Genomic DNA, 54,861 nt, shown 5'->3' on the forward strand with positions numbered 1-54,861 from the left:
CCGGCGCGGCGGGGCAGACCGTGACGGTGCGACCGGTGGTGTCGACCGGGTCCGCGGGCGGGATGGCGGCGGGCCGCACCGTGGCGCCGCCGGCCACGACCGCGCCCAGGGCGAGGGCGACGGCGGCGACGGCACCGGCGCGGCGCAGGCGCGACATCTCGGCGCGAGGCTCACTGGTCGTGCCGGGCTCACTGGTCGTGCGGGGCTCACCGGTCATGCGGCACCTCCCGCAGCGCGGCGTCCGACGGGCTCGCTCGCGGCCCTCGCCCGGGCCCGGCGGCGCTGGTCGCCGGCCCAGGACGGCGCGGCGAGGACGACCACGGCGAGCAGCCCGATCAGTTGGAGGGCCAGCACCCACGGCCAGACCGGCGTGTGCCAGGCGACGGCCAGGCGTCCGGCGCGGTCCGGGACGGCGTACGTCGTCGCGCCGCCCGTGGTGCGCGGCTCGAGCCGCTCGCCGTCGAACGTCACGACGCGACGGGCGTCGGTGGGCTCGGCGACGGTGAGCGTGCGGCCGCGGCCCGCGGGCAGGTCGACGGCGGGCTCGGCGCCCGGGCGGCCGTCGAGGGCGACCGGGGCCACGGGGCCGGACGCGGCCGCTGGAGCGGTCACCGCCAGCCGGGCCACAGTCCCGGGAACCGTCCAGACCAGGCCGCGCTCGTCGCCGGATCCGGGGCCCAGCCCGGGCACGTTGGTGATGCGGGCGCGTTGTTCCTCGGTGGCCCCGCGCACCCAGACGTGGGCCACCCCGAGCCGCGCGAGGTCGCCGGCGACCTGCTCGTCGCCGGCGCCCGCGACGAGGCGGGCGACGACGCTGCGCGTGCGGTCCTGCATGTCCTTCGACCCACCGAACGCCAGCCCGCGGTCGGCGTCGCCGAGCCGGAGCTGGTCGTCGGCGACCAGCGACCAGCGGAGTCCGGGCGCGCCGGCGAAGTCGAGCGCGAGCGTACGCGTGGCCGCGGGCGAGTTCATCGCGACCCGCACGAACGGCGGCATGGCGTCCAATCGGTCGCGTTTGACCGGCCCCGCGACGCTGGCCCACGCCCACCACCCGGCCGACGCGACGAGCACGACGCCCGCGAGGAGGCCGGCCAGGGCGGCGAGGGGGCGTACGCGCCACGGCCCGTCGAGCCCCCGGGCCGCCGCGAGCACGAGGCCCGCGACCGCGAGCAGGACCAGCGCGTGGGTGTCGGGCCGGACGCGCGTGCCGAAGGGCATCCCGGTCGCCAGCCGGGACGCGAGGACCACGGCGATCGCAAGGGCGATGAGGGCCGCGGCCCAGCCGGCCCAGACGGCCGCCGACCGGGTGCGGCGGGCGAGCCCGGCCAGGGCCAGGACCGCCAGCGCCAGGCCCGCGGGGACCCACAGCCACCACGGCGCCAGCCCGGCCCAGGGGTCGGCGGCGAGGCCGGCGTCGGGCCCGGTCACCAGCCGCGTCCAGCCGCGGGCGATCGCCGGCCACCAGGGGGCGAGGAGGACCAGGGGGACGGCGACGGCGATGGCGACCCGGGCCAGGCGTACGCGGTCGCGGCGCCAGACCACCGCGGCGACGAGCGCCGCCAGCAGGCCGGGGAAGAGCAGGACCGGGTGGAAGCTGACGGTGACGGTGGCGACGAGCCCGGCCCAGAACGCGGCACGCCAGCGCTCCCCCGCGCCGGGATCGCGCAGGGCGAGACCGCGCAGGCCGACCGCCAGCGGGGGCAGCAGGATGGCGACCACCATCAGGCCGAGCTGGCCGCGGTTCAGCCCACCGAGGAGCGCGGGCGCCAGGGCGTACGCGGCGCCCGCGGCCAGGCGTACGCCGGGGCTCGCGACCTCGCGGCGGAGCAGGAGCTGGGCGCTCGCATAGGCCAGGGGGACGCAGAAGAGGGCGAGCCCGGTGGTGAACCACTCGGGCTGGCCGAAGGCCAGGGTCGAGCCGAGCGCGACCCAGCCCTCCCAGGGCGGCGCCGACAGGCCGGGCGCGCCGGGGATGGGCGCCAGGTAGGCCCGCCACGCCTCGCCGAGGGTGTCGCGGGCCGGCAGCAGGCCGGGGGCGACGAGGTGGCCGGCCCCCACCAGGCCGCGGCCGGCTGCGACGGCAAGGACGGTGAGCAGGAGGCCGACCAGCACGACCGGCCGCGTCCAGAAGCCCCGACGGACGGTGTCGCCGCCGGCGAAGTCGTCGCCCGTCAGCTCGTCGAGGGATGTCGAGGGCTCCTCGCCGAACGCCTCCTGCCAGCGGTTCGAGGCCCAGTCGTGGACCTCGTCGGCGGCGGCCTGGGCCCCGGCCCAGCGGCCGGGCCGGAGGCGCTCGAGGGCCTCGGCGCCCGCCGGGGTCGCCGGACGCACCCGTTGGGTGAGGCTGGCCGGGCCGCCTCGCCAGGTCTTCACCGCGCGCAGCTCGGCCGTGGCGCGGGAGGGGGCCTTCGCGAGGAGGAAGCCGAGCGCGCGGGCGTAGGAGCCGAGGACGAGGCGACCACGGCCGCCGCGCGCGGCGACGGTCCGCAGGGCCAGCGCGCGGTCGAGCTGGTCGGGGTCGTCGCCGATGAGGCGGCTGGCACGCAGCCCCTCGCGACCGGCGCGGCGGTGGGTCAACACGGCCTCGGGCGCGGTCACCACGCGGTGGCCGGCGGCGGTCGCCCGCCAGCCAAGGTCGACGCCGTCGCGGAACACGGGCAGTTCGGGGGCGAGGCCGCCGAGCTCGTCCCACACCGCGCGGCGGATGAGCATCCCGCAGGTGCTGACTCCGAGCACCTGCTGGGCGGTGTGTTGGCCCTGGTCGATCTCGCCCGGGGTGAGGGGGGACACGCGACGGCCGGAGTCGGCGATGGAGACGCCGAGCTCGCTGATGCGTCGTTCGCCGCGGCCGGGCTGGAGGAGCTTCGGGCCGAGCACGTCGGCATCGGGGTCGGCGACCGTGGCCGCCAGGAGCTCGTGGAGGGTGTCGGGTTCGGCCACGACATCGTCATGGAGGAGCCAGAGCCAGGGATCGGGGTGGTCATCAGCTCGCGCGCCACCGGCGTCGGCCGCCAGCGCGCGGGCGACGGCCTGGCCGAAGCCCTCGTCGGCGGACCCGTCGACCACGAGGTCGAACAGCCCGCTCGCGCGCAGCAGATCGCCGGTGGCGTCATCGGAGCCGTTGTCGACGGCGAGCCAGCGCGCGGGCCGGGTGGTCAGGCCGGCCAGCGAGCGCAGTGCGGGAGCCAGCCAGACAGCGGCGTTGTGGGCCACGAGAACGGCGGTGACGCGGAGGTGGGACACGTCGACCGGAGCGGCCTCGCGCTCCTCATGGGCCCACGCCCACGTGTCGTCGGTCGTCGTCATCGTGGGGGGCCACCTCGGGTCGGGGTCGTTCGGGCTGGGCGTGCGGGCGCCGCGAAACGACATGAGGGACGCCGCAGCGTCCCTCATCGTAATGGCTCGGTCAGACAGCCCGCTTCTTCAGCTTGCGGCGCTCGCGTTCGCTGAGCCCGCCCCAGATGCCGAACCGCTCGTCGTTCGACAGGGCGTATTCGAGGCAGTTGCTGCGCACGTCGCACGACAGGCACACCTTCTTGGCCTCCCGGGTCGATCCACCCTTCTCGGGGAAGAAAGCCTCGGGGTCGGTCTGGGCGCAGAGCGCGCGCTCCTGCCACCCCAGCGCGCCCTCATCGTCGACGGCCACGACCGCCAGCAAATCCTGCATGTTTCCTCCTCGACCCGTCCGCGAACCCGCCCGTCCACGAAATACGTTGATGGAATTACATGCCTGTCGTTACCGGTAAGTCAAGCCCGGGCATGTCGAAAAGTCCCTCTATTCTGGGCGGTTGGGCTCCCATCGCCCGCGGAACTGGGTCGTGTCGGCCTGGTCGGTCGGGCCGTTGGGGTAGATGATCGGGGGTCCGGAGGCCGAGGGCTGGGACTGGTGGGCGCCCTGGCCCGGTTGCGCGTACGCCTGCTGGCCATAGGGCGACTGGTCGTACGCAGGCTGGCCCTGGGTGAGCTGGCCCTGCTGCTGATGGCTGTGTGGGCCCTGCTGTTGCTGGCCCTGGTGGCCCTGGTGGCCCTGCTCGGGCAGCCACCCCCCGCGCTCGCCCGGGACGCCCCAGCCGCTGGCCCCCGCACCGGCGGCGGCCCCCGACGCCGTGGACCAGGCCGCGCCGGCGGCCTGGTCGGGCTGCCACGTCGGCGCGTTGGGGTCGTCGGCGGGCGCAGCCTCGATCGCCGGGGTGGACGCGCGCTGGCCGGTCCGACCCGCGAGACGCACCAGCACGAGGGTGACTGCGGCGGGGATCAGGAGGAACGCGATCAGGTCGACGGCCTCGACGAGGGTCGGGACCGCGCCGCTGAGCGGGGCCACGCGCGTCAGGTGGATGACGCCGAACACCGCCTGCACCAGCGTGCCGAGGCCGGCGATCACCGCGCCCGTCCACGCGAGGGCCGACGCCTTCGGCGACCGCGGTTCCCACGCCGCGCAGGCGGCCACGGCGACAAGCAGCAGGGCGGCGGCACCCGGACCGAACAGGGCCTGGGCGTAGGTCGAGAACGCCCAGCCGCCCTCTTCACCCGTGGCGCCCTGGGCCACGCGTACGAAGTCCATCACCATGCCGAGCCCGATGCCGACCAGGACGAGCCAGGCGGCGGGTTCGCGTACTTTCTTCAGTCCATCGACCATGGGGGCAAGCGTAGGGGAATCGACTGACACAATGGCGCGGGTGAGCATCGATCGGATCGTCGTGTTGGCCGGAGGAGTGGGAGGGTCCAGGTTCGTCCGCGGCGTACGCGCCGCCTGGCCGGACGCCCACATCGACGTGGTGGCGAACACCGCAGACGACGTCACGATGCACGGGCTGCGCATCTGTCCCGACATCGACACCATGTTGTACGCGCTCGGCGACGGCCTCGACCCCGTGAAGGGCTGGGGCCGCGCCGACGAGACGTGGTCGATCCTGGATGAGTTGAAGACCTATGGCGTCGAGCCCACGTGGTTCGCGCTGGGCGACCGCGATATCGCGACCCACCTCGTGCGCTCCCAGCTGATCACCGCGGGGGCCAGCGCGACCGACATCACCGCGGCGCTGGCCTCGCGCTGGCTGGCGCACGACCCGAAGCTGCGCGTGCTGCCCATGACCGACGACCGCGTCGAGACCCACGTGGTCATCGCCGACCCGGACGAGCCGTCGGGGCGCCGCGCCGTGCACTTCCAGGAGTTCTGGGTGCGCCTGCACGCCGAGCCGAAGGTCGAGCGCGTCCTCCAGGTCGGCATCGACCGGGCCCGCGCCACCGACGCCGTGCTCGAGGCCATCTCGGGCGCCGACCTCGTGCTCGTCGGTCCGTCCAACCCCGTGGTGTCGATCGGTCCCATCCTCGCGACCGGCGGCGTACGCCCGGCCCTGCGGTCCACGCGCGCGACGGTCGTGGGGTACGCCGGCATCCTGGGCGGCCGGCCCGTGCTCGGCATGGCCGACAAGCTGCTCCCGGCGATCGGGGTCGAGGTGGACGCCGGGGCCGTGGGGCTCCACTATGGGGCGCGGTCGAAGCCCGGCGGGCTGCTGGACGCGTGGGTGATGGACTCCGCGGACGCCGGTTCCGTGGCGCGGGTCGAGGAAGCCGGGCTGCCCGCCCTCGCGACCGACCTGATGATGCGTACGCCGGAGGCCACCGCCACGTTCGTCCGCGCGGGCGTCGAGCGCGCCGGCCGATGAGCGTCGTCACGGTGGAGGCGCCCGACGGCATCGGCGAGGTGCGCGCCGGCGACGACCTCGCGGAGCTGATCCTCGCGGTCACCCAGCCCGTCGACGGCGACATCTGGGTGGTCACCTCGAAGGTCGTGTCGAAGGCCGAGGGACGGGTCATCGCCGAGGCCGACAAGGAGGCCGCGCGGCGCGCCGAGTCGCGGCGGGTCGTGGCGAAGCGCGGCGGCACGGTGATCGTCGAGCACCGCCTGGGGCTCGTCCACGCCGCGGCCGGCATCGACTCGTCCAACGTGGCCGGCGGCACCGCCCTGCTGCTCCCCGTCGACCCCGACGCGTCGGCGCGGGCGATCCGGGCGGCGGTGCGCGAGCGTACGGGCGCGACGATCGGCGTCGTGGTGAGCGACACGTCGGGGCGGGCCTGGCGTACGGGTCAGATCGACCTGGCGATCGGGCTGGCCGGCGTACTCCCCCTGGACTCCCACGTCGGGCGCACCGACGCGTACGGCAATGACCTGCGCGTGACGGAGATCGCGGTGGCGGACGAACTGGCGTCCGCCGCCGACCTCGCCAAGACGAAGCTCGGCGGCCGGCCGGTCGCGGTGATCCGCGGGCTGGGGCGGCTGGTGACGGCCGAGGACGGGTCGTCCGCTCCCCTGCTGCGCGACGAGCGCGCCGACTTCTTCCGGCTGGGGCGCCGCGAGGCGGTGCTGGACGCGGTGCTGCGGGCGACGGGCCAGACGGGACGCTGGGACGAGCTGGTCGAGCTCGAGGGCGAGGACCTCGTGGCCGCGGTGGTCGAGGGGGCGCCGGAGGACGCGGGGTGGATCAGGCGGGTGCTGTAGCGGTCAGGCGTACGCCTCGCCCAGGTCGTCGGCGACCTTCGCCACCAGGTTCTTGACCTGCTCCGCGCGCCCCGACGGGCACACCAGGGTGATGTCGTCGGTCTGGACCACGATCGTGTCGCTCATGCCGAGCACGGCGACCAGCCGCCCGTCGGCGCCCTTGTTGATCACGAGGTTGTTCACCGCGTCGAGCATGATCGTGCGGCCCTCGCGGGCGTTGCCGTCCTCGTCGTGGGGCAGGTGCTCGGCCAGCGACGGGAAGCCGCCGACGTCGTGCCACGTGATGGGCAGGCGCACCGCGACCACGTGGGAGCCCGGCGTGCCGCGACCGAGCGAGACCGGTTCCATGATCGCGTAGTCGACCGAGATCTTCGGCAGCCTCGGGAACAACTCGTCCAGCTTCGCCGGGTCGTCGGCCAGCTCCCGCACGATCGCGTGGCCGTCGGGCACGAGCCGCTCGAGCTGGGCCAGCAGGGTGGAGGCGCGCCAGACGAACATGCCGGCGTTCCACCAGTATTCGCCCGAGGCCACATAGCGCTCCGCGGTCTCGCGGTCGGGCTTCTCCTTGAACTCGACGACCTCGCGCACGTTGTCGTCACCGCCGACGGCGTCGCCCTGGTGGAGGTAGCCGTAGCCCGTGTGGGGCGTGTTCGGCACGACGCCGAACGTCACCAGCGCGTCGGGGTCGCCCTCGGCGACCTCGAACCCGCGCCGCAGCGCCTTCCGGAACACCTCCACCGGCTGCATGATCTGGTCGGCCGTCACCATCGCCACCACCGCGTCGGGGTCGGCCTTGGCCAGCACGGCGGCCGGCCACGCCACCGCGTTGAGGGAGTCACGGCCCTCCGGCTCGCCCAGCACCTGGTCGGCCGGCATCTCCGGGAGCTCCTCGCGCACGGTGTCGGCGTACTGGCCGCCGGTGCAGACCCACACGCGGTCGGCCCCGACCACGTCGACGACCCGGTCGAAGGCCATCCGCAGCAGGCTGCGGTCGCCGACGAGATGGAGCATCTGCTTGGGCATCCCCTGTCGGGACAACGGCCACAGACGCTTCCCGGAACCACCGGCCATGATCACCACATAACGCATGCCCCTGACCCTAGCGGCTGGTCAGCGCTCCTAGGATGAGCGACGTGACGCTTCTCCCCGACCTGCTCGCCGACCGCGTACGCCGGGACCCCGCGTCCCCGTTCCTCACCCACTACGGGTCACCGACCGAGCGCACGGAGCTGTCGGCCCGCACGTTCTCCAATTGGGCCGACAAGACCGCGAACCTCCTGGTGGACGAGGCCGACCTCGGACCCGGCGACCGCGTCCGCCTCGACCTCCTCGCCACCCACCCCGCCCACTGGATGACGCTGGTGTGGGTCGCGGGCGTCTGGCGGGCCGGGCTGGCCGTCGTCGACGGCGACGCCGACCTTGTCGTCACCGGCCCCGACGCCGGCGGCGGCCCCGGGTCGTACGCGTGCTCGCTCCACCCGCTGGCGCTCGGGCTGCGCGACCTGCCCGCCGGCGTACGCGACTTCTCCGCCGACGCGCTGGCCCAGCCGGACGCGTGGTTCGGCGAGGGTCCCGAGGCGGATGCGCTCGCGTGGTCGGTGGGTGGCGTCGACCTCACCCACGCCGACGTGTCCGCCGGCGAGGGTCGGGGGTCGCGGGCCGTGGTCGTCAGCGAGGGCGACGCGCTCGCGGCGGTCCGCGCGGCGCTGGTCGCCCCGCTGCTGGGGGGAGGGTCGAGCGTCGTGGTCGCCCCGACGATCGATGCCGACGCCCGCGCCCGCCTCGAGGAGGCCGAGCTGTGAGCTTCCCCTGGCCCGACGACACCTGGCCCGCGGTGTCGTATGTGATGCCGGTCCTCAACGAGGAGTCCTATCTCACCGACGCCATCGCGTCCGTGCTCGACCAGGACTATCCGGGCGAGAACGAGGTCGTGCTGGCCCTCGGACCGTCGCGCGACCGAACCACGGCGCTGGCCGAGGCGGTCGCCGCCGCCGACCCGCGCATCCACATCGTGCACAACCCCGGCACCGACATCCCTAAGGGCCTCAACCTCGCCATCGCCGCGTCGCGCCACCCGATCGTGGTGCGGGTGGACGCCCACTCGGAGCTGCCGCCGGATTACACGCGCCGGGCCGTCGCGACGCTGCGCGAGACGGGCGCCGTCAACGTCGGCGGGCTCATGGTCGCGGCCGGTCGCTCGCCGTTCCAGCGGGCGGTGGCCCGGGCGTACAACTCCCCCATCGGGCTCGGCGGCGGCACCTACCACTCCGGCGGCGAGGCGGGGCCGTGCGAGTCGGCGTACCTCGGGGTGTTCCGGCGCGAGGCGCTGGCGCAGGTGGGCGGCTATGACGAGTCCGTACGCCGGGGCGAGGACTGGGAGCTGAACCTCCGCATCCGCGAGGCCGGCCACACCGTCTGGTTCACCCCTGAGCTCGCGGTGACCTATTGGCCGCGCGACTCGGTGGAGCGGCTGGCGCGCCAGTTCTGGTCGACCGGGGCCTGGCGCGGCCACGTGATGCGGCGCGTGTGGCACAAGACGCCGCTGCGCTTCTTCGCGCCCGGCGCGCTGGTGGCGGGAACGGCGGCGGCCTGCGGGATCGCCGCGGCCGACGCGGCGGGCCTGGTCCGGGGGCCGGGTCGGGTGCTGAGGGTCGCGTACGCGGGTCCGCTGAGCTATGCGGCGCTGCTGGGGGCGTACGCGGCTCGCGGAGACGCCCCGGCGGCCGAGAAGGCGCGGTTCGCGCAGGTCGTCGCCGTGATGCACTACGCGTGGGGCGCGGGCTGGTGGTCCGGAATGCTGCGCGGGGCCGAGCAGACGGTGGACACGTCGCGGCACACGCGCCCCTGACGCGCTCCCCGCACGCACCCCTGGTGCCCACCCCCCACCTACACCCAACTTGCGCACACCGCTGCACAAGTTGCGTCGACACGCCGGGACCCAAACCCAACTCGCGCACACGCGACGACCGGCGTACGCATCCCTGTCGAGGACCGCACGCACCCCTGACCGCGCGGGTGGCGACCTGGTGCCGCGTACTCCCGGCACGGGGTCGCCACCCGACCGGTCAGTACACCTAGGCCGCCTGGCACACCAGCCCGAGGTCGTCCGTGCCGGGCTCGCTCACCGGGGTCGGCGTCGGCGTGAGGGTCGGCGTCGGCGTGGCCTTCCTGCTCGACCGGGTCGGCGTGGCCTTCGCCTTCTTCGTCGGCGTCGCGCTCGGCGCCTCGGTGACGGCCGGCCCAGGAGCCGGCGCGGGAGCCGGCGGCGCCGACGTCGCCGGGACCTCCTGCCCCTTCGGCCTGGGCGTCTGGGCGGCGATCCGCGTACGCACGGTCTCGCGTATCACGCCGAAGTCAGGGCGTCCCGGCTGGACCAGCGGCGGCACGAACGACACCGAGGCGATCTTCGTCTGCCGTGCCTTCATCGCCAGGGTGCCCAGGCGCTCCATCTCGCTGGTCGGCACGTCGGTCTCCACGATCTGCTTGCCGGCGCCCGCGATGGACTGGAAGCGGGTGATCACGGTCACCGGATCGAGCTGGTTCAGCATCGCGTTCATCACGCACTTCTGCCGGGCCATGCGCTCGTAGTCGGTCGACTCGTGGCGCGAGCGCGCATACCAGAGCGCGTTCTGCCCGTTCATGTGCACGGCGCGGCCCGGCTCGATGTAGCGCTTCACCTCGGTCGAGCCTCCGCCCACCGGCACCCGCTTCATGACGTCGACCTTCACCCCGCCTACCGCGTCGATGAGCGACTTGAACCCGTTGAGGTCGATCAACGCGTAGTAGTTGATCTCGAGCCCCGTCACCCAGGAGATGGCCTCCTTCGTGGCGACCGCGCCCGGGTCCTTCACCCCCGGATAGAGCTCCTTGTGCTCCATCGCCTTGGTGTAGACGGCGTTGAGGAGGCACTCGTGGTTCGGGCAGCTGAACCTGCCGGGATAGATCTTCTTCATCGGCGAGGAGTCGGGGAACTCCACGTCCTCGAGGTTGCGCGGCAGCGAGAACAGGACGGTCTTGCCGGTCTTCGCGTCGATCGACGCGACGGTCATCGAGTCGGGACGCAGGCCCTCACGCCCGGTTCCGGCGTCGCCGCCCAGCAGCAGGACGTTGTAGCGCCCCCCCTTGGTGCGGGTGTCGCCGCCGCCCGAGAACACCGTGCCGAGGAAGTCGCCCTGCGCCTGGACGACGTTGGCCGACGCGATGCCGCCCACCCCGAGCGCGAGCGCCAGCGTGCCCGCCACCAGGCCATAGCCGAGGCGGTGGTGCTGCGCGAGCTCCGGGGGCCGCGACAGGCGCCACGCGTCGACCATGAGGTACGCCCACCCGAGGCCGGCCGCCCCGATGACCAGCGCCATCAGCCATGTGATCGGGGTGAACGTCAGGATCGCGATCGCAGAACCGCGGCTGACCGCGAAGACGACGAGGAGTGCGAGCAGCACGGTCCACAGCCCCGCCCACACCCGCATTGCGACCCGCCCGACGCGCCGGTCGCCGTGCAGCAGCTGGGCAGAGCCCGGCACCACGAGCGTCAGCCCGAGGTTGCCGACGGCGCGGCGCAGGCGCAGCGCGTCGGCCCGACGTTGGGCATCGGGAACGGGCGATCGGCTCGATCCGGCGCGCCGGGGCGCGGGCGGAGCTGGCTGGTCGACGGGGTCCACGGTCACAGGTGCCTTTCGAATGGGGAAGCTGGGGAAGTCGGCCTTCGGAAAGACGTGACCCAGTCTGGGGCGATCGTCCCGTGAGCCGTGGACGCCACGCCGGGCGACCGGCAGGTTGGCCCCCACCCGGTAGTTTGGGCACATGCCCGGTCGCGACGACAACATGAGCTGGCTCTATCGAGGAGACGGCGCCAAGCGGCCGGTCGACCCCGCCGACCAGCCGACGCGGGTCTCCGCGACCCCCACCGACGCCCCGGCCAACACCGCCCGCTCGCGCCGCGCCACATTCGGCGAGGACAGCGCTCCCCCGCGTACGCGGGCCCAGGCGGCTGCGGCCTCGCGCACACGCCAGCAGGCCGCGGTCCCCCCGGCCCAGGCCAGACCCGGGCGTACGCGCCCCGCTCCCGTCGACGAGCCGCCGGGCCCGGTCACTCACAGGAGGCGCCGCCGCGGCAACCCCGTGCGCCGCACGATGGCGATCATCACCGCCCTGCTGGTCGCGTGGATGGTGTTCCTGGTCGGCACCCCGGCGTACGCCTGGGGCTCCTCGACCAAGATCGACGCGTTCCCCGCCGGCCAGCGCCCGGCCGACCAGCCGGGCGAGCTGTGGCTGCTGGTGGGCTCCGACTCCCGCGAGGGCCTCACCGACGAGGAGAAGAAGGAGCTCGGCACGGGATCGACCGAGGGCAAGCGCACCGACACGATCATGATGCTGTTCGTCCCGCAGAGCGGGAAGCCGGCGCTGGTGTCGGTGCCGCGCGACTCCTACGTCACGATCCCCGGCAAGGGCAAGAACAAGATCAACGCGGCGTACGCGTTCGGGGGCGAGAAGCTGCTGGTCGCGACCATCGAGCAGAACACCGGCCTGCGCGTCGACCACTACGCCGAGATCGGCTTCGGCGGGTTCGCCGGCGTCATCGACGCGCTGGGCGGAGTCGAGCTGTGCCCCAAGACGCCGATCAAGGACAAGCGCGCCCACATCGACGTCCCGGCCGGATGCCAGACCATGAAGGGCACGACGGCGCTGGGCTACGCCCGCATGAGGTACGCGGACCCCACCGGCGACCTCGGCCGCATGAACCGCCAGCGCGAGATGGTCGGCGCCATGGTCAAGAAGGCCGCGACGCCCATGACCGTGCTGAACCCGTTCCGCTGGTGGGGCGTCAACATGGGCGCGGCGCAGGCGCTGCGCACCGACAAGGACGCCGGCCTGTTCACACTGGCCGGGCTCGCCGGCCCGCTGCAGCAGGTCGCGACCGGCAAGGGCCTGACGCTCATGGTGCCGGTGTCGAACCCGAACTACACGACCCGGGCCGGGTCGTCGATGCTGTGGGACGACAAGAGGTCCAAGGAGATGTTCGCCGAGATCAAGGCCGGCGACACGTCGAAGCTGGAGCGGTTCGGGAAGCCGTGAGCGTCACGAGACCTGACGGCGATCGGCGTACCACGCGCCGTCGAGCGTGAACTCGGGCGGGAGTTCGTCCCACCGCAGCGAGAACACCGCCACCCCGTACTGGGCCCTCGCACACGTCCGACCCAGGGACGTCACCTGCTGCCGGACCTGGTCGCCCACGACCACCACGCGGGCGTCGTTGCTGGAACACGAGTCATAGACGGCCGCGTACACCAGCCCCTGCCCCGCCGCGACCACGCGCGCGGCCGCCTCCGGCCTCCCCTGCTCCTGCAGGTGCCCGACCAGCACGTCCCGGCGGTCGAGGTACGCACCGCCCCAGCGCGGCACCTTCCCCGCCGGCTTCACATCGGAGATCTGGCCGAGGAGCGTCCCCACCCGGCGCTCCTGCCGTGATGGCGGGGGCACCGGCCTTCCGGACGCGCATCCGCTCACGCCCAGGAGCACGGCGACGACCAGCACCACCCAGAGTCTCGACACCCGTTCAGTATCCGCGGGCGGGGTCCACCCCAGGGCTCAGCGATTCTCCGGCAGCCCCTGCAGCAGCTGGCGCGCCATGACGATGCGCTGCACCTGGTTGGTGCCCTCGTAGATCTGGGTGATCTTCGCGTCGCGCATCATGCGCTCCACCGGATAGTCGCGCGTGTAGCCGTAGCCGCCCAGCAGCTGCACGGCGTTGGTCGTGACCTCCATCGCGACGTCGGAGGCGAAGCACTTCGCCGCCGCGCCGAAATAGGTCAGGTCGGCGTCCACGCGCTCCGAGCGGCAGGCGGCCGCGTACGTCAGCTGGCGCGCGGCCTCGATCTTCATGCCCATGTCGGCGACCATCCACTGCAGGCCCTGGAAGTCGGCGAGCGGCTTGCCGAACTGCTGCCGCTCCTTGAGATAGCCGAGCGCATAGTCCAGCGCGCCCTGCGCGATGCCGAGCGCCTGCGCGGCGATCGTCACGCGCGTGTGGTCGAGCGTCTTCATCGCCGTGACGAACCCGGTCCCCTGGTCGCCCACCATGCGGTCGGCCGGGATGCGGACGTTGTCGAAATAGACCTCGCGCGTCGGCGAGCCCTTGATGCCGAGCTTCTTCTCCGGCGCCCCGAACGAGACGCCCTCATCGGCCTTCTCGACCACGAAGCACGAGATGCCCTTCGTACGCTTCTCCGGGTCGGTGACGGCGAACACCGTGTAGTAGTCGGCCGTGCCGGCGTTCGAGATCCAGCGCTTCACGCCGTTGAGGACGAACTCGTCGCCCTCGCGTACGGCCTGGGTCTTCATCGACGCCACGTCGGAGCCGGCCTCCGGCTCCGACAGGCAGTAGGAGAACATCGCGCCGTCGTTCGCCATCTTCGGCAGATATCTCTGGTTGACCTCGTCGGACGCCGACAGCAGCAGCGGCACCGTCGCGAGCTTGTTCACCGCGGGGATCAGCGAGGACGAGGCGCAGGCGCGGGCGACCTCCTCGATGATGATGACGGTCGCGAGCGCGTCGGCGCCCACGCCCCCGTACGCCTCCGGGATGTGGGGCGCGTGCATGTCGGTCGCGAACAGCGCGTCGAAGGACTTCTGGGGGAACTCGGCGCTCTCGTCGGCCTCGGCGGCGAAGGGCGCGACCTTCGCGTCGCACACCTCGCGGACGGCTGCGCGGAAGGCGTCGTGGTCCTCGGTGGGACGGTACATGTCGGTGAAGTCGGTCACGGGGGGCAGCCTATCCCGCCCGCCGCGCCGAAAACTACCGATCAGTACGAACTGGTCGTTCCTGACCGTCGGGTCGGGTCGGCTCCCCCAGCAGGCGGCGCGTCAGCAGCGTCCCACCCGCGACCGCGCCGGGGAAGAACGCGATGGACACGAACGGGATCGCCAGCAGCCAGAACACGGGGATGCCGAACGCCAGCACGGTCGCGGGCCGCGTACGCAGGACCTTGGCGCGGGCCGCGAGCGTCAGGAACCCGCGGCGCTCCAGCGCCGGGCCGACGAGCTCGCGCGCCATCATCCACCCGCCGAAGAGGGCTGAGGCGAGGAAGCCGATCACCGCGCCGATGACCGGCACCAGGCCGAGCAGGAAGCACACGACCGAGCCGACCACCGACAGCCCGACGGTCACCAGCACCTGGCCGACGACGCGTCCGACCAGCTGGTCCGGTCGCTCGGCGGCACCGGTCGGCGCGACCATCGAGACGGCGTCGTCGATGCGGCCCGCGATGCGCTCATAGATCGGCGCGCCGAGGGCGAGCGTGACCGCCGAGAACGTCAGGACGACCAGCAGGATCGCGGCGGCGTACAGGATGATCATGACGATGCCGCGCACGATGCCGGCGGTCGACGGCGCCCAACGCGACGCGAACGGCGTGAGCCAGTCGGCGAGGTCGTCGACCCAGAAGCCGAACCCGACCAGCAGGCCGACCATGACGATCGAGCTGATCAGCGGCGGCACGAGCCCGAGCCCGATCACGCCGGGCCGACGGGCGACCATGGCGATCCCGCGGACCAGATCGGCGATTCCCTGCAGCATGGGCTATTCCTTCCAATAGATGTGGACGACGCTGACCCACACACCCAGCGGTTCGGGCGCAGACCGGGCCCGCGCCAGCGCCGCCGCGTCGGGCCGGCGCTCGGAGACCACGACTTCGCCGTTGCGCGAGATCGTCTCGGGTGAGGTGTGCAGATCGAACGGCCGGGACGCCGCGTACTCGAGTTTCAGCCGGTGACCGCAGCGATAGCTCAGGGTGGGCAGGCGCTCGGTCGGGTAGTCCCTCCCCCACGCGCGCAGGTCGACCGCGCCATCGGGCGTGCAGCCGGCGGCGACGGCCTGCTCGTGCAGGGCGCCGACCCCGTCGACTGCCGGCAGGGCCAGGGCCACACTCGTGGTGAGTCCGCACGCCAGTCGATGCCGGGGCGGCTGGCCGAACGTGGTGGGCTCGGGCCTGCGGCACACGTCGCGCGACACGTCGGAGGGCAGGGGACGGGGTCCCTGGGACACCCGCGCGAGGAGGGCCGCATCGGCCGCGCCGGCTTGAGCGCGGTGCTCGGCCACCTTCGGCGCCGACGGGTTGGCCGGGGCCTGCGTACACGCGGTCACCAGGACCAGACACGTGACCGCGAGCCTACCGGCCGTACGCCGCGGCGACCGCACGTCAGCCGCCCCGGACCTTCGCGCCCTTGGCCTCGGCCGCCGTCTTCAGGTCGGCCTGGAACCCGACCATCTTCGCGGTCAGGTCCGGGTCGCCGGCGGCGAGGATGCGGACGGCCAGCAGGCCAGCGTTGCGTGCGTTGCCGATCGCCACGGTCGCCACGGGCACGCCCGCAGGCATCTGGACGATCGAGAGGAGCGAGTCCATGCCGTCGAGATATTTCAGCGGCACCGGCACGCCGATCACCGGCAGCGGTGTGAGCGCCGCGAGCATGCCGGGCAGGTGGGCCGCTCCCCCGGCGCCCGCGATGATGACCTCGAGGCCGCGCTCGTGGGCGCGGCGGCCGTAGTCGACCATCGCGTCCGGCATGCGGTGGGCCGACACCACGTCGGCCTCGTACGCGACCCCGAACTCCCGGCACGCCTGCGCGGCCGCCTCCATGGTGGACCAGTCGGAATCGGACCCCATCACGATGCCGACGCGCGGCTCCTCGACTTGCTGCGCTCGCTCGGAGAACGTGTCGGTCAGGTGTCCTTCGGAGAACGTGTCAGTCATGTCCCTCGACCCCCATCAGATAGTTCGCGGCGTGGCGCGCCCGACGGCGCACGTCGGCGAGGTCGTCGCCGTACGCGTTCACGTGGCCGACCTTGCGGCCGGGCTTGACCTGCTTGCCATAGAGCTCGACGCCGAGCCGCCGGTCGCGGGCGAAGCAGTGGAGCAGGGCGCTCGGCAGGTCGTCGATCGAGCCGCCAAGCACGTTGACCATGACGACCTGCGCGGCCCGCATGCCGGGATCGCCCAGCGGCAGGTCGAGCACGGCGCGGAGGTGGTTCTCGAACTGGCTCGTGTGGGCGCCGTCGCTCGTCCAGTGGCCGGTGTTGTGGGGGCGCATGGCGAGTTCGTTGATGACCACCGACCCGTCGCGGCGCTCCATCAGCTCGACCGCGAGCACGCCGACGACGCCGAGCTCGTGGGCCACCCGCAGGGCCAGCTGCTGGGCGGCGACGGCCTGGTCGTCGGTCAGTCCGGGCGCGGGCGTCACGGTCTCGGTGCAGATGCCGTTGGTCTGGACCGACTCCGAGACGGGGTAGGCGACCGCCTGCCCCGACGGCGAGCGAACCACGATCGCCGACAGCTCCCGCGCGAAGTCGACGAGCTCCTCGGCCACGATCGTGGTGCCGTCGCCCACCCCGCCGAACAGCTCGTCGGCGTCGCGGGCGTCCTCGAGCTTCCACACACCCTTGCCGTCATAGCCGCCGCGCGCGATCTTCGCGATGATCGGCCAGCCCTGGGCATCCCCGAAAGCCTTCAGCGCGGCCGCGTCGCGCACGACCGCGTACGCGGGGGCGTACGCGGCCAGTCGCTCGCGCATCACGGCCTTGTCCTGGGCGTGGACGAGCGCCGCCGGGCCGGGCCGCACGGAGACGCCCGAGGCCTCGAGGTCGCGCAGGATGCCGGTAGGCACGTGCTCGTGGTCGAACGTGATCACGTCACAGTCGGCGGCGAACGCGGCCACGGTCTCGGGGTCGTCGTGGTCGCCGACCACCACGTCATGGGCGACCAGGGCGGCGGACACGTCGGGGCCCTCGGCGAGGACGCGGACGGTGATGCCGAGGCGGATCGAGGCGGCGTACATCATGCGGGCGAGCTGGCCGCCGCCGATGACGCCGACGACGAACGACCTGGTGCCGTCGGGGGCGGTCTGGTCGATGGGCACGGCGCTCACCGGTCCAGCTTCGCGAAAATGACGCGCTGGATCACGAAGTTGCAGATCGTGGCGACGCCCTGGGCGACGACGAAGCCAACCGTCTGGGCGATGACGAGGGCGGTCAACCCCAGCAGGTCCTCCACCCGGTCGTCGAGCGCTTGGAAGACCAGCGCGTACAGGCCGACCTGCAGGAAGAACGTGAGCCCGTAGGTGAGCCAGACGGCCACCAGGCGCCTGGTCGAGGGCTCGGCCTTGAAGGTCCAGCGGCGGTTGATCATGTAGGCCGTCGTGGTGCCGGCGATGAAGGAGATGGCCTTGGCCAGGGTCTGGCCGAAGTCGAAGGCGTGCGTGAGGATCAGCAGAAGCCCGTAGTCGACGATGGCCGACAGCACACCGGTGGCGACGAAGCGCATCAGCTGCTGCCTGAGGTCACCCGAGCTGCCGCGCTCCTCGAGCGGAAGCTCGATGTTGTGCGGGAGGGGGTTGTGCGGGAGGTCGTCGGCGTGGCCGTGGGCGGGATTCTGCACGGGCCGATCCTACAGAGGGTTCACGAGCGCTGTGGGACGCAGAACCGCCCCGTCCGCGAAGGACGGGGCGGTGCTGGCGACGACGCCCGGATCAGCGCTCGTACTCCCAGTGCCACGCCTCGTGGCCGACATTGTCGTCGAAGCCGTACTTGCCGGCGTTCGAGTTCAGCCACCGGTAGCGCGCGGTGCCGTGTCCGCCGACGTTCGAGATGTCGATCGCGAGGCCCCAGCCGTGGTTGGACGTGCCGGGACGGGCCGCCTGACCGCGGGGCAGCGTGCGCCAGTAGTGCTCCTGCACCGACAGCGGGCGGTACGCGTTGTTGTTCCCCGTGATGCTGATGTTGCTGCCGAACATCTTCTTGTGCGCCTCGTTGAAGGCCACGAGGTCGGGCAGCATGTAGCAGGCGACCTTGTCCTTCGGCGAGAACGGGACGGTGCACAGGATGCTGCTGGGGAGCTGGCCGTTGCGGTAGGCGCCCGACTTCTTGGGGTGCTTGTAGCGGGTGTCGGGGCCGCCCTTGCCCGGCACCGCCGGAGCGGGCCGGGTCGGGTTCGACGATCCCATGAGCGCGTCCCAGGTCGCCGGGCCGACGATGCCGTCGGCCGTCAGGCCCCTGCTCTTCTGGAACGACTTCGCCGCGGCCGTGGTGGCGGGGCCGAACGATCCGTCGACGGCGATCTTGGCTCCATGGTCGTTCAGCGTGGCCTGGAGCGCCTTCACGCGATCGCCCTTGGCACCGCTGGACAACTCCCGGACGAGCTTCGACCAGGTCTGCGGGCCCACCGCGCCGTCGGCGGCGAGGCCGGAACGCTTCTGGAAGGCCTTGACCGCGGCCTCGGTCTTCGGCCCGAACGAGCCGTCGGCCGCGACGTTGAGGTGGCGCTGCAGGACCTTGACGGCCACGCCCCGCGAACCCGACTTCAGCACGGGGAAGTTGGTGGCCTCGTTGACCGAGACACCCTCGACGGGGGCGGCCGAGGCGGGCTGGAGGGTGACGCCGGCGGTGATGCCGACCGAGAGGACTGCGGCGCTGGCGAGGGCGACGACCTTGTTCTTCATGGGGACTCCTGGTTGGGTTCCTGCTGGGACTGCGGGGATCGGGTCTTGCTCGATGGATCCATCGTGGACGAGCGGCGGTGCGTCCGGAAAGCGATCCGGGGCGGATGTTTCCTCCCTGTGCGGCGCGGAGATTTCCGCGCCGCACAAGGGGTCTTCGAGAAGGGGGGTTTGCGAGAAGGGGGCGTCAGGAGACGATGTGGTGCTCGCGCCAGTCCCCGCCACGGGGGTCGCCGGTGCTCTCACCGAAGTTCATCAGCACGGAACGGGAGGTCTCGACGGTGCGACCCTTCCACGGATCGTTGACCTTGTATTTCCCGGTCTTCGCATCGAAGCCCGTCACGACGATGTAGTGGCCGCCGCTGCCGCCGAGCCACGGCAGGTTCTTGGTGTAGCCGTTGAGGATGACGGGCTTGCCGCTGCGGGCGGCGGCCAGCGCGGCGGCGGTGTCCTTCGTGCGCTGGTCCTTCACGCCGTACTTCTCCAGGGCACGCTCCATGCCATTCGCGCCCGTGCCGTCCGGGGTGGTCCCCGAGACCCGGCGCAGGTTCGCGACCGCGTCGGCATAGTCGTTCGCGCCGCGATAACCCGGGATCGTCTTCCCCCTGGCCACCAGCACCATGGCGACCGAGGTGGGGCCACAGCTGTAGTTGCCGCCGTTGCCGGTCTTCAACTGGTCCATCGCGACCCAACGGCCGTCGATGGGGGCCGGCTGGCCGGGGGTCGCGGTCTCGTCGTCCTCGTTCATCAGCGCGCCCCACGTGATCGCGCCGACGACACCGTCGGCCCGCACGCCGGAGGACTTCTGGAACGCGATCACCGCAGCCTTCGTCGCCGGCCCGAAGAAGCCGTCGATGGCGAGCGTGGCGCCGCGGTCCTTCAACGAGAGCTGGAGTGTGGCGACCTGGCCGCCCTTCGCCCCATAGCTGAGGCTCGGCAACAGCCTGGCCCACGTGCGGGGACCGACGACGCCGTCGACGTGGAGGCCTCTGGCCTTCTGGAAGGCCCTGACGGCCGACTGGGTGGCGGGGCCGAACTGGCCGTCGACCTCGGCGCGGTGGCCGGCGTAGGTGATCGCCCGCTGCAGCAGGCGCACCGACGCGCCCTCGCTGCCAAGCTTGAGTTCAGGGAGGCGACTGGCCTCCGCCACCGAGACGGCCCCCGACGGGGCGGCGATCGCCTGGGTGGCGACGAACGTGGCGCCGCCGCCGAGGGAGACGGCGAGGGAGGCGGTGAGGGCGACGAGCTTGCGCTTCATGAGGGAACCTTTCGGGGTGGACCGGGTGGCCGATTCGGGATGACCCGATCCTCGCCCGTCGCAATCCCCACCAGCAAAGAAAATCCGGCGGATTGTTCCTCCATGGCGGGAGGAAGTTTCCGCCGGACCTGATCGCCGGTGCAGCGCGTGACCTCAACTCCAGCGCGGCGCCCGCTTCTCGTTGAAGGCGGCGACGCCCTCGACCCGGTCGGGCGAGAACGCCGTCGCCTGCCACCCCTCGTGCTCGAGCCGGAGGCCGTCGGCGACCGGAAGGTCGAAGCCGTGGACCAGGGCGCGCTTGGCGTTGCGCGCCCCGATCGGCGACTTCGTGGCGACGAGCGCGGCCAGCTCGAGGGCCGCATCACGCGCGCTTCCCGTGGCCACCCGGCGGTCGACGAAGCCCATGCGTTCCCCCTCGGCGACGTCGATGCGCCGTCCGGTGAAGATCACGTCGGCCGCCCGGTTCAGCCCGATCCGGCGCGACAGGAGCTGGGTGCCGCCGCCCCCCGGGATCACGCCGACGCCCAGCTCGGGGAGCGCGAACACCGCGGTCTCGGAGGCCACGACGAGGTCGCAGCACAGCGCGAGCTCGAACCCGCCGCCCATCGCGAATCCTTCCACCGCAGCGATCGCGGGCACCGGAAGGTCATGCACTGCGCCGAAGCAGGCCCGGAACACCTCGCGTTGGGCCCGCAACTCGTCGTCGCCGAACCCGTTGCGCTCCTTGAGGTCGGCGCCGACGCAGTAGGCCTTCGGCAGCGCGCTCGACAACACCACCGCGCGTACGCCCGCATCGGCCGCGATCTCCTTGCAAGCCTCGGAAAGGTCGCGGGCCTGCTGGGTCGACACCGCGTTCATCGCCTCGGGCCGGTTCATCACCAGCTCGACCACGTGATCACCATGACGGGTGGTCTCGATCATTCGCTTTCCCTTCCCGCGTGGCGATCGCTGCCGTCACCGACCGCGAACAGCAGCTCGTTGACACTGCGCTGGACCTCCTCGACGCCGGGCACGTCCGGCAGCACGACCACGCCGGCCTCCGAGGCGGTGTCGAGTTTCAGCGTGCCGCAGCCGAACATGCGGTCGGCGAGGCTCCGGTCATAGGCCACGGAGTTCACCTTGTGCAGCTGGATGTCGTGGCCGGTGCGGTTCAGCACGCCCGACCGCGTGACAATGCGGCGCGTGGTCACGGTGAAGGTCCGCGAACGCCACTTCAGGAACGGCCCGCCCAGGAACCACAGGAGGGCGAGAACCGCCACGACCGCCACGACGATCCACCCCCAGGGCTGCGCCTGGGCAGGAAGGAGGATGCCGGCCGCGATACCCACGGCGGCCAGCATGAACACCGCCAGCCCCGGCCCGAACAACGCCTTCGGATGGGTGCGCAGATGGTGCACCACCCGCTCCCCCGGTGCCAGGTTCGCCCCGGCCTCCCCCGCTCGTCCGCTCATGGACGGGAACCTAGCAAGCGCCGCGCTCAGCGCGGGCGCAGGTGGAGCACGTCGCCGGCGGAGAAGCTCTGCGTGCCCGTGGCGTTGCAGACGAGCAGGGCCCCGTCGTCGTCGACCCCGACCGCGGTGCCCTCCACGTCGTCGGCACCGCGGCCGACGACACCCTCGACGTTGCGCATCACGCGCACCTCGCGCCCGAGCGTCCCGCACTCGGCCTCGTACGCCGCCCGCAGCGCCGCCGGGTCGTCGACCCACAGGGCGTACGCCGCCTCGAACGCCTCCAGCACGTCGCCGACCAGTGCGGTCTTGTCGACCTCCGCCCCCTCCAGCAGCAGTGAGGTCGCGGTGGGAACCGGGAGCTCGTCGGTGGACATCGACACGTTGATGCCCCAGCCGATCACCGCGGCCGGCTCGGTCGGGGTGTCCACCCGCTCGGCGAGCAGGCCGCACAGCTTGCGGTCCCCGACCAGGACGTCGTTGGGCCACTTCAGCGTGGCGGCCACCCCCGAGGTCGCGCGTACGCCGCGCACGACCGCGACGCCGGTCATCAGCGGCAGCCAGCTCCATCTCCGCACCGGCACGTCGGGGCGGACGAGCACCGACATCGCGACCGAGACGCCCGGCGGGGTCGTCCAGGCCCGGGTGAACCGTCCGCGGCCCGCGGTCTGGCTGTCGGTCACCAGGACCGAGCCGTGGGCGGCCCCGGCGCGCGCGAGGGTCGCGAGGTCGGCGTTGGTGGAGCCGCTGGAGGCGACCACGTCCACGTGGCTCCACAGCGATCCGGGACGCACGAGGCGATCGGTCAGGGCGTCGGCATGGGGCGGAGGCGTCGCGGGCACCCCGCGACCCTACCGGGCGTCCGGGTGGCCCGACGGCGGCGTGATCGACGTCGCGCCCCGACGCCCGGGACTTCGCCAGATCGCCCAGCACGCCCGCGGCGCCGACGCTAGGGTCGGCACATGGACATCGACATCCACACCACCGCGGGCAAGATCGCCGACCTCGAGCGCCGGACCGAAGAGGCCCTCAACGCAGGGTCGGCCGAAGCGGTGGAGAAGCTGCACGCCAAGGGAAAGCTGACGGCGCGCGAGCGCCTCGAGCTGCTGCTCGATGAGGGCACCTTCGCCGAGCTCGACGAGTTCTCCCGCCACCGTTCCACCGCGTTCGGCCTCGAGAAGCGCCGCCCCTACGGCGACGGCGTCGTCACCGGCGTGGGGGCCATCCACGGCCGCCCGGTCTGCGTGTTCTCCCAGGACGTCACGGTGTTCGGCGGGTCGCTGGGCCAAGTGTATGGCGAGAAGATCTGCAAGATCATCGACTTCGCGCTCAAGACCGGCTGCCCGCTGATCGGCCTCAACGAGGGCGGCGGCGCGCGCATCCAGGAGGGCGTCGTCTCGCTCGGCCTCTATGGCGAGATCTTCCGGCGCAACACCCACGCGTCCGGCGTCATCCCCCAGATCTCACTGATCATGGGTGCCGCCGCCGGCGGCCACGTCTATTCCCCGGCCCTCACCGACTTCATCGTGATGGTCGACCAGACGTCCCAGATGTTCATCACCGGCCCCGACGTGATCAAGACGGTCACGGGTGAGGACGTGTCGATGGAAGACCTCGGCGGCGGGCGTACGCACAACACCAAGTCGGGCAACGCCCACTACCTCGCGGCCGACGAGCAGGACGCCATCGACTACGTCCGCGACCTGCTGTCCTATCTGCCCCAGAACAACCTCGAGGACCCGCCGCTGTATGGCGAGGAGGCGTCCGACCTCGAGATCACCGAGCACGACCGCGTGCTCGACACGCTGATCCCCGACTCGCCCAACCAGCCCTACGACATGCACCAGGTCATCGAGAACGTCATGGACGACGACGAGTTCCTCGAGACCTCCCCGCTGTTCGCGCCGAACATCATCACCGGCTTCGGCCGCATCGAGGGGCGCTCCATCGGTGTCGTAGCGAACCAGCCCATGCACTTCGCGGGCTGCCTCGACATCGACGCGTCGGAGAAAGCCGCGCGCTTCGTCCGCACGTGCGACGCGTTCAACATCCCCGTGCTCACGTTCGTCGACGTGCCGGGCTTCCTGCCCGGCGTCGAGCAGGAGCACAACGGCATCATCCGCCGCGGTGCCAAGTTGATCTATGCGTACGCCGAGGCCACCGTCCCCCTGGTCACCGTGATCACCCGCAAGGCGTACGGCGGGGCGTACGACGTCATGGGGTCCAAGCACCTCGGGGCCGACGTGAACCTCGCCTGGCCGACCGCCCAGATCGCCGTGATGGGCGCCCAGGGGGCGGTGAACATCCTCTATCGCAAGGAACTCGCGGCCGCCGACGATCCTGACGCGCTGCGCGCCAAGCTGATCCAGGACTATGACGACGAGCTGTCGAATCCCTACGTGGCCGCCGAACGCGGCTATGTCGACCAGGTCATCCACCCCCACGAGACGCGCTCGGAGATCATCCGGATGTTGCGCCTGCTCCGCACCAAGCGGGAGACGCTGCCGCCCAAGAAGCATGGCAACATCCCCCTCTGAGCCGTCAAGACCTGTGAGCCGAGGAGCCATCATGAGCGAGCCCGAGAACGCGACGACCCCACCGGTGGTCGAGGTCGTCGCCGGTTCCCCCACCCCGGAGGAACTGGCGGCGGTGCTGGCGGTCGTGGCCGCGTCGTCCGGCGGGGAGACGAACGGACGCACGTCCGAGCGACCCCGTGCGGGTGGGTGGAAGAGCTATTGGCGCACCGTGCGCCAGGACCACCGCCCCGGGCCGGGGGGCTGGCGGGCGCGCTGACGTCGGGCGCTAGCGTTCCACCCCATGAACCCCCGCGTCGTCCTCGCCTCCGCCTCTCCCGCCCGGCTGGCCACGCTGCGGCGCGCCGGCATCGAGCCCGAGGTCATCGTGTCGGGCGTCGACGAGGACGGGGTCGACCAGCGCTCCGCCGCCGACCTCGCCACCGTGCTCGCTGAGTTCAAGGGTGCCGCCGTGGCCGACCGGTTGGCCGCCGAGCAGGCCACGGCGGCCGGCATCGACACGCTCGTCATCGGCTGCGACTCGGTCCTCGAACTCGACGGCGAGGCCCTCGGCAAGCCACTCACCCACGAGGTGGCCGTCGACCGCTGGCGCGCGATGCGCGGCCGCGGGGCGGTCCTCCACACCGGTCACCACCTGGTCCGCCTCGGGCCGGACGGACGCCGCGCCCTCAGCCGGTGCGGGTCCACGAAGGTCCGCTTCGCCGACCTGTCGGACGCGGAGATCGCGGCGTACGTCGCGACCGGCGAGCCACTCCAGGTCGCCGGGGCGTTCACGATCGACGGGCTCGGCGGGGCGTACGTCACCGCCATCGAGGGCGACCACCACAACGTGATCGGCCTCAGCCTGCCCCTGCTGCGCACGATGGTCGGCGAGCTCGGCCTCGCGTGGCACGACCTCTGGACGCCCACCTCCACCTGACGCCCACCTCCACTGAGGCTCAGGCCGGCTGTCTCCGGAAGGTCAGGCCCGAGGGGTCGCCGCCGGTGAACGCCGCGTTCCAGCCGGGGCCCTGGGTCTCGGCGCGGTGGAACACCACCGCGTCACCACCGTCCGCGGTGACCGTCCAGCCACCCGCGTACGCCTGCTCGCGCACCCAGCGCGCGAGCTCCGCCCCGGCCGGCGCGGTCATCACCAGCGTGACCACGTTGGACTGGTCGACCCGCTGGTCGACGCGGACCGCCGCGGGGAGCGCGAAGTCACGCGGTCCGTTGGCGAACCCGAGCTGGGCCAGCGTCGCACCCCCCTGCGCGGGGGTCGGGGCGGGCGATCGCGTGGGTCCGGGGGACGCGGTGGGGAGTGCGGGCGGCTCGCCGGCAGCACCGCAGGACGTCGCCGTCACGGCGACCACCACCGCCGCGACGAGGGACGACACACGGCGGGGGGTCGGGCCTGCGAAATGCACGGTTCCCACCGTAGTCGCGATAACCTCGACCCGACATGACTACCGAGCACAGCGCCACCGCGCCCGCCCCCGACGCCGAGCGTCCGAAGACGTTCCTCCCTGCGCCGCTGCGTGCCATGCGGCCCCGTCAGTGGATCAAGAACGTCCTCGTGTTCGCCGCCCCGCTGTCGGCCGGGGCCCTCATCGACCCCCGCGTGGTGCTGCAGTGCATCCTCGCGTTCTTCGCCTTCTCGATGGCCAGCGCCACGATCTACCTGATCAACGACATCATGGATGTCGAGGAGGATCGCCTCCACCCGCGCAAGCGTTTCCGCCCGATCGCGGCGGGTGAACTGAAGGTCCCGACCGCATGGGCGCTGTCGGTCGTCACCTGCGCCATCGCCATCGGCCTCGGCTTCTGGACCGCCAAGATGCTCGGCGTCACGATCATCGTCTATCTGGTGCTCCAGATCATGTACACCCAGTTCCTCAAGCACCAGCCGATCATCGACCTCGCCATGGTGGCCTCGGGCTTCCTGCTCCGCGCCGTGGCGGGCGGCGTCGCCGCCCACATCGAGCTGTCGTCGTGGTTCCTCCTGGTCGCCTCGTTCGGCTCGCTGTTCATGGTCGCAGGCAAGCGCTACTCCGAGATGGTCGCCCTCGGCGCCGACGCCGGTACGCGGCGCTCCCTGCAGGCCTACACCGTGTCCTACCTCCGCTTCGCGTGGCACCTGTCGGCCGCCGTCACGCTGGTGTCCTACAGCCTGTGGGCCTTCGAGCAGCAGGAGATGAAGCCGGGCGTCTGGGGCGTCCCGTGGACGGTCCTGTCGATCGCGCCGCTGACGATCGGCCTGCTGCAATATGCGATGGAGGTCGACAAGGGCGACGCCGGCGAGCCCGAGGACGTGGTGCTCAACCACCGCGCCCTGCAGATCATCGGCGTGATCTGGTTGGCCCTCGTCGCCATCGCCGTCTTCGTCCACCCGTTCGCCTGATCCCCGCGCCGATGACGCCCCTGGACCGAGTCGCCCTCGTCACCGGTGCCACCCGCGGCATCGGGCGTGCGATCGCTGCCGACCTCTCCCGCGACCACCACGTCCTCGTGGGGGGTCGCGACGCCAAGGCCTGCGCCCGGGTCGCCGCCGAGCTCCCGAGCGCCGAGCCGTTCGCGGTCGACCTCACCGATCCGCTCGCCGTCGCCGGGGCGGCCGCGACGATCGCCCGGCTCGACGTGCTCGTCCACAACGCCGGCGTCTCCGCGCTCGGCACCATCGCCGAGGCCGACCACGACGCGTGGGTCCGCGTGCTGGGTGCCAACGTCATCGCCGTGGCCGACCTGACGCGCGCCCTCCTGCCCGCCCTCCGGGACGCGGGCGGCCTGGTCGTGGCCATCAACTCGGGCTCGGGCTTCCGCGCCGGCGCGGGCGGCGGGCTCTACAGCGCCTCGAAGTTCGCCCTGCGGGCGCTCACCGACGCCCTGCGCGAGGAGGAGCGCGGCCGCGTACGCGTGACCTCGATCCACCCGGGCCGCGTCGACACCGACATGCAGCGCGCCATGCAGCAGCAGATGGGCAACGACGCCTATCGCGCCGAGCTCTATCTCACCCCCGAGTCCGTGGCCGCGGCCGTGCGGCTGGCGGTCGACACCCCCGACAACGGCACCGTCGAGGAGCTGTCGCTCCGCCCCGTCCACCAGGGCTGAAGCAATTTGCACGGTTATCCCGTGCAGGTTTAGGTTAGGGCTACCTAACACTGGAGCGTCCATGACCGGCAACTTCCTGATCGGCCTGCGCGAAGGCCTCGAGGCCTCGCTGGTCGTCACCATCCTCATCGCCTATCTGGTCAAGACGGATCGCCGCCACCTGCTGCCCCGCATCTGGGCCGGTGTCGGCGCCGCCGTCGCCGTGTCGCTGGCCTTCGGGGCGCTCCTCACGTTCGGCCCCAGGGGCCTGACCTTCGAGGCCCAAGAACTCATCGGCGGCGGTCTGTCGATCATCGCGGTCGGCTTCGTGACGTGGATGATCTTCTGGATGGCCGGCGCCGCGAGATCCCTCTCCGGGCAGTTGCGGTCGAAGATCGACGCCGCCGCCGACGGCCGCCGCGGCGCCCTGGTCCTCGTCGCCATGCTCGCCGTTGGACGCGAGGGCCTCGAGACCGCCCTGTTCCTCTGGGCGGCGACCAAGGCCGCGGCCGCCGAGAACGGCTCGACCACCACCCCCCTCATCGGCGCCGCCCTCGGCCTCGCCGTCGCCGTGGCGCTCGGCTGGCTCGTCTATCGCGGCGCCCTCAAGATCAACCTCACGAAGTTCTTCACCTGGACCGGGGCGTTCCTGATCCTCGTCGCGGCGGGCGTGCTGGCGTACGGCGTCCACGACCTCCAGGAGGCCCGCTTCCTGCCGGGACTGCACAGTCTCGCATTCGACGTCTCCCACGTCATCCCCCCGGGCTCGGTGATCGGCACCCTGCTCAAGGGCGTGTTCAACTTCTCGCCCGCCACCACGTGGCTCGAGGCGATCGCCTGGGTCGCGTACGCGGTCCCCACGTCGCTGCTGTTCTGGCGGACGATGCGCCGCCGGAACGCCACCTCCGCCGCCCCGTCGCCATCCACCGTCCCGCACCCCGCAACCTCTGGAGACCGCGCATGACCCGCACCCCCGCTGCCGCCAACACCAGCAACACCATGTCCACCCGCTGGGCCGCGGCCCTCGCCTGCGGCGGTCTGCTGCTGACGACCGCCTGCACCGACAACGCGCCGGCCAACCGGCCGGCCGGCGACCCGCGGTCAGTCGCTGTCACCGCCAGCGACACCGCCTGTGACGTGACGGCCACGACCGCCCCGTCGGGCCGGCTCACGTTCTCGGTGAAGAACGTCGGCAGCCAGGTCAACGAGTTCTATCTGCTGGCCGCCGACGGCCTGCGCATCATCGGCGAGGTCGAGAACATCGGCCCCGGCCTGTCGCGCGACCTCGTGCTGACCGCGCCCGCGGGCGCGTACTTCACCGCCTGCAAGCCCGGCATGGTCGGCGACGGCATCCGCAAGGCGTTCCAGGTCAGCGAATCCGGGGCCCAGGTCGTCGACGCCGACGACAAGGCGCTGGTCGACCAGGCCAACCAGCAGTACCAGTCGTATGTGAAGGACCAGACCGAGCAGCTGCTCACCAAGACCGAGAAGTTCGCGGCGGCGTACAAGGCGGGGAAGGACGACGAGGCGCGCGCGCTCTATCCCGACGCGCGCACCCACTGGGAGCGCATCGAGACCGTGGCGGAGAGCTTCGGCGACCTCGACCCCATGATGGACGCGCGCGAGGCCGACCTCGAGCAGGGCCAGGAGTGGACCGGCTGGCACCGCATGGAGAAGGACCTGTGGCCGGAGCGCGCCCAGGCGTACGCGGCACTGAAGCCCGAGGAGCGCGCGAAGTTCGCCGACAATCTTGTGAAGAACACCAAGGACCTGTATGAGCGCACCCGCACGCTGACGTTCACCGCCGACGCCATCGGCAACGGCGCCAAGGGCCTGCTCGACGAGGTCGCGACCGGCAAGGTCACCGGCGAGGAGGAGTTCTGGTCGCGCACCGACCTGTGGGACTTCCAGGCCAACGTCGATGGCGCGAAGGTCGCGTGGCAGGGCCTGCAGCCGTTGCTCAAGAAGAAGAACGCGACGCTGGACGGCCAGATCGCGACCGACTTCACCGAGCTCCAGAAGCTGCTCGACAAGCACCGCGTCGGCACGGGGTTCAAGACGTACGACAAGCTCTCCGAGGCCGAGGTCAAGGAGCTGTCGGACGCCGTCAACGCGCTGTCGGAGCCGCTGTCCCAGCTCACCGCCGCCGTGGTGTGACATGACCGACGACCACCGTTCTCCGAGCGAGCGCCAGCGAGACGAGGAGCGCCGCCCCCTCTCCCGCCGCGGCGTCCTCGGTGCGGCCGCCTCCTCGCTGGCCGCCGGCGCCGCCTTCGGCGGCGGCTTCGCCACGGGCCGCGTCACAGCACCCGAGGCCCACGCGGCGCCCCCGGCGCCGTCGCCCACCTATCCCTTCCACGGCGACCACCAGGCCGGCATCACGACCGAGGCCCAGGACCGCCTCCACTTCGCCTCGTTCGACGTCACCACCGACTCCCGTGAGAAGCTCGTGCGCCTGCTGCAGCGCTGGACCGAGGCGGCGGCGCGCATGACCCAGGGCGGGTACGCCGGCCCGGTCGGCCCGACGTCGGGCTCCTATGACATGCCGCCCGACGACACCGGCGAGTCGATCGGCCTGCCCGCCGCCGGCCTCACGCTCACGTTCGGGTTCGGCCCGACCCTGTTCGCCACCGCCGACGGGCGCGACCGGTTCGGCCTCGCCGCCCGGCGTCCGGCCGCGCTCGAGCGCCTCCCCCACTTCCCGGGCGACAAGCTCGACCCGGCGACCAGCGACGGCGACCTCTGCGTCCAAGCCTGCAGCCACGACCCGCAGGTCGCCGTGCACGCCATCCGCAACCTCGCCCGCATCGGCTTCGGCACCGTGGCCCTGCGCTGGTCCCAGCTCGGGTTCGGGCGTACGTCCTCGACGTCGACCGCCCAGGCGACGCCCCGCAACCTGTTCGGCTTCAAGGACGGCACGGCCAACGTGAAGTCCGAGGAGTCGGCCGCGCTCGCCGACCACATCTGGGTCCCGTCGGGCCGCGACCCGCGGGAGGACTGGCTCGTCGGCGGCAGCTATCTGGTCGCCCGCCGCATCAACATGCACATCGAGACGTGGGACCGCGCCTCGCTCCGCGAGCAGGAGAAACTCATCGGCCGCTCCAAGGCCGAGGGCACGCCGCTGTCCGGCGGCGTCGAGCACGACCAGCCCGACTTCGCGAAGGCCGGGCGCGGCAACAGGCCGCTCATCGACCCCGCGTCCCACGTCGCAATGGCCCACCCGAGCCACAACAGCGGCGTACGCATGCTCCGCCGCGGCTACAACTTCGTCGACGGGTCCACCGACCTGGGCCGGATGAACGCGGGCCTGTTCTTCCTCGCATACGTCACCGACCCGCGCACCCACTACATCCCGATGCAGACCGCGATGTCGAAGGGCGACCTGCTCGTCGAATACCTCCAGCACACGGGCTCGGGCCTGTGGGCGATCCCGCCCGGCGTACGCCCGGGCGAGCACGTGGGGCAGAAGCTGTTCGGCTGAGGCCGGCGGGCGGTGGGGCTCAGCCCTTGATCGACCCGCACGTCACGTCGAACTCGACGTCCTCGGTGCCGGGCCCCTGCTGGGCGTTGCCCTGCTCGTCGATCTTCACCAGCTTGCCCTTCGCGCGGAACCGCTTGTCCTCCACGGTGACGGTGGCCTCACCGAGTCCCTTGCCGGGCTGGGCGGCCATGGTCGGCTTCTCCTTGGAGCCCATGCGAAAGTCCTCGACGGTGGTGCCCTTCACCAGCAGCATCGCCCCCGCGGGGCCCGACTCGGCCGTGATGCGGACGGACTCCCCCGTGCGCTCGCACTCGACCTTCGAGACCTTGTAGACGTCCCCGTCGGCGGTGAACGACCCCTCGCCGCCCGCGATCAGCGAGCAGCCGAGGCTGGGCAGGGCGAGCAGGGACACCAGGGGCAGGGCGAGGCAGCGCGGGTTCACGCGGCCAGCCTGCCACAGGGGGCGGCCCACCACTCGCGCTGACTGAGCGAGGCCGCCTGCGGCCGCCCCACGCTGACTGAGCGAGGCCGCCTGCCCCGCCCCACGTTGACCGAGCGAGGCCGCCTGCGGCCGAGTCGAAGTCACACCGGCGGCACCCCGTGGTGGCGCGCCGAGAAGTGGCGCTCCTTGGTCGCCGCCGCCGCGAACCGCGCCACGAGCTCGCCGCGGACCTCACCCGGCTCGATGATGCCGTCGATGACGAGGTCGGCGGCCAGCCGCAGGATGTCGATGTCCATCTCGTACTCCCGCCGCAGCCCCTCGACGTACGCCGTGCGCTCGGCCTCGTCCTCGATGGCGTTGATCTTGTTCGCGTACACCGCGTTGATCGCCGCCTCGGGGCCCATCACGGCGATCTTGGCCGTCGGCAGGGCGAGGCACGCGTCGGGGCCGAAGCCCGGGCCGCACATCGCGTACAGCCCCGCGCCGTAGGCCTTGCGGACGACGAGCGAGATCGTCGGCACCGTCGCCTCGGCCATGGCCGTGATCATCTTCGCGCCGTGGCGGATGATGCCCTGGCGCTCGACCTCGGATCCGATCATGAAACCCGGCACGTCGGCGAGGAACAGCAGCGGGATGTTGAACGCGTCGCACAGCCAGATGAACCGCGCGGCCTTGTCGGCGGAGTCGACGAACAACACGCCGCCCTTGACGGCGGGCTGGTTGGCGACGATGCCGATCGGCTGGCCCTCGAGCAGGCCGAAGCCCGTGACGAGTTCGGGCGCGAACAGCGGCTTGACCTCGAAGAACGAGTCCTCGTCGATGATCGCCTCGATGACGGTGGTGATGTCATAGCCGACCGACTCCGACGCCGGCACGAGGTCGTCGGCGAACGCGCGAACGGGCTCGGCCGCCGCGTACGCCGGGGGCCGCTCGCGCCACGACTGCGGGACGTAGGTGAAGTAGTGCTTCGCCTGCTCGATCGCGTCGACGTCGTCGACGGCGAGCTGGTCACCGCAGCCCGACACGGTCGCGTGCATGCGGGCGCCGCCCATCTCCTCGAGCGACACCTTCTCGCCGACGACCATCTCGGCCATGCGGGGTGAGCCGAGATACATCGAGGCGTTGGCCTCGACCATGATCACGATGTCGGTGAAGGCCGGGATGTACGCTCCCCCGGCCGCCGACGGCCCGAACAGGCAGCAGATCTGCGGCACCTTGCCGGACAGCATGACCTGGTTCTTGAAGATGCGCCCGGCGCCGCGGCGCCCGGGAAAGAGGTCGACCTGGTCGGTGATGCGGGCCCCGGCGGAGTCGATGAACCAGAAGATCGGCAGCTCGTCGCGCAGCGCCGTCTCGGTGACCCGGATGATCTTCTCGACCGTCCGCGCGCCCCACGAACCGGCCTTGACCGACGGGTCGTTGGCGACGACGAGCGCGGCGCGGCCGTCGACCAGGCCGCGGCCGGTGACGACACCGTCGGCCGGCAGGCCCTGCGCGCGGGCGTTGGCGAGCTGGCCGTCCTCGACGAACGTGCCCTCGTCGAAGAGCAGCGCGATGCGCTCGCGGACGAACAGCTTGTTCTGCGACGCCAGCTTGGCGGAGGCCCTCTCGGGCGGGGCGAGCGTACGCTCCCGCGCCTCGTGGATGGACGCGGCGTCGCTGATGGCCGGGGGCAGGGTCTCGCTCATGGGCCGGGGGTCACTCATGGACTCAGTCTCGCGCAGGGTCGTCACTCGACGGGGAGGCCCATGCCGCGGGCGATGAGCATGCGCTGCACCTCGGAGGTGCCCTCGCCGATCTCGAGGATCTTGGCGTCGCGATAGAACCGGGCGACGGGGTATTCCTCCATGAAGCCGTAGCCGCCGAAGATCTGCGTCGCGTTGCGCGTGGCGCTGACCGCGGCCTCCGAGGTGTAGAGCTTCGCGATGGCCGCCGCGCGCTTGAACGACGCGATCTGGGCGGGGGTCTTCGAACCGTGCTCGATCGCGTCCTTCTGGGCCGCGGCCGCGTACGTGAGCAGGTGGGAGGTGTGAACCATGACGTCGAGGTCGGCCAACTGGAACGCGACCCCCTGCTTGCGGCCGATCGGCCCGCCGAAGGTCTTGCGCTCCAGCGCGTACTCCAGGGCGAGGTCGCGGCAGGCGCGGACGCAGCCCAGCGCGAGGGCCGAGATCGCGACGCGACCGTCGTCGAGCGTCGACAGGAACTGGCCGTAGCCCTTGCCGCGCGTGCCGAGCAGGTTCTCCTCGGGGACGCGGCAGTCCTCGAACGTCAGCGGGTGGGTGTCCGAGCTGTGCCAGCCGAGCTTGTGGTAGGCCGGTTCGACGGTGAAGCCCGGCGTACCGTTCGGGACCATGATCGCCGAGATCTCGGGCTTCCCGTCCTCACGCGTGCCGGTGCGCGCCGTGACCGTGACGACGGAGGTGATGTCGGTGCCGGAGTTGGTGATGAACTGCTTCGAGCCGTTGACGACCCACTGGCCGTCGACGACCTCGGCGCGGGTCTTCGTGGCGCCCGCGTCGGAGCCCGCCTCGGGCTCGGTGAGACCGAAGCCCGCGAGCGTACGCCCGGCGATGAGATCGGGCAGCCAGCGCTCCTTCTGCTCGATGGAGCCGTACGCGGCGATCGGGTTGATGCCGAGGCCGACGGCGGCCTCGAGGGTGATGCCGAGGGCCTGGTCGACGCGGCCGAGCTCCTCGATGGCGACGCAGAGCGAGGTGAAGTCGCCGCCGCCGCCGTACTCCTCCGGGGCGTGGAGGCCGAACAGGCCCATGTCGCCCATCTGCTTCACGACCTCGAGCGGGAACCGGCCCTCGCGGTCCCAGTCGGCGCAGTGGGGCGCGACCTGCGTGCGCGCGAAGTCGGCGACCGCCTCGCGGAAGTCGTTGTGCTCCTCCGACAGCTGGAACGAGGGCTCGGACATGGGGGACCTCCAGGGCTTCGATGACCTGGCCCCGGTTCACGGGCGATCCGGCGGCCGAGGCAAAACCTAGGATGTCCTAGTAAATGGCGCAACCCCCGGCCGGGGGGTGGACCGGGGGTTGCGTACGGCCTGCCGCGGGGCCGGGCTCACACGCCCGTCTTGCCCACCAGCTTGTAGCCCGCCCCGCGGACGGTCTCGATATGGGAGGCGCCGATCTTCGCCCGCAGGCGCTGCACGGTGACCTCGACGACGTGGGCGTCGGCCCACTCGCCGAAGCCCCAGACCCGGTCGAGGAGCTGGGCGCGGCCCAACACCTGCCCGCGATGCTCGAGGAGCACCTCCAGGAGCCGGAACTCCGCGCTGGAGACCTTGACGGGTTCGCCGTCGCGGGTGATCGTCATGCCGGCCAGGTCGATCTCCAGGTCGATCTCCAGGTCGCCCAGGCGTACGGTCGGTGACGCGGCCCCGGCGGGCGTCGCGCGCCGAAGGACCGCGCGCAGCCGGGCCGCCAGCACTGCGCCGTCGAAGGGTTTGATCACATAGTCATCGGCCCCGGCGTCGAAGGCGGCGAGCTGGTCGTGGGGCAGGTCGCGGGCGGTCAACATCACCACCGGGAGGTCGCGGCGCTCCTTGAGCCGTTTGGCGAGCGAGATGCCGTCGAGGTGGGGCAACATCACGTCGAGCAGCGCCAGGTCGGGGCTGACCCGGTCGATCGCCGCCAGCCCCGCCAGCCCGTCGGCGGCGACCTCGACGTCGAAGCCCTGGCGCTGCAGGACGAGCGCCGTGGTCACCCTGAGGTCGTCGTCGTCCTCCACCAGCAGGACCAGCGGGCGCTCGGCGGGGGCGGTGGAACTCATGGCCCGAGCGTACTGGCGTCCTGGCGGGGGCGGTCAGATCCAGTCGAAGCGGCGCAGGAGCGCATACACCCCGATGGTGCCCAGCAGGATCGCGACGACGCTGAAGACGAGCCCGATCGGCTGGCCGTCGCCCGGGAACGGGATGTTCTGGCCGAACCAGCCCGTCACGGCGGTCGGCACCGCGATCACGGCGGCCCAGCCGGCCAGCTTCTTCATCACCACGTTGAGGTGGGCGTCCTGCAGCGAGAGATTGGTCTCGAAGATGGTCGAGACCACGTCGCGCAGGGAATCGGTCCACTCGGTGGCCCGCATCACGTGGTCATAGAGGTCCTGGAAGTAGCCGTCAAGGACGTGGTCGCCCCCGTCGTGCGCGGCCCCGAGGCGCTCCGCCCGGTCCCGCATCACCGCCGACACCACCTCCCGCATCGGCAGCACCACGCGCCGCAGCTCGACCAGCTCCTTGCGCAGGCGATAGACGCGCTGCTGGATGTCGCGCCGCGAGCGGGCCTCGGCGAACAGCAGGTCCTCCAGCTCCTCGGACGCGTCGTCGAGGCGCTGGATCGTCGCGAAATGGCCGTCGACGACCACGTCCATCAGGCCGTGGACCAGCGCGCCCGGCCCGTGGGCGAGCAGGTCGGGGTCGGCCTCCCAGCGGTCCTCGACCGGGCCCAGGGGCAGCCCGTCGGCCCGGCGTACGGTCACCAGGGCGGTGGGCAGGACGAAGGCTGAGACGCGCGAGGTGCGTACGCGGGAGTCGTGCAGCGCGTCGCCGCCGTCGTCGTCGAGCGTCGCCCCATAGACCGTGATGAAGGTGTGGCTGCGGTGGCGGGTCGCCTTGGGCCGCTCGTCGGCGGCGACCGCGTCCTCGACCGCGTGGGGGTCGAGCTTGAGCTCGTCCGCGACGCGCTGGAGAACGGCGGGGTCGGGGTCGAGCAGGTCGACCCACACGAGCACGCCGGGGTCGGCGACCAGCCCATGGATGGCGCCCACGTCCTGCGGGCAGTCCACGCGCCGGCCGTCGCGCCAGCAGACGATGCGTACGTTCACCGGGCCAGTCTGCCCTGCCGCCGCACCCGGCACAGGCAGGCGGGTCAGCCCGCGTCGCGCGCCTCCGCCACCCCCAGCCAGGGGTCGAACCCGTCGGGTCGGCCCCGCCAGTCCCACAGGCGGGCCAGCTCGAAGTCGGTCATCAGCACGTCGGCGTGCGCGCGGGCGATGCGGTCGCGGTCGGTCAGGTCGATGCCGGTGACCAGCAGTCGCGAGCGCGGGGTACGCCTCCCCCAGACCCCGCCCGGGCCGATCGCCAACTGGCCGCCCGCGCCGTCCCACGCGCAGACCTGCTGGGGGCGCGTGGGCAGCCAGAAGCAGCCGCGTCCGCGCACGAGGCCCGAGCCGAGCAGCTCGATCTGTTCGAGCAGGCGACCCGGATGGAGGGGCCGGTCGCTGGCGAGGTCGAGGGTCCAGACGCCGTCACCGTCGGCGCACGGGGTGTGGGCCCGGTCGACGGCGTCAATGCGCGCCTGCGCCCGGGCGAAGTGGTGCTCGGCGGCGATCGTCGCGGGCGCGTCGAGGTCGGCCAGAGTCGTCCAGCGCGCGGTCGGCGACACCAGGTGGTCGAGCACGGCGGCCTCGCCGGATTCGGGTCGGTCCAGCGTGGCCACGACGTCGGCGAAGTCGAGCTGGGCGGCGAGCGCCTCGCCGACGGCCCGCGGGTCGCCGGCCACCAGCGCGTCGCCGCGCTCGGCGATCAGCTCGTCGCCGAAGAGGTCGTCGACCAGGGTCTCGGGGTCCACGACGGTGACGGCCGCAGCGATGCGCGCGGCGAGGTCGCCCGCGCCGATCGCCGCGTCGACCTCGTAGGCCACCGGCTCCGGTGCTGCTGTCAGCGGCAGCGCGAGCACGACCGCCGACCACCGGCCCGCGTCGACGACGCGCTGCAGCGTCGGCACGATGTCTTCGCGCACCGCACAGTTCAGGCACGCATGGCCGAGGTCGCTGCTGTCGTCCCACACCACGCCGCCGGCGTCGGTCACGAGCCGGCGTACGCGGCCGCCGACCGATCCGTCCAGCGCGGTGAGGTCATGGCGCACCAGCACCGCGCCCGGCAGGTCGACCAGCAGGCCGAAGGCCGCGGCGTCGCGCGCGACCTGGTCCAGGGCGGCGAGGACGATGATGGGGGTCGCGCCCCGGCGCCTCATCGGCGCTTCTCCTCGGAGGCCGAGCCCTGCGTACGGCGGCCGAACCTGCGCTCGAACTTCTCCACCCGGCCGGCGGTGTCGAGGGTGTTCTTGCGGCCGGTCCAGAAGGGGTGGGTGGCGCTCGAGACGTCGACGTCGACGACCGGATAGGTGCGGCCGTCGCTCCACTCGACTGTCCTGGTCGACGTGGCCGTCGAGCGGCTGAGGAACTCCAGCCCGCCCGCGCGGTCGCGGAACACGACGTCTCGATAGTCCGGATGGATGCCTGGCTTCACGGTGTCCTTCTCTCGTGGTGGGGTCTCGGGTTCGGGTTCCTGAGGGGCGGATTGACTCCGCGTACATGGGAATGATTATCATGTGCACCTTGTTCGTCAAGTCGGGCCCCCTGGCCCGAGGAAGGAGCACCATGTCGGCCCGTTGCCAGGTCACCGGCGCCCAGCCGGGCTTCGGCCACAACGTCCCGTGGTCGAAGAAGAAGACGAAGCGCCGCTTCGACCCCAACATCCAGCACAAGCGCTATTGGGTGCCGAGCCTCGGCCGGACGGTCACCCTGACCGTCTCGGCGCGCGGCATCAAGACCATCGACCGTCGCGGCATCGACTCCGTCGCCCGCGACCTCATCGCGAAGGGAATGAAGTTCTGATGGCGAAACGCAGCGACGTCCGCCCCATCATCAAGCTCCGGTCCACCTCGGGGACCGGCTACACCTACGTCACCAAGAAGAACCGCCGCAACGACCCGGACCGGCTCGCGCTGATGAAGTTCGACCCGGTCGTGCGGCGCCACGTCGAGTTCAAGGAGCAGCGCTGATGGCCAAGAAGTCCAAGATCGCGCGCAACGAGCAGCGCCGGGCCACGGTGGAGCGGTACGCGGCCCGCCGCGCCCAGCTGAAGGCCGTCATCGACGCCGTCGACACGGCATGGGACGAGCGGATGACGGCCGTCCGCGACCTGTCGAAGCTCCCCCGCGACGCGTCCCCGACCCGGCTGCGCAACCGCGACGCCATCGACGGGCGACCCCGGGCATACATCAGGAAGGCCGGCATCTCCCGCGTCCGGTTCCGCGAGATGGCCCACCGCGGCGAGCTGCCCGGCATCACGAAATCGAGCTGGTGAAGGAGTGTCATGGCCGTTCCCAAGCGCAAGATGTCCCGATCGAACACGCGCCACCGACGCGCCCAGTGGAAGGCGCAGGCGCCCGACCTGGTGCCGATCCGCGTGCAGGGGCGCGAGATCAGGGTCCCCCGCCGGCTGGTGATGGCCTATCAGAACGGTCTCATCGCGCTGCCCGAGTCGCGCTGACCCGATGTCAGGCGATGGCCCGGCGCGTGAGAGAGTGCGGTGATGGGCATCGATCTGAACGCGAACGTGGGCGAGGGTTTCGGCGTCTGGTCCCACGGCGACGACGAGACCCTGTGGCCCCAGGTGTCCACGGTGAACATCGCCTGCGGGTTCCACGCGGGAGACGCCCGGACGATGCGGTCCGCGGTGGCGCGGGCCGTCGAACGGGGCGTACGCATCTGCGGACTGGTGGGCTATCGCGACCTCGCAGGCTTCGGGAATCGCTTCCTCGACGTCGATCCGGACACCCTCGCCGCCGAGGTGGTCTATCAGCTCGGCGCCCTCGACGGGCTGGCGCTGGTGGCTGGCGGCAACATGGAGGCCGTACGCCTGGCCGGCGCGCTGGGCGCCTCGGCCCGCCCCCACCCGGACCAGGCGGCGGCGGCGGTCACGGCCATCGCCGCATATGACCCGAAGCTCGTGCTGGTGACCGGGTCGCGCTCAATGTCCAAGGTGGCCGAGGCCGTGGGGCTGCGCACCGAGCGCGAGGCCGAGGCGTCGCAGGACCTCGCGGGCGTCATGGACGCGGCCCGCACGGGGACGGTGGCGACGATCCACGTGACACCGGCGAACGCGGAGGCGGTGCGCCGTCTGGTTGACGCAGGCTGAGCGAGCCACGTTGGCTGAGCGAGCACTTCGTCTCGGCCGCGGGCGGCCTCGCTCAGCACAGGCTCCGCGAGTCGACGTTGGCTGAGCGAGCGCCCCGACCCCACGTTGGCTGAGCGAGCGCCCCGACCCCACGTTGGCTGAGCGAGCGCCAGCGAGTCGAAGCCCCCAAGCCAGTCCAAGCCCACTCATCGCCCCAGCAGCGCCACCAGTTCCATCCACGCCCCCGGGTCGACCTCGCCGCGCCCGGTCTCGAGCGATGCGACCATGAGCGCCAGCGCGTCGGCAGCCCCGGCGAGGTGCTCGGCGTCGTCGACGCCCAGCACGCGCCCCAGCGACAAGAACCCCGTCATGGCCGACGACAGCGCCAGCGCCACCGACCCCGGATCGACGTCGTCGCGCAGCGCGCCGCCCTCCTGCATCGCCACCACATAGGCGACCAGCGCCACGTGCCGCGCGCGATAGCGGTTGTCCTCGACCTGGGCGACATAGGAGCCGAGCACGGCCCGGTCGTCGAGCAACGCCGCCGACATGAGCCGGTCGGTCAGCATCGCCACGAGAATCCGCCGGAACGCCTCCCCCAGCCCGGGCGGGGGCCCGGCCCGGCGTACGCGGGCGGCCAGGCGGCGCATCGAGCGGCGCAGCAGCTCGTCCAGGAGGGCGTCCTTGGAGGCGAACTCGAGATAGACCGCGCCCTTGCCGATGCCGACGCGGGCGGCGACCTCGGCGATCGACGTCTTGTCGAAGCCGCGTTCGAGCACGAGGGCCTCGGCGACGTCAATGATCCGGCGGCGCCGATCGGGGATCAGAGGGCGCGGCATCAGACCTCCCCGAGGAAGGCCACCACCGCCGCCGCGACGTCGTCGGGGGCGTCGCGCTGGACCCAGTGACGTGCGCCGGGGACCTCGAAAAGGCGGGCATCGGGGAGCCTGGCGGCGGCGCGGCGGGCGAGTTGCACGGGCACGCCGGGGTCGGCCGTGCCGTGGATGAGCAGGGTGGGTGTCGTGATCTCACCGAGGCGTGGCGACAGGTCGGTCGGGGCGTCGAGCTCGGCGCGCTGGAACTCCTGCCACGCAGCCCGGTCGCCGCGGGCCCGCTGGCGGGTCAGCTCGTCGCGCACGCCTGCGGCCAGCGCGGCAGGATCGCGGACCAGCCCGCGCAGGGACAGGTCGAACAGGCGTGGCCGGGCGTACGTCAGGCGGGTGAGGCGATCGAGCAGGCCGGAGCGGATCAGGGCGGCGTTCATGACCCGAACCGGGCGGGCGGTCGGACCGAGGCCATAGCAGCCCAGGAGCACCAGCCCGCGGAGGTTTCCCGGGCGCGCGAGGGCCAAACCGGCGGCCATCGCGCCGCCCATGGACAGTCCGACGACGACGGGGCGATGCAGGCTGAGACGGTCCGCGAGATCTCCGGCGTACGCCACCCACGCGGCCCGGTCGGCGGGGCCCGGCAGCGGATCGCTCTCGCCGAATCCGGGGTGGTCGGGGGCGGCGACGCGCCAGCCGGCCTCGACGAGGCGCGGAGCGAGGTCGCCCCACGACAGCAGGGCGTTGTCGAGTCCGCCGCCGTGGAGCAGCAGGACGTCGCCGCGGGGCTCGCCCGCGGGTTCGCCCCAGAGGAACGAGAGGCATCGGCCATCGAGATCGAGGGTGCGGCGCTGCATGTTCGGCCCCTTCGGGTGGTGGTGCGTGGGTGGGCGGGAGGTGAAAAGTGCACACGTGTGCGTTCTTCGGGGGGGGTTTCGGGCAGCTCACCCGGCGTGTTGAGCACAGCCGTGCGCATTTCACCTCTCAGCACCCCGCTCGATCGTGGAACGCGCACACCTGTGCCCTGACCGCGACGTTTCGGACAGCCCACCCGGCGTGTTGAGCACACCCGTGCACATTTCACCTCTCACGCGAACAGCATAGTGACCAGGATCGCCATATGGTCACTGAAAGTCAGCCCGATCCTCTGCGCTACCGCTCCCCCGCCCCTAGAGTGACCAGCGAGACCCGCGTCGACGTCGGCGCGGAAACCCCAGGAGGACCCCATGGCCATCAACAAGGTGCTCATCGCCAACCGCGGCGAGATCGCCGTCCGCGTCGTCCGCGCGGCCCGCGACGCCGGCATCGGCAGCGTCGCGATCTACGCCGACCCCGACGCCGACGCGCTGTTCGTCAAGATCGCCGACGAGGCGTACGCCCTCGGCGGCGCGACCCCCGCCGAGACCTATCTCGACGTGCAGAAGATCCTCGACGTCGCGAAGCAGGCCGGCGCCGACGCGGTCCACCCCGGCTATGGCTTCCTCGCCGAGAACGCCGACTTCGCCCAGTCCGTCATGGACGCCGGCCTGACCTGGATCGGCCCGCCGCCCTCGGCGATCGACTCGCTCGGCGACAAGGTCAAGGCCCGCCACATCGCCCAGAAGGTCGGCGCGCCGCTCGTGCAGGGCACGGCCGATCCCGTCAAGGGTGCCGACGAGGTCGTCGCCTTCGCCGAGGAGCACGGCCTCCCCATCGCCATCAAGGCCGCCTTCGGCGGAGGCGGCCGCGGCCTCAAGGTCGCCCGCGAGATGGGCGAGGTCGCCGAGCTGTTCGAGTCGGCCACGCGCGAGGCCGTCACGGCGTTCGGTCGCGGCGAGTGCTTCGTCGAGCAATACCTCGACAAGCCCCGCCACGTCGAGACCCAGTGCCTCGCCGACTCCCACGGCAACGTCGTCGTCGTCTCGACGCGCGACTGCTCGCTGCAGCGCCGCCACCAGAAGCTGGTGGAGGAGGCACCCGCCCCGTTCCTGGACGACGAGCAGATGACCCGGCTCTATGAGTCGTCGAAGGCGATCCTCAAGGAGGCGGGCTATGTCGGCGCCGGCACCTGCGAGTTCCTCGTCGCCCAGGACGGCCGCATCTCGTTCCTCGAGGTCAACACCCGCCTCCAGGTCGAGCACCCCGTGTCCGAGGAGGTCACCGGCCTCGACCTCGTGCGCGAGATGTTCCGCATCGCCGACGGCGAGGAGCTCGGCTATGACGACCCGGAGGTCCGCGGCCACTCGATCGAGTTCCGCATCAATGCCGAGGACGCCGGCCGCAACTTCATGCCGGCTCCCGGCACCCTGACCGCCTGGCACGCCCCCGCCGGGCCCGGCGTACGCGTGGATGAGGGCTATCTCACCGGCATGACCGTGCCCGGCTCGTTCGACTCGCTCGTCGCCAAGATCATCGTCACCGGCGCGACCCGTGAGCAGGCCATCCAGCGCTCGCGCCGCGCGCTGGCCGAGACGATCATCGAGGGCATGCCCACGGTCATCCCGTTCCACCGTGCCGTGCTGGACGATCCGGCCTACACCGCGACGAACGGTGACTTCGGCGTCCACACCCGCTGGATCGAGACCGAGTTCGACAACACCATCGAGCCGTACGCGGGCACCGCCGCCGACGCCCCCGAGGCCGTCGAGAAGACCTCGGTCGTCGTCGAGGTCAACGGCAAGCGCATCGAGGTCAAGCTGCCCGCCGCCCTGGGGTCGATGAGCGGAGGCGGATCGGGCGCCGGCAAGAAGCCCCCGAAGCGCAAGAAGTCGGAGGGAGCGGGCAGGGCCGCCTCCACCAATGCCCTGACCTCGCCGATGCAGGGCACCATCGTGAAGGTCGGCGTGAGCGACGGCGACACCGTGGCCGAGGGCGACCTGATCGTCGTGCTCGAGGCGATGAAGATGGAACAGCCGATCAACGCCCATCGCGCCGGCCGCGTGACCGGGCTCAACGCCGAGGCCGGCGCCACGGTCTCGAGCGGCGCCGTCCTGTGCGAGATCGTCGACGAGGCGTCCTGACCCGGGCCCTCCACGCTTCCTGAACGATCGACCCGCCTTCTCAAGAATCTCCTGTGAAAGCGGGTCGATCGTTTCATTGTCAATGATCGGGCGGGCAGGATGGAGGTCATGTCTGGTTTCGCCATGCTCTCCGTGCTGCTGGTCGTCGGCGCCGCCGTCGTCTGGTTCGTGCGTCGGCAGGGGAGCGAGCGCCGGCGCCAGGCCCGCGCCGACCTCCACGCGCAGGTCGTGGCCGCCCGTCGCGTGGCGGAGGAGGACGTGACCCGGTTCGGCGAAGAACTCGAGAAACTCGGCGTCGCGGCGGCCGACCATCCCCACGACACCCTGCTGAACCAAGACTTCGCCCGGGCGCGGACAGCCCGCGACGAGGCGCGCGCCACCCTCGTGTCGGTGGCCGAACCCCACGAGATCAAGAAGGTCACCCAGCGCCTCGAGGACGGACGCTGCGCGCTCGCGCAGGTGATGGCCCGCCTGGCCGGCCGGCCCCTTCCCGCCCGCCGTCCGCCGTGCTTCTTCAATCCCGGCCACGGCCCCTCGGTGACGAACGTGTCGTGGGGCCCGGCCGACGGTTCGCCCCGCGACGTCCCGGCCTGCGCGGCCGACGCGGAGCGCGTCTTGGCCGGGGCCGACCCCTACATCCGCACCGTGCCCATCGGTGAGCGCCGTGTCCCCTACTGGGACGGCGGGCCGGCGTACGCGCCCTATGCGCAGGGCTATTACGCCGGCTGGCGCGGATCCGCGCTGCTGTCGGGGGTGCTCGCCGGAACCGTCATCCTCGGCGGGACGACCGCGGTCTTCGGCGACGATGACGCGTTCGACATGGAAGCCGCCGGATTCGACGGCGTCGGCGAAGGTGTCGGGGACATGTTCTCCGAGCCGTACGACGTGCGGGACTGAGGCTTCGACTCGGCCGCAGGCGGCCTCGCTCAGCCAACGTGAACCGGCCGCAGGCGGCCTCGCTCAGCCAACGTGAACCGGCCGCAGGCGGCCTAGCCACCCTCAGCCAATGAGGAAACTTCCAACCCTCGCGACCTGCCGCGAGGGCTTCGTCGTCTCTACAGTCCGAGGTGTCATCACGACACCCACTCGCACCTCGGAGCCCGCCATGAAGAAGTTCGCCCTCGCCGCCGCCGCCACCGCCCTCGCGACCACCGGCGCCGTCACCGCCACCCTCGTCCCCGGCGCACTGTCGCCGGCCGACGCCGCCAACCACCCGCGCTCGGCGTACGGCGCCAACCCCCACGCCGGCAAGAACCCCAACGCCCAGAACGGCTGGGGCGCGGCCGCATGGCCGAACTGCCCCTCGGCCTCGTCCATGGGCGTCGCCACCTCGAAGTCCGGTGACAAGGCCCAGGTCCGCAAGGAGCTCGTGCCGCTGGTCACCGAGCTGATGAACCGCACGGAGTCGATGGGCTACCGCATCACCCAGTCGGGCGGCTTCGCCTGCCGGCCCATCCGCGGCTCGAACACCGTGCCGTCGAACCACTCGAAGGGCAAGGCGGTCGACCTCAACTGGAACGCCAACCCGATGGCGTCCTATTTCAAGTCCGACATCCCGCCGTCGGTCGTCGCGATGTGGGAGCGCGCCGGGTTCTACTGGGGCGGTCGCTACACCGGTCGCCCCGACACCATGCACTTCGAATACGTCCTGCCGCCCTCGGCCGTCCCCGGCCGGCTCGCCCAGCTCCGCGGCACCCAGCCGACCAGGCCCCCGACCACGAAGCCCACCACCAAGCCGCAGCCGAACTGCAACTTCTCGGCGACCGACCACAAGGTCTGGCGCACCAACCGCTCCAACAACCGTGAGGCCGTACGCGAGGTCCAGTGCCGCCTGGCCGCGAAGGGCTACACCGAGGTCGGGGCCGCCGACGGGATCTTCGGTTCCAAGACCGACGCCGCCGTACGCCGCTTCCAGCGCGCCAAGGGCCTCGTGCCCGACGGCATCGTGGGCCCGAAGACCTGGCGCGCACTCAACGGCTGAGCCCGCGCTCCCACGCCAGCAGGAACTCGGCGCAGCCCTCGTCGCGTTTCACCGCGGCGAGGTCATCGCCCCGCGTCGCACCCCGGTTCACGATCACGACCGGGGTGCTTCGCTTTGCCGCCGCCCGCACGAAGCGCAGGCCCGACATCACCGTCAGCGACGACCCCAGCACCAGCAGGGCGTCGGCCCCCTCCACGAGCGCGAAGCAACGCTCGACCCGCGGCTTGGGCACCGACTCGCCGAAGAAAACCACGTCCGGTTTCAGCACACCACCGCAGCGCACGCACTCCGGCACGACGAAGTCCTCCCAGTCGTCGACGACGGCGTCACCGTCGGGTCGCAGCTCGGCCTGTCCGGCGGCGATGTCGGTGTCGCCCTGCCCGGCGTCGGCGAGCAACGGGTTCAGCGCCGCGAGCCGCTCCTGGAGCCGTTCGCGACTCGAGGTGACCCCGCAGTCGAGGCAGACCACGTCGGCCAGCCGCCCATGCAGGGCGATCACGGGGTCGGACCCGGCGGCCTCATGCAGGCCGTCGACGTTCTGGGTGATCACCCCACCGACAGGTCCGCGCGCGCCCAGGCGCGCGAGCGCCGCGTGCCCCGCGTTGGGGCGGGCCTCCCCCATCCGCGCCCAGCCGTGGAACGACCGCGCCCAATAGCGCCGCCGGTTCTCGGCCGAGCGGACGAACTCCGCGTACAGCATGGGGTTGGCCTTCGGCGCGTTCGGCCCGCGGTAGTCGGGGATGCCGGAGTCGGTCGACATGCCGGCGCCCGACAGGACGACGACGCGCCCGCTCAGGGCGGCGTACGCGGGGTCGCGTTGGTCGACGGCGCCCAGGTCTGCCCTCAGATCTCCACCTGCTTGTGCAGCTTGTCGGTCGAGTGGCCGTGCAGGCGGCGCGCGGCCTCGGCGATGGAGCCGGTGAGCGACGGATAGACGGTGAAGTCGTGGGCGAAGTTGTCGACCGTGATCTTCTCGGCGACCGCGAGCGAGATGGGGTGGATCAGCTCCGACGCCTTGGGCGCCACGACGACGCCGCCGACGATGATGCCGGTGGTCGGCAGGCAGAACAGCTTCACGAAGCCGTCGCGGATGCCGAGCATCTTGGCGCGCGGGTTGCCGGACAGCGGGAGGTTGATGGCGAGGGCCTGGACCTGGCCGGAGTCGACCTGCTTCTGGGTGACGCCGACGGTGGCGATCTCGGGCGAGGTGAAGACGTTGGACGACACGACCTTGGTGTCGAGCGGCGCGACGGCGTCGCCGAGCGCGTGCCACATCGCGATGCGGCCCTGCATGGCGGCGACCGAGGCGAGCGCGAAGACGCCGGTGCAGTCGCCCGCGGCGTACACGCCCCACTGCGACGTGCGCGAGACCTTGTCGACCTTGATGTAGCCCTGCTCGTTGACCTCGACGCCGGCCTCCTCGAGGCCGATGCCGCGGGTGTTCGGGATCGAGCCGACCGCCATCAGGCAGTGGGAGCCCTCGACGGTGCGGCCGTCCTCGAGGTGGCAGACGACCTTGTCGCCCTCGCGGACGACCTTGGTGGCGCGGGAGCGGGACATCACTTCCATGCCGCGGCGCTCGAACACCTCCTGCAGCACCTGGGCGGCGTCGGAGTCTTCGCCCGGCAGGACGGTCTCGCGCGAGGAGACCAGCACGACGTCACAGCCCAGCGCGTCGTACGCGTTGGCGAACTCGGCGCCCGTGACGCCCGAGCCGACGACGATGAGCCGCTCGGGCTTCTCGGTGAGGTTGTAGACCTGCGTCCAGGTGAGGATGCGCTCGCCGTCGGGGCGCGCATCGGTCAGCTCGCGCGGCGTCGTGCCGGTCGCGATGAGCACGGCCTCGGCCTCGAAGGTCTGCTCGTCGTCCTCGGTGCGGGCGACGACGGTGTGGGGGCCGACGAGGCGTCCGCGGCCCACGACGATGGTGATCCCCTCGGCGCGCAGCTTCTCGCGGATGTCGGCCGACTGGCGGCGCGCGAGGTCCATCACGCGGCGATTGACCTTGGCGAGGTCGATGTGAATGCCCTGCGGGATGTCGGAGCCGTCATCGGAATCGATGTTGATGCCGAGTTCCTCGGCACCCTCGATCGTCGTCATGACCTCGGCCGTCGCGATCAGCGTCTTCGACGGCACGCAGTCGGTCAGCACGGCCGAGCCGCCCATGCCGTCGGTGTCGATCAGGGTCACGTCACCCCCCAACTGCTTGGCGACCAATGCCGCCTCGTATCCGCCGGGTCCTCCACCAATGATCACGACTCGAGTCACGGTCGCATTCTTCCACGTCGGGCGGTCTGCCGCGCAGTCGCGCGCCTCGTCGGCCAAGCAGGGGTCGGTGAAATAGGCTGCCCGCTGTGAACACCTCGACCCACACCCCCGACCCCCGCGCCCTCGCCTCCGAGGCCGCAACCGCCCTCCTCCAGCGCTTCGACGTCGAGCGCGCCGACCTCGCCCTCGTCCTCGGCTCCGGCTGGTCGGCCGCCGCCGACGACCTCGGCGAGCAGATCGGCGTCCTCGACCTCGCCGAGCTCCCCGGCTTCAGCGCCCCGGTCGTCGCGGGCCACGGCGGACAGCTGCGCTGCGTACGCACGCCCGCCGGCAAGGTCGCGCTGGTCTTCACCGGGCGCACGCACTACTACGAGGGCCGCGGCACCGACGCCGTCGTCCACGGGGTCCGCACCGCCGCTGCGGCCGGCGTACGCACGCTCGTGCTGACCAACGGCTGCGGCTCGCTGCGCGAGGAATGGGGCCCCGGCACTCCGGTGTTGATCGCCGACCACATCAACCTCACCGCCGACACCCCGCTGCGCGGCGCGACGTTCATCGACCTGACCGAGGCGTACGCGCCCCGCCTGCGCGACCTGGCGCGATCGGTCGACCCCGACCTGCCCGAGGGGGTCTATGTGCAGTTCCCCGGGCCGCAGTACGAGACCCCGGCCGAGGTACGCATGGCCCGCGTCCTCGGCGGCGACCTCGTCGGCATGTCGACGACGCTCGAGACGATCGCCGCCCGCGAGGCCGGCCTCGACGTGCTCGGCATCTCGCTGGCCACCAACCTCGCCGCCGGCATCTCGCCGGAGCCGCTCGACCACAGCGAGGTCATCGAGGCCGGCAAGGCGGCGGCGCCGAAGCTGCGGACACTGCTGCGCGGGCTCGCGGAGGTGCTGTGATGCTCGCTCCCGAGGTCGCCGAGGCCGCGCGCCGCTGGATGGACACCGACATCGACGCGGTCACGGCCGCGGCGCTGGAGGACCTGCTGGTCAAGGCGGGGTCGGGTGATGCTGCGGCGGTGGCCGAGGTCACCGCCGCGTTCGCCGGGCCGCTCGAGTTCGGCACGGCCGGCCTCCGCGGGCCGTTGGGTCCGGGCCCGGCGCGGATGAACCGCGTGGTCGTCTGCCGGACGGCCGCCGGGCTCGGCACGTTCCTGCGGCGCCAGGGGCTGGTCGGGAAGGTGCTGATCGGGTTCGACGCGCGCTACAACTCCGACGTGTTCGCCCGCGACACCGCGGAGATCCTGCAGGCGCTGGGCTTCGAGGCCCTCCTCACCGAGGGCCACGTGCCGACGCCGGTGGTCGCGTACGGCATCAAGCAGCTGGGTTGCGTCGCCGGCGTCGTCGTGACGGCGTCCCACAACCCGCCGCAGGACAACGGCTACAAGGTCTATCTCGGCGATGGGTCGCAGATCATCCCGCCGAACGACCAGCTGATCACGGGCTGCATCCGCGAGTTCGACGACGTCCACGTCGCCGACCTGCCGCGGTCGGACGCGTACGCCCGAGTGGGCGACGACCTGCTGGAGTCCTATGTGGCGCGCGTGGCGGGGCTGGCCGAGGGCGGTCCGACCGACGTGGAGTGGGTCTACACCGCCATGCACGGCGTGGGGGCGGCGATCGTCGAGCGGGTCACCGAGCGCGCGGGTTTCCCCGCGCCGCGCGAGGTGGCGGAGCAGCGCGATCCCGATCCCGCGTTCCCGACGGTCGCCTTCCCGAACCCTGAAGAGCCGGGCGCGATCGACCTGTCGCTGGACCTGGCGCGGGCGCAGGGGGCCGACCTGGTCGTGGCGAACGACCCGGACGCCGACCGGTGTGCGGTGGCGATCTGGGACCCCACGTTGCCTGAGCGAGCGCTTCGACTCGGCCGCGAGCGGCCTCGCTCAGCACAGGCTCCGCGAGTCGAAGGCGACTGGCGCATGCTCCACGGCGACGAGCTCGGCGCCCTGTTGGGCGACGACTTCACGCGGCGCGGGGTCGCGGGGGCGTACGCCAACTCGGTGGTGTCGGGCTCGATGCTGGCGCGCATCGCCGATGCGGCCGGCCAGCCGCATGTCACCACGCTGACGGGCTTCAAGTGGATCGGGCGCGTGCCGGGCCTGGCGTTCGGCTATGAGGAGGCCATCGGCTATTGCTGCGACCCCGCCGCGGTCGCCGACAAGGACGGCATCTCGACGCTCGTCACGGTCCTCGCGCTCGCCGCGCGGCTGAAGGCCGAGGGGCTGACGATCGCCGACCGGCTCGACGAGCTGGCGCGGACGCACGGGGTGCACCGCAACGGACAGTGGGCGGTGCGCGTGACCGACCTGTCGATCATCGCCGACGCCATGGCACGCCTGCGCGCCCAGCCGCCGGCGACCCTGGCGGGCGAGCCCGTCGAGGTCGTCGACCTGGCCGCGGGGTCCGACACGCTGCCGCCGACCGACGGCGTCCAGCTGCGGGCCGCATCGGCGACCGTGACGGTGCGCCCGTCCGGCACCGAGCCGAAGCTGAAGTGCTATCTCGAGGCGCGCGAATCCCCAGAGGCGTCCCGGGCCGACCTGGCGGCGGCGCGGGGCCGCGCCGACGCGCGTCTCGACGCGCTGAAGCGCGAGATCGCGGACGCACTGGGGCTCGCCTGACGTCCGGATCGAACTCTGTACTCACCCTGATCCGGACCCTTCGCCGCCACCGCGCGGCGAAGGGTCCGCATGGAACTCTGTCGTCGCCCGCCGATCCGGCCCCCTGGCGGCCGTCGCGCGGACCAGCCGTCCGGTAGACAGGGGCAGGTGACCCATCTCCCCGCCCTCGACGCCGGCCCCGTCACCCGCTTCGACGGCCTGGCCGCCGACGCTCCCCCGCGCGCGATCCGGCCTCGACCGCGCGTCCTGTCCAACCCCTTCCTGCGGCTCGTCCTCTTCGTCGCGATCCTCGCCGTGGTGGGTCTGGGCCTGAGCTTCGGCGCAGCAATGGCCGGCCTCGTCCTGACCCCGTTGCATCCGGTCAACGCCCTGACGTCGATCGCGGCCGCATCGATCGCGTACGCGGTCCTCGTTCGCCTCATCGAGGCGCGCAGGTGCCCCGCCGAGGTCGACCCGCGCCGGATCGGCGGCCTGGTCGCCGGCCTGCTCGCCGGCGCCGTCCTGTTCGTCGCGTGCTTCCTCGCCATCTGGGCGCTCGGCGGATTCCGCGTGCTCGGCGCCGGCGCCCCGCGCTGGAGCGAGTGGTGGCCGATGGTCCTCATGGTCGGCGCGTCGGCGGGCATCGCCGAGGAGATCCTGTTCCGCGGGGTGGGCTATCGCCTCGCCGAGGAGTTGCTCGGCACCTGGGTCGCCGTCGTGCTCAGCGGCGCGATCTTCGGCGTGGCACACATCGGCAACCCCGACGCCACCACCGCCGGCGTGGCCGGCATCGTCGTGGCCGGGTTCCTGTTCGCGCTCCTCTATGCGACGACCCGCAACCTCTGGCTCATGATGGGATTCCACGCCGCGTGGAACGTCGTCCAGGGCCCGATCCTCGGCGTGATCGTGTCCGGCACCGGCCCCGCCAACGGCGTCCTGCGCGTCGAGCCGGCCGGCTCCGACCTCGTGTCGGGCGGGCGGTTCGGCGCCGAGGCGTCAGTCGTCACCGTCGTCATCCTGGCGCTGGCCACCGCCTGGCTCGCGGTCCGCGTCGTCCGTCACCGCCAGGTCGTTGCCCCGATGTGGACGCGTCGCTCGCGCCAGCGTCGGGCGCTGGACGCCGGCGTACGCCCGGACGCGGCCTCGCTGGACCGCAAGCAGCAGAAGGCGCTGGCGTCAGTTCCGCACGCGGTCGGCGAACGCGTTGGTCAGCATGATGCCGCCCTCGACGGGCAGCGTCACCCCGGTGATCCAGCGGGCCTCGTCGGAGGCGAGGAACAGCAGCGCGTCCGCGATGTCTGACGGAGTGCCGACGCGCTGCAGCGGATAGAGGGCCCCGACGGTGTCCATCACGTCGGGCTCCTCCGCGCGCGCGGCGTCCCACGCGGGGGTGTCGATGGTGCCGGGCGCGACGGCGCAGGCGCGTACGCCGCGGTCGGCGTAGTCGGCCGCGAGGCAGCGCGTGAAGTGCATGAGCCCGGCCTTCGCGGCCGAGTACGCGTACCCCCCGAACCAGCCGAGCCCGTTGACCGAGCCGATCGACAGCACCACGCCGCCGCCGGTGTTGATCATGGTCGGCAGCAGGGCCTGGGTGACGAGCATGGGGCCGAGCAGCGTGGCGTCGAGGTCGCGACGCAGTTCGTCGGCCGACGCCTCGAGGAACGCGACGTCGCTGGCGGCGTACGCGCAGTTGACCAGCACGTCCAGGCTGCCGACGCGGTCGCCGAGGAAGTGGCCGAGCCGGCGTACGGAGTCGGGGTCGGTGACGTCGACCTGGTGGGCGAACGCGTCGCCGATCCGGTCGGCGAGCGCCTGGGCGCCGTCGAGGTCGCGGTCGGCGATGACGACGCGCGCCCCCTCGGCAGCGAACCGGCGCGCGGTCTCGGCGCCGATGCCGGACGCGCCGCCCACGATGACGGCGACGCGGTCGAACAGGCGGCCGGTCATCGCTGGCCGCCGGGGGCCTCGACCACGGCCATGGTGCAGCGCGAGATACAGACGGGTTTGCCGGCCTCGTTGGAAATCCTGATCTCCCAGACCTGCGTACGCCGACCCAGGCTCACCGGGGTCGCCGTGCCGTGGACCCAGCCCGCGTCGACGGGGCGGAGGTGGTTGGCGTTGATCTCCATGCCGACGGCGTGGGCCTTCGCGGGGTCGAGCGTGCAGACCGCGCCGAAGCTCGCGAGGGTCTCGGCGAGGACGACCGACGCGCCGCCGTGGAGGATGCCGAAGGGCTGGTGGGTGCGGTGGTCGACCGGCATGCGGGCCGACAGCGAGTCGTCGGTGAAGCCGGTGAACTCGATGCCGAGGTGGGTGACGAGCGAGTCGCCGCTCTGCCCGTTGATGGCGTCGGGGGTGGGCTCGGTGAACCAGATCGACACGGTCACTCCTTCGGCTCGATGGGGGCCCACTCGGGGCCGGTCTCGCCGAGCTTCTCGTCGAGCTTGGCGAACAGGGGGGTCGGCTTCTCCAGCGGGTGACCGACCGCGATGGGCCGGTGTTCCCAGCGGGCCTGCTCGGCGGCGTAGTCGCCCATGAGCACCGGATAGTCCGTGTTGCCCTCCTCCGACACCTCGTGGATCTCGGGTTGGGCCGCCCACACGCCCCGGCCGCCGAGGGCCTCGAAGACCTTCTGGGAGGCGTGGGGCAGGAACGGCGTCATCATGGTGTTGACGTCGCCGACGACCTGGAGCGCGGTGTGGAGCACGGTGTCGCGGCGGGCCGGGTCGTCCTTGAGCTTCCAGGGCTCGGTCTCAGACAGGTAGCGGTTGGCCAACCCCGCAATGCGCATCGCCTCGGTGACGGCGTTCTTGAACTTGTTCTTCGCGAGCAGGTCGCCGACAGTGGTGAAGCCGGCGCGCGAGGCCTCGAGCATGCGGGCGTCGACGTCGTGGACCTCGCCCAGCGCCGGGATCGCGCCGTTGTTCTTGTGGGCCATGGCGAGGGAGCGGTTGACGAGGTTGCCCCACTCGTTGGCGAGCTCGGAGTTGGTGCGGCGCACGAACTCGTCCCACGTGAAGTCGGTGTCGTTGTTCTCGGGACCGGCGACCGCGATGAAATAGCGCAGCGCGTCGGGGCCGAACTCCTTGAGGAAGTCGCCGACGTAGATGACCTTGCCACGCGACGTCGAGAACTTGGACCCCGACATCGTCAGGTATTCCGAGCTCACGACCTCGGTCGGCAGGTTCAGCTCGCCGAACATCGCGTTCGAGCCGCCGAGCGACCCCTCCCCGTTCTGGCCGAGCAGCAGGCCGGGCCAGATGACGGAGTGGAAGACGATGTTGTCCTTGCCGAGGAAGTAGTAGGACTTCGACTCGGGGTCGAGCCACCACTTCTTCCAGGCGTCGGGGTCGCCGACGCGCCGCGACCACTCGATCGACGCCGACAGATAGCCGATCACGGCGTCGAACCACACATAGAGCCGCTTCATCGGCTGGTCGCGCCAGTCGTCCAGCGGGATCGGCACGCCCCAGTCGAGGTCGCGCGTGATCGCGCGGGGGCGCAGGTCGTTGATGAGGTTGTGGCTGTATTTCAGGACGTTCGGCCGCCAGTCCGTACGCTGGCCGATCCACCGCGACAGCTCCTCGGCGAGTGCCGGGAGGTCGAGGAAGAAGTGTTCGGTCTCGACGAACTTCGGCGTCTCGCCGTTGATGCGGCTGCGGGGGTTCTTGAGGTCGATCGGGTCGAGCTGGTTGCCGCAGTTGTCGCACTGGTCGCCGCGCGCGCCGTCGTAGCCGCAGATCGGGCAGGTGCCCTCGATGTAGCGGTCGGGCAGCGTGCGCCCCGTCGACGGAGAGATCGCGCCCTTGGTCGGGCGGGCGACGACATAGCCGTTCTGGTGGAGCGCGGTGAAGACGTCCTGCACGACGCGGTAGTGATTGCGCGTCGTGGTGCGGGTGAACAGGTCGTAGGACAGGCCGAGCCCGTGGAGGTCCTCGACGATCACCCGGTTGTATTTGTCGGCCAGCTGGCGCGGCGTGATGCCCTCGTTCTCGGCCTGCACGGAGATCGGCGTGCCGTGCTCGTCGGTGCCGGACACCATGAGCACGTCGTGGCCCGACATGCGCATGAAGCGCGAGAACACGTCGGAGGGAACACCGAAACCGGAGACGTGACCGATGTGTCGCGGGCCGTTGGCGTACGGCCAGGCGACGGCGGTCAGAACGTGGGAACACATGGGATTCACCCTATCGGTCAGGAGCGCGCTGACCGAGCGAGCGAGACCGCCCCGCTCTCCGAGCGAGCGCAGCGAGACGAGGAGCCGAGCGAGCGCAGCGAGACGAGGAGCCGAGCGCCCGTGCCGATCATCGGGTGACATCCCCCAACGATCGTCATGTGCTTCGCGACGCCTTCCGGAGCACATGCCGATCGTCGGGTGTACTCACCCGGCGATCTGCAACGCCGCGTATCCCGGCTTGATCACGTCGTCGATCAGCGCCAGCCGCTCGTCGAACGGCCAGAACGCCGACTTGGCCGCGTTGATCGTGAACCAGCGGATGCGGTCGAGGTCATAGCCGAACGCCTCGCTCAGGTGGCAGAACTCCTCCGACAGCGACGTGCGCGACATCAGCCGGTTGTCGCACGACACGGTCACCCGGAACCGCAGCGCCGTCAGGATCCCGATCGGGTGCTCGGCGTAGGACGCCGCGGCGCCGGTCTGCAGGTTCGACGTCGGGCAGACCTCGAGCGGGATGCGCTGGTTGCGGATGTAGAGGGCCAGCTCGCCCAGCTCCCACTCCCCCGCCTCGGTGCGGGTGATGTCGTCGATCAGGCGTACGCCGTGGCCCAGTCGGTTCGCGCCGCAGACCTGCACGGCCTCCCAGATCGACGGGAGCCCGAACGCCTCGCCGGCGTGGATGGTGACATAGCCGTTGCTGCGCTTGATCAGGTCGAACGCGTCGAGGTGGCGGCTGGGCGGGAAGCCCGCCTCCGCCCCCGCGATGTCGAACCCGGCCACACCACGCTCGCGGTGGCGCACGGCCAGCTCGGCGATCTCGCGCGAGGACGCCGCGTGGCGCATGCCGGTGAGGAGCTGGCGCGCGACCATCGTCGTCCCGGCCGCGCGGGCCGCCG

57 protein-coding genes and 1 pseudogene (1 of these 58 only partly in view) are annotated in these 54,861 nt (G+C 71.9%); 24 read left to right on the forward strand and 34 right to left on the reverse strand.

Annotated elements, in window-relative coordinates; genetic code table 11:
- The 4 genes from ACYVAG_RS15905 to ACYVAG_RS15920 form a co-directional block, all read right to left on the reverse strand.
- Positions 1-217: hypothetical protein (locus tag ACYVAG_RS15905; RefSeq protein WP_460771282.1), on the reverse strand; the 217-nt coding region annotated here is incomplete at its 3' end.
- Positions 214-3,306, reverse strand: coding sequence for a glycosyltransferase family 2 protein (locus tag ACYVAG_RS15910; RefSeq protein ID WP_460771283.1), 3,093 nt, complete (start codon positions 3,304-3,306; stop codon positions 214-216). The genes ACYVAG_RS15910 and ACYVAG_RS15905, both read right to left, overlap by 4 nt.
- Positions 3,307-3,406: 100 nt before the next feature.
- The gene (locus ACYVAG_RS15915) at positions 3,407-3,667 is read right to left on the reverse strand and encodes a WhiB family transcriptional regulator (RefSeq protein ID WP_460771284.1); all 261 of its coding nucleotides are present in this window, start codon (positions 3,665-3,667) and stop codon (positions 3,407-3,409) included.
- A gap of 108 nt (positions 3,668-3,775) precedes the next feature.
- Positions 3,776-4,636 (reverse strand): hypothetical protein, encoded by an 861-nt coding sequence (locus ACYVAG_RS15920; RefSeq protein WP_460771286.1) that lies wholly within the window; start codon positions 4,634-4,636, stop codon positions 3,776-3,778.
- A 40-nt stretch (positions 4,637-4,676) separates the two neighbouring features.
- On the opposite strand from ACYVAG_RS15920, the gene cofD reads away from it, so the two are divergent.
- Both cofD and cofE read left to right on the forward strand, forming a co-directional pair.
- Positions 4,677-5,666, forward strand: coding sequence for a 2-phospho-L-lactate transferase (gene cofD / locus ACYVAG_RS15925; protein WP_460771288.1), 990 nt, complete (start codon positions 4,677-4,679; stop codon positions 5,664-5,666).
- Complete coding sequence (cofE, locus tag ACYVAG_RS15930; RefSeq protein ID WP_460771290.1) at positions 5,663-6,499, forward strand: coenzyme F420-0:L-glutamate ligase; 837 nt, start codon at positions 5,663-5,665, stop codon at positions 6,497-6,499. Before cofD ends, cofE begins: the two co-directional genes overlap by 4 nt.
- Positions 6,500-6,502: 3 nt before the next feature.
- Here the strand turns inward: cofE and ACYVAG_RS15935 are convergent, their stop codons facing one another.
- Positions 6,503-7,588: a mannose-1-phosphate guanylyltransferase gene (locus tag ACYVAG_RS15935; protein WP_460771293.1), complete on the reverse strand. Its 1,086-nt coding sequence runs from the start codon at positions 7,586-7,588 to the stop codon at positions 6,503-6,505.
- 44 nt (positions 7,589-7,632) lie between these two features.
- On the opposite strand from ACYVAG_RS15935, the gene ACYVAG_RS15940 reads away from it, so the two are divergent.
- Both ACYVAG_RS15940 and ACYVAG_RS15945 read left to right on the forward strand, forming a co-directional pair.
- Positions 7,633-8,301 (forward strand): TIGR03089 family protein, encoded by a 669-nt coding sequence (locus ACYVAG_RS15940; protein WP_460771295.1) that lies wholly within the window; start codon positions 7,633-7,635, stop codon positions 8,299-8,301.
- The gene (locus tag ACYVAG_RS15945; RefSeq protein ID WP_460771297.1) at positions 8,298-9,347 is read left to right on the forward strand and encodes a glycosyltransferase family 2 protein; all 1,050 of its coding nucleotides are present in this window, start codon (positions 8,298-8,300) and stop codon (positions 9,345-9,347) included. Before ACYVAG_RS15940 ends, ACYVAG_RS15945 begins: the two co-directional genes overlap by 4 nt.
- Before the next feature lie 226 nt (positions 9,348-9,573).
- Here the strand turns inward: ACYVAG_RS15945 and ACYVAG_RS15950 are convergent, their stop codons facing one another.
- On the reverse strand, positions 9,574-11,163 hold the full coding sequence (locus ACYVAG_RS15950) for an LCP family protein (RefSeq protein ID WP_460771299.1): 1,590 nt from the start codon (positions 11,161-11,163) through the stop codon (positions 9,574-9,576).
- Between the two features lie 136 nt (positions 11,164-11,299).
- Here ACYVAG_RS15950 and ACYVAG_RS15955 point away from each other — a divergent pair, with 136 nt between their 5' ends.
- Entirely contained in the window at positions 11,300-12,571 is a 1,272-nt protein-coding gene (locus ACYVAG_RS15955; protein ID WP_460771300.1) for an LCP family protein, read from the forward strand.
- 3 nt (positions 12,572-12,574) lie between these two features.
- On the opposite strand, the gene ACYVAG_RS15960 is transcribed toward ACYVAG_RS15955, so the two are convergent.
- The 12 genes from ACYVAG_RS15960 to ACYVAG_RS16015 form a co-directional block, all read right to left on the reverse strand.
- Positions 12,575-13,048 (reverse strand): hypothetical protein, encoded by a 474-nt coding sequence (locus ACYVAG_RS15960; protein WP_460771302.1) that lies wholly within the window; start codon positions 13,046-13,048, stop codon positions 12,575-12,577.
- Between the two features lie 36 nt (positions 13,049-13,084).
- A complete protein-coding gene (locus tag ACYVAG_RS15965; protein ID WP_460771402.1) occupies positions 13,085-14,239 on the reverse strand; it encodes an acyl-CoA dehydrogenase family protein in 1,155 nt (384 codons plus the stop codon).
- A gap of 52 nt (positions 14,240-14,291) precedes the next feature.
- Complete coding sequence (locus ACYVAG_RS15970) at positions 14,292-15,071, reverse strand: EI24 domain-containing protein (protein WP_460771303.1); 780 nt, start codon at positions 15,069-15,071, stop codon at positions 14,292-14,294.
- Between the two features lie 3 nt (positions 15,072-15,074).
- Complete coding sequence (locus tag ACYVAG_RS15975) at positions 15,075-15,692, reverse strand: hypothetical protein (protein WP_460771305.1); 618 nt, start codon at positions 15,690-15,692, stop codon at positions 15,075-15,077.
- 1 nt (position 15,693) lies between these two features.
- Complete coding sequence (gene purE, locus ACYVAG_RS15980) at positions 15,694-16,245, reverse strand: 5-(carboxyamino)imidazole ribonucleotide mutase (protein ID WP_460771306.1); 552 nt, start codon at positions 16,243-16,245, stop codon at positions 15,694-15,696.
- Positions 16,238-17,416 (reverse strand): 5-(carboxyamino)imidazole ribonucleotide synthase, encoded by a 1,179-nt coding sequence (locus tag ACYVAG_RS15985; protein ID WP_460771307.1) that lies wholly within the window; start codon positions 17,414-17,416, stop codon positions 16,238-16,240. The genes purE and ACYVAG_RS15985 overlap by 8 nt, the downstream gene beginning before the upstream one ends.
- Positions 17,413-17,925 carry a GtrA family protein gene (locus tag ACYVAG_RS15990; RefSeq protein WP_460771309.1) on the reverse strand — a complete coding sequence of 171 codons (513 nt, stop codon included), beginning with the start codon at positions 17,923-17,925 and terminating at the stop codon, positions 17,413-17,415. The genes ACYVAG_RS15985 and ACYVAG_RS15990 overlap by 4 nt, the downstream gene beginning before the upstream one ends.
- A gap of 91 nt (positions 17,926-18,016) precedes the next feature.
- The gene (locus tag ACYVAG_RS15995) at positions 18,017-18,985 is read right to left on the reverse strand and encodes a peptidoglycan-binding protein (protein WP_460771310.1); all 969 of its coding nucleotides are present in this window, start codon (positions 18,983-18,985) and stop codon (positions 18,017-18,019) included.
- Positions 18,986-19,169: 184 nt separating this feature from the next.
- Entirely contained in the window at positions 19,170-20,240 is a 1,071-nt protein-coding gene (locus ACYVAG_RS16000) for a peptidoglycan-binding protein (protein ID WP_460771312.1), read from the reverse strand.
- Between the two features lie 153 nt (positions 20,241-20,393).
- On the reverse strand, positions 20,394-21,161 hold the full coding sequence (locus ACYVAG_RS16005) for an enoyl-CoA hydratase/isomerase family protein (protein ID WP_460771314.1): 768 nt from the start codon (positions 21,159-21,161) through the stop codon (positions 20,394-20,396).
- A complete protein-coding gene (locus ACYVAG_RS16010; RefSeq protein WP_460771315.1) occupies positions 21,158-21,691 on the reverse strand; it encodes a PH domain-containing protein in 534 nt (177 codons plus the stop codon). The genes ACYVAG_RS16005 and ACYVAG_RS16010 overlap by 4 nt, the downstream gene beginning before the upstream one ends.
- Positions 21,692-21,717: 26 nt before the next feature.
- Positions 21,718-22,530: a biotin--[acetyl-CoA-carboxylase] ligase gene (locus ACYVAG_RS16015; RefSeq protein ID WP_460771316.1), complete on the reverse strand. Its 813-nt coding sequence runs from the start codon at positions 22,528-22,530 to the stop codon at positions 21,718-21,720.
- A gap of 120 nt (positions 22,531-22,650) precedes the next feature.
- Here ACYVAG_RS16015 and ACYVAG_RS16020 point away from each other — a divergent pair, with 120 nt between their 5' ends.
- From ACYVAG_RS16020 to ACYVAG_RS16030, 3 genes are read left to right on the forward strand one after another with little or no spacing between them, the layout of a single operon-like run.
- The gene (locus tag ACYVAG_RS16020; protein WP_460771318.1) at positions 22,651-24,225 is read left to right on the forward strand and encodes an acyl-CoA carboxylase subunit beta; all 1,575 of its coding nucleotides are present in this window, start codon (positions 22,651-22,653) and stop codon (positions 24,223-24,225) included.
- Between the two features lie 31 nt (positions 24,226-24,256).
- Positions 24,257-24,481 (forward strand): acyl-CoA carboxylase epsilon subunit, encoded by a 225-nt coding sequence (locus ACYVAG_RS16025; protein ID WP_460771320.1) that lies wholly within the window; start codon positions 24,257-24,259, stop codon positions 24,479-24,481.
- Between the two features lie 24 nt (positions 24,482-24,505).
- On the forward strand, positions 24,506-25,141 hold the full coding sequence (locus tag ACYVAG_RS16030) for a Maf family protein (protein WP_460771322.1): 636 nt from the start codon (positions 24,506-24,508) through the stop codon (positions 25,139-25,141).
- 19 nt (positions 25,142-25,160) lie between these two features.
- Here the strand turns inward: ACYVAG_RS16030 and ACYVAG_RS16035 are convergent, their stop codons facing one another.
- Positions 25,161-25,625: a hypothetical protein gene (locus ACYVAG_RS16035; RefSeq protein WP_460771324.1), complete on the reverse strand. Its 465-nt coding sequence runs from the start codon at positions 25,623-25,625 to the stop codon at positions 25,161-25,163.
- A gap of 35 nt (positions 25,626-25,660) precedes the next feature.
- Here ACYVAG_RS16035 and ACYVAG_RS16040 point away from each other — a divergent pair, with 35 nt between their 5' ends.
- From ACYVAG_RS16040 to efeB, 5 genes are all read left to right on the forward strand, one after another.
- The gene (locus tag ACYVAG_RS16040; protein ID WP_460771326.1) at positions 25,661-26,599 is read left to right on the forward strand and encodes a decaprenyl-phosphate phosphoribosyltransferase; all 939 of its coding nucleotides are present in this window, start codon (positions 25,661-25,663) and stop codon (positions 26,597-26,599) included.
- Positions 26,600-26,610: 11 nt separating this feature from the next.
- Positions 26,611-27,306 (forward strand): SDR family oxidoreductase, encoded by a 696-nt coding sequence (locus tag ACYVAG_RS16045; RefSeq protein WP_460771328.1) that lies wholly within the window; start codon positions 26,611-26,613, stop codon positions 27,304-27,306.
- 61 nt (positions 27,307-27,367) lie between these two features.
- Positions 27,368-28,249: an iron uptake transporter permease EfeU gene (efeU, locus tag ACYVAG_RS16050; protein WP_460771330.1), complete on the forward strand. Its 882-nt coding sequence runs from the start codon at positions 27,368-27,370 to the stop codon at positions 28,247-28,249.
- On the forward strand, positions 28,246-29,442 hold the full coding sequence (efeO, locus tag ACYVAG_RS16055; protein WP_460771332.1) for an iron uptake system protein EfeO: 1,197 nt from the start codon (positions 28,246-28,248) through the stop codon (positions 29,440-29,442). The genes efeU and efeO overlap by 4 nt, the downstream gene beginning before the upstream one ends.
- A 1-nt stretch (position 29,443) precedes the next feature.
- A complete protein-coding gene (efeB, locus tag ACYVAG_RS16060) occupies positions 29,444-30,766 on the forward strand; it encodes an iron uptake transporter deferrochelatase/peroxidase subunit (protein WP_460771334.1) in 1,323 nt (440 codons plus the stop codon).
- 19 nt (positions 30,767-30,785) lie between these two features.
- Here efeB and ACYVAG_RS16065 read toward each other — a convergent pair whose 3' ends face one another.
- From ACYVAG_RS16065 to ACYVAG_RS16095, 7 genes are all read right to left on the reverse strand, one after another.
- On the reverse strand, positions 30,786-31,208 hold the full coding sequence (locus ACYVAG_RS16065; protein WP_460771336.1) for a lipoprotein LpqH: 423 nt from the start codon (positions 31,206-31,208) through the stop codon (positions 30,786-30,788).
- 140 nt (positions 31,209-31,348) lie between these two features.
- Positions 31,349-32,914, reverse strand: a complete 1,566-nt coding sequence (locus ACYVAG_RS16070) for an acyl-CoA carboxylase subunit beta (RefSeq protein WP_460771338.1) — start codon at positions 32,912-32,914, stop codon at positions 31,349-31,351.
- A gap of 23 nt (positions 32,915-32,937) precedes the next feature.
- Positions 32,938-34,131 carry an acyl-CoA dehydrogenase family protein gene (locus ACYVAG_RS16075; protein WP_460771339.1) on the reverse strand — a complete coding sequence of 398 codons (1,194 nt, stop codon included), beginning with the start codon at positions 34,129-34,131 and terminating at the stop codon, positions 32,938-32,940.
- Positions 34,132-34,277: 146 nt separating this feature from the next.
- A complete protein-coding gene (locus ACYVAG_RS16080; protein ID WP_460771341.1) occupies positions 34,278-34,988 on the reverse strand; it encodes a response regulator transcription factor in 711 nt (236 codons plus the stop codon).
- Between the two features lie 33 nt (positions 34,989-35,021).
- Entirely contained in the window at positions 35,022-36,035 is a 1,014-nt protein-coding gene (locus ACYVAG_RS16085) for a magnesium transporter CorA family protein (protein WP_460771343.1), read from the reverse strand.
- Positions 36,036-36,079: 44 nt separating this feature from the next.
- Entirely contained in the window at positions 36,080-37,186 is a 1,107-nt protein-coding gene (locus tag ACYVAG_RS16090) for a GTP-binding protein (protein WP_460771345.1), read from the reverse strand.
- The gene (locus tag ACYVAG_RS16095; RefSeq protein ID WP_460771346.1) at positions 37,183-37,461 is read right to left on the reverse strand and encodes a type B 50S ribosomal protein L31; all 279 of its coding nucleotides are present in this window, start codon (positions 37,459-37,461) and stop codon (positions 37,183-37,185) included. Before ACYVAG_RS16095 ends, ACYVAG_RS16090 begins: the two co-directional genes overlap by 4 nt.
- Before the next feature lie 131 nt (positions 37,462-37,592).
- Between ACYVAG_RS16095 and rpmB the strand changes: the two genes are divergently transcribed.
- The 5 genes from rpmB to ACYVAG_RS16120 are packed head-to-tail and all read left to right on the forward strand — an operon-like array spanning position 37,593 to position 39,135.
- The gene (rpmB, locus tag ACYVAG_RS16100) at positions 37,593-37,829 is read left to right on the forward strand and encodes a 50S ribosomal protein L28 (RefSeq protein WP_460771348.1); all 237 of its coding nucleotides are present in this window, start codon (positions 37,593-37,595) and stop codon (positions 37,827-37,829) included.
- Positions 37,829-37,996 (forward strand): 50S ribosomal protein L33, encoded by a 168-nt coding sequence (gene rpmG, locus ACYVAG_RS16105; RefSeq protein WP_460771350.1) that lies wholly within the window; start codon positions 37,829-37,831, stop codon positions 37,994-37,996. The genes rpmB and rpmG overlap by 1 nt, the downstream gene beginning before the upstream one ends.
- Positions 37,996-38,301 carry a 30S ribosomal protein S14 gene (rpsN, locus tag ACYVAG_RS16110; RefSeq protein ID WP_460771351.1) on the forward strand — a complete coding sequence of 102 codons (306 nt, stop codon included), beginning with the start codon at positions 37,996-37,998 and terminating at the stop codon, positions 38,299-38,301. The genes rpmG and rpsN overlap by 1 nt, the downstream gene beginning before the upstream one ends.
- 9 nt (positions 38,302-38,310) lie before the next feature.
- Positions 38,311-38,487, forward strand: coding sequence for a 50S ribosomal protein L32 (rpmF, locus tag ACYVAG_RS16115; protein ID WP_460771352.1), 177 nt, complete (start codon positions 38,311-38,313; stop codon positions 38,485-38,487).
- A 42-nt stretch (positions 38,488-38,529) separates the two neighbouring features.
- The gene (locus ACYVAG_RS16120) at positions 38,530-39,135 is read left to right on the forward strand and encodes a LamB/YcsF family protein (protein WP_460771354.1); all 606 of its coding nucleotides are present in this window, start codon (positions 38,530-38,532) and stop codon (positions 39,133-39,135) included.
- Positions 39,136-39,320: 185 nt separating this feature from the next.
- Here the strand turns inward: ACYVAG_RS16120 and ACYVAG_RS16125 are convergent, their stop codons facing one another.
- Together ACYVAG_RS16125 and ACYVAG_RS16130 are read right to left on the reverse strand one after the other, a co-directional pair.
- The gene (locus ACYVAG_RS16125) at positions 39,321-39,953 is read right to left on the reverse strand and encodes a TetR/AcrR family transcriptional regulator (RefSeq protein ID WP_460771355.1); all 633 of its coding nucleotides are present in this window, start codon (positions 39,951-39,953) and stop codon (positions 39,321-39,323) included.
- Positions 39,953-40,795 carry an alpha/beta fold hydrolase gene (locus tag ACYVAG_RS16130; RefSeq protein WP_460771357.1) on the reverse strand — a complete coding sequence of 281 codons (843 nt, stop codon included), beginning with the start codon at positions 40,793-40,795 and terminating at the stop codon, positions 39,953-39,955. The genes ACYVAG_RS16125 and ACYVAG_RS16130 overlap by 1 nt, the downstream gene beginning before the upstream one ends.
- 369 nt (positions 40,796-41,164) lie before the next feature.
- Between ACYVAG_RS16130 and ACYVAG_RS16135 the strand changes: the two genes are divergently transcribed.
- The 3 genes from ACYVAG_RS16135 to ACYVAG_RS16145 all read left to right on the forward strand — a co-directional run bounded on the left by ACYVAG_RS16135 (position 41,165) and on the right by ACYVAG_RS16145 (position 44,918).
- Positions 41,165-42,937 carry an acetyl/propionyl/methylcrotonyl-CoA carboxylase subunit alpha gene (locus tag ACYVAG_RS16135; RefSeq protein ID WP_460771358.1) on the forward strand — a complete coding sequence of 591 codons (1,773 nt, stop codon included), beginning with the start codon at positions 41,165-41,167 and terminating at the stop codon, positions 42,935-42,937.
- Positions 42,938-43,045: 108 nt separating this feature from the next.
- A complete protein-coding gene (locus ACYVAG_RS16140) occupies positions 43,046-43,834 on the forward strand; it encodes a hypothetical protein (RefSeq protein ID WP_460771360.1) in 789 nt (262 codons plus the stop codon).
- 208 nt (positions 43,835-44,042) lie between these two features.
- Entirely contained in the window at positions 44,043-44,918 is an 876-nt protein-coding gene (locus tag ACYVAG_RS16145) for a peptidoglycan-binding protein (protein ID WP_460771361.1), read from the forward strand.
- Here the strand turns inward: ACYVAG_RS16145 and ACYVAG_RS16150 are convergent.
- Both ACYVAG_RS16150 and ACYVAG_RS16155 read right to left on the reverse strand, forming a co-directional pair.
- Positions 44,908-45,765, reverse strand: coding sequence for an NAD-dependent protein deacetylase (locus ACYVAG_RS16150; RefSeq protein ID WP_460771404.1), 858 nt, complete (start codon positions 45,763-45,765; stop codon positions 44,908-44,910). The genes ACYVAG_RS16145 and ACYVAG_RS16150 overlap by 11 nt on opposite strands.
- Positions 45,762-47,186: an NAD(P)H-quinone dehydrogenase gene (locus ACYVAG_RS16155; protein ID WP_460771363.1), complete on the reverse strand. Its 1,425-nt coding sequence runs from the start codon at positions 47,184-47,186 to the stop codon at positions 45,762-45,764. Before ACYVAG_RS16155 ends, ACYVAG_RS16150 begins: the two co-directional genes overlap by 4 nt.
- Before the next feature lie 86 nt (positions 47,187-47,272).
- Between ACYVAG_RS16155 and ACYVAG_RS16160 the strand changes: the two genes are divergently transcribed.
- The 3 genes and pseudogenes from ACYVAG_RS16160 to ACYVAG_RS16170 all read left to right on the forward strand — a co-directional run.
- Complete coding sequence (locus ACYVAG_RS16160) at positions 47,273-48,088, forward strand: purine-nucleoside phosphorylase (protein ID WP_460771364.1); 816 nt, start codon at positions 47,273-47,275, stop codon at positions 48,086-48,088.
- Positions 48,088-49,809: a phospho-sugar mutase gene (locus ACYVAG_RS16165; protein WP_460771366.1), complete on the forward strand. Its 1,722-nt coding sequence runs from the start codon at positions 48,088-48,090 to the stop codon at positions 49,807-49,809. The genes ACYVAG_RS16160 and ACYVAG_RS16165 overlap by 1 nt, the downstream gene beginning before the upstream one ends.
- 327 nt (positions 49,810-50,136) lie before the next feature.
- Positions 50,137-50,658: pseudogene (locus tag ACYVAG_RS16170) on the forward strand (lysostaphin resistance A-like protein); the annotation flags it as partial.
- A 306-nt stretch (positions 50,659-50,964) separates the two neighbouring features.
- Here ACYVAG_RS16170 and ACYVAG_RS16175 read toward each other — a convergent pair.
- From ACYVAG_RS16175 to ACYVAG_RS16190, 4 genes are all read right to left on the reverse strand, one after another.
- Complete coding sequence (locus tag ACYVAG_RS16175) at positions 50,965-51,735, reverse strand: SDR family NAD(P)-dependent oxidoreductase (protein ID WP_460771368.1); 771 nt, start codon at positions 51,733-51,735, stop codon at positions 50,965-50,967.
- Positions 51,732-52,169: a hotdog fold thioesterase gene (locus ACYVAG_RS16180; RefSeq protein WP_460771370.1), complete on the reverse strand. Its 438-nt coding sequence runs from the start codon at positions 52,167-52,169 to the stop codon at positions 51,732-51,734. The genes ACYVAG_RS16175 and ACYVAG_RS16180 overlap by 4 nt, the downstream gene beginning before the upstream one ends.
- A gap of 2 nt (positions 52,170-52,171) precedes the next feature.
- On the reverse strand, positions 52,172-53,965 hold the full coding sequence (gene metG / locus ACYVAG_RS16185) for a methionine--tRNA ligase (protein WP_460771371.1): 1,794 nt from the start codon (positions 53,963-53,965) through the stop codon (positions 52,172-52,174).
- Between the two features lie 204 nt (positions 53,966-54,169).
- Positions 54,170-54,861 carry the 3' portion of an adenosine deaminase gene (locus tag ACYVAG_RS16190; protein ID WP_460771373.1) on the reverse strand. 403 nt of this gene lie beyond the right edge of the window, so only the last 692 of its 1,095 coding nucleotides appear in the window; its start codon lies beyond the right edge, outside the window; the stop codon is at positions 54,170-54,172.

The organism is Mariniluteicoccus flavus (genome assembly GCF_054776655.1).

Excerpts from the sequence above, each read along its gene's own strand:
- ACYVAG_RS15910 (WP_460771283.1), bottom strand. The coding sequence starts at position 3,306 with ATGACGACGACCGACGACACGTGGGCGTGGGCCCATGAGGAGCGCGAG.
- ACYVAG_RS15915 (WP_460771284.1), bottom strand. The coding sequence starts at position 3,667 with ATGCAGGATTTGCTGGCGGTCGTGGCCGTCGACGATGAGGGCGCGCTG.
- ACYVAG_RS15920 (WP_460771286.1), bottom strand. The coding sequence starts at position 4,636 with ATGGTCGATGGACTGAAGAAAGTACGCGAACCCGCCGCCTGGCTCGTC.
- cofE (WP_460771290.1), top strand. The coding sequence starts at position 5,663 with ATGAGCGTCGTCACGGTGGAGGCGCCCGACGGCATCGGCGAGGTGCGC.
- ACYVAG_RS15935 (WP_460771293.1), bottom strand. The coding sequence starts at position 7,588 with ATGCGTTATGTGGTGATCATGGCCGGTGGTTCCGGGAAGCGTCTGTGG.
- ACYVAG_RS15955 (WP_460771300.1), top strand. The coding sequence starts at position 11,300 with ATGCCCGGTCGCGACGACAACATGAGCTGGCTCTATCGAGGAGACGGC.
- ACYVAG_RS15965 (WP_460771402.1), bottom strand. The coding sequence starts at position 14,239 with ATGTACCGTCCCACCGAGGACCACGACGCCTTCCGCGCAGCCGTCCGC.
- ACYVAG_RS15970 (WP_460771303.1), bottom strand. The coding sequence starts at position 15,071 with ATGCTGCAGGGAATCGCCGATCTGGTCCGCGGGATCGCCATGGTCGCC.
- purE (WP_460771306.1), bottom strand. The coding sequence starts at position 16,245 with ATGACTGACACGTTCTCCGAAGGACACCTGACCGACACGTTCTCCGAG.
- ACYVAG_RS15995 (WP_460771310.1), bottom strand. The coding sequence starts at position 18,985 with ATGAAGAACAAGGTCGTCGCCCTCGCCAGCGCCGCAGTCCTCTCGGTC.
- ACYVAG_RS16000 (WP_460771312.1), bottom strand. The coding sequence starts at position 20,240 with ATGAAGCGCAAGCTCGTCGCCCTCACCGCCTCCCTCGCCGTCTCCCTC.
- ACYVAG_RS16005 (WP_460771314.1), bottom strand. The coding sequence starts at position 21,161 with ATGATCGAGACCACCCGTCATGGTGATCACGTGGTCGAGCTGGTGATG.
- ACYVAG_RS16010 (WP_460771315.1), bottom strand. The coding sequence starts at position 21,691 with ATGAGCGGACGAGCGGGGGAGGCCGGGGCGAACCTGGCACCGGGGGAG.
- ACYVAG_RS16020 (WP_460771318.1), top strand. The coding sequence starts at position 22,651 with ATGGACATCGACATCCACACCACCGCGGGCAAGATCGCCGACCTCGAG.
- ACYVAG_RS16025 (WP_460771320.1), top strand. The coding sequence starts at position 24,257 with ATGAGCGAGCCCGAGAACGCGACGACCCCACCGGTGGTCGAGGTCGTC.
- ACYVAG_RS16030 (WP_460771322.1), top strand. The coding sequence starts at position 24,506 with ATGAACCCCCGCGTCGTCCTCGCCTCCGCCTCTCCCGCCCGGCTGGCC.
- ACYVAG_RS16040 (WP_460771326.1), top strand. The coding sequence starts at position 25,661 with ATGACTACCGAGCACAGCGCCACCGCGCCCGCCCCCGACGCCGAGCGT.
- ACYVAG_RS16045 (WP_460771328.1), top strand. The coding sequence starts at position 26,611 with ATGACGCCCCTGGACCGAGTCGCCCTCGTCACCGGTGCCACCCGCGGC.
- efeU (WP_460771330.1), top strand. The coding sequence starts at position 27,368 with ATGACCGGCAACTTCCTGATCGGCCTGCGCGAAGGCCTCGAGGCCTCG.
- efeO (WP_460771332.1), top strand. The coding sequence starts at position 28,246 with ATGACCCGCACCCCCGCTGCCGCCAACACCAGCAACACCATGTCCACC.
- efeB (WP_460771334.1), top strand. The coding sequence starts at position 29,444 with ATGACCGACGACCACCGTTCTCCGAGCGAGCGCCAGCGAGACGAGGAG.
- ACYVAG_RS16070 (WP_460771338.1), bottom strand. The coding sequence starts at position 32,914 with ATGAGTGACCCCCGGCCCATGAGCGAGACCCTGCCCCCGGCCATCAGC.
- ACYVAG_RS16075 (WP_460771339.1), bottom strand. The coding sequence starts at position 34,131 with ATGTCCGAGCCCTCGTTCCAGCTGTCGGAGGAGCACAACGACTTCCGC.
- ACYVAG_RS16080 (WP_460771341.1), bottom strand. The coding sequence starts at position 34,988 with ATGAGTTCCACCGCCCCCGCCGAGCGCCCGCTGGTCCTGCTGGTGGAG.
- ACYVAG_RS16090 (WP_460771345.1), bottom strand. The coding sequence starts at position 37,186 with ATGAGGCGCCGGGGCGCGACCCCCATCATCGTCCTCGCCGCCCTGGAC.
- rpmB (WP_460771348.1), top strand. The coding sequence starts at position 37,593 with ATGTCGGCCCGTTGCCAGGTCACCGGCGCCCAGCCGGGCTTCGGCCAC.
- rpmG (WP_460771350.1), top strand. The coding sequence starts at position 37,829 with ATGGCGAAACGCAGCGACGTCCGCCCCATCATCAAGCTCCGGTCCACC.
- rpsN (WP_460771351.1), top strand. The coding sequence starts at position 37,996 with ATGGCCAAGAAGTCCAAGATCGCGCGCAACGAGCAGCGCCGGGCCACG.
- rpmF (WP_460771352.1), top strand. The coding sequence starts at position 38,311 with ATGGCCGTTCCCAAGCGCAAGATGTCCCGATCGAACACGCGCCACCGA.
- ACYVAG_RS16120 (WP_460771354.1), top strand. The coding sequence starts at position 38,530 with ATGGGCATCGATCTGAACGCGAACGTGGGCGAGGGTTTCGGCGTCTGG.
- ACYVAG_RS16125 (WP_460771355.1), bottom strand. The coding sequence starts at position 39,953 with ATGCCGCGCCCTCTGATCCCCGATCGGCGCCGCCGGATCATTGACGTC.
- ACYVAG_RS16130 (WP_460771357.1), bottom strand. The coding sequence starts at position 40,795 with ATGCAGCGCCGCACCCTCGATCTCGATGGCCGATGCCTCTCGTTCCTC.
- ACYVAG_RS16135 (WP_460771358.1), top strand. The coding sequence starts at position 41,165 with ATGGCCATCAACAAGGTGCTCATCGCCAACCGCGGCGAGATCGCCGTC.
- ACYVAG_RS16140 (WP_460771360.1), top strand. The coding sequence starts at position 43,046 with ATGTCTGGTTTCGCCATGCTCTCCGTGCTGCTGGTCGTCGGCGCCGCC.
- ACYVAG_RS16145 (WP_460771361.1), top strand. The coding sequence starts at position 44,043 with ATGAAGAAGTTCGCCCTCGCCGCCGCCGCCACCGCCCTCGCGACCACC.
- ACYVAG_RS16165 (WP_460771366.1), top strand. The coding sequence starts at position 48,088 with ATGCTCGCTCCCGAGGTCGCCGAGGCCGCGCGCCGCTGGATGGACACC.
- ACYVAG_RS16175 (WP_460771368.1), bottom strand. The coding sequence starts at position 51,735 with ATGACCGGCCGCCTGTTCGACCGCGTCGCCGTCATCGTGGGCGGCGCG.
- metG (WP_460771371.1), bottom strand. The coding sequence starts at position 53,965 with ATGTGTTCCCACGTTCTGACCGCCGTCGCCTGGCCGTACGCCAACGGC.